The 57671-nt window shown below is 45.2% G+C and carries 49 protein-coding genes and 1 pseudogene (2 of these 50 only partly in view); 27 read left to right on the top strand and 23 right to left on the bottom strand.

Translation table 11 applies throughout. The features are described from left to right. The 4 genes from deoD to EJ063_RS05150 form a co-directional block, all read left to right on the top strand. Positions 1-459, top strand: partial view of a purine-nucleoside phosphorylase gene (deoD, locus tag EJ063_RS05165; protein ID WP_126572924.1) — the 3' portion only. 252 nt of this gene lie to the left of the window's left edge; the window shows 459 of its 711 coding nt (coding positions 253-711); its start codon lies beyond the left edge, outside the window; its stop codon occupies positions 457-459. Positions 460-521: 62 nt separating this feature from the next. Beyond that, the gene (locus EJ063_RS05160; protein WP_126572923.1) at positions 522-1991 is read left to right on the top strand and encodes an IS1 family transposase; all 1470 of its coding nucleotides are present in this window, start codon (positions 522-524) and stop codon (positions 1989-1991) included. Positions 1992-2118: 127 nt separating this feature from the next. Continuing rightward, on the top strand, positions 2119-3606 hold the full coding sequence (locus EJ063_RS05155; RefSeq protein WP_126572922.1) for a tetratricopeptide repeat protein: 1488 nt from the start codon (positions 2119-2121) through the stop codon (positions 3604-3606). Beyond that, entirely contained in the window at positions 3587-5167 is a 1581-nt protein-coding gene (locus tag EJ063_RS05150; protein ID WP_126572921.1) for a GGDEF domain-containing protein, read from the top strand. Before EJ063_RS05155 ends, EJ063_RS05150 begins: the two co-directional genes overlap by 20 nt. A 7-nt stretch (positions 5168-5174) precedes the next feature. Here EJ063_RS05150 and EJ063_RS05145 read toward each other — a convergent pair whose 3' ends face one another. Next, entirely contained in the window at positions 5175-6059 is an 885-nt protein-coding gene (locus EJ063_RS05145) for a DMT family transporter (protein ID WP_126572920.1), read from the bottom strand. 143 nt (positions 6060-6202) lie between these two features. On the opposite strand from EJ063_RS05145, the gene EJ063_RS05140 reads away from it, so the two are divergent. The 6 genes from EJ063_RS05140 (at position 6203) to EJ063_RS05115 (ending at position 12898) form a co-directional block, all read left to right on the top strand. Continuing rightward, a complete protein-coding gene (locus EJ063_RS05140) occupies positions 6203-6592 on the top strand; it encodes a DUF3302 domain-containing protein (RefSeq protein WP_126572919.1) in 390 nt (129 codons plus the stop codon). Continuing rightward, complete coding sequence (locus tag EJ063_RS05135) at positions 6592-7722, top strand: HlyD family secretion protein (RefSeq protein ID WP_126572918.1); 1131 nt, start codon at positions 6592-6594, stop codon at positions 7720-7722. Before EJ063_RS05140 ends, EJ063_RS05135 begins: the two co-directional genes overlap by 1 nt. A gap of 266 nt (positions 7723-7988) precedes the next feature. Further along, a complete protein-coding gene (locus EJ063_RS05130) occupies positions 7989-9674 on the top strand; it encodes a tetratricopeptide repeat-containing diguanylate cyclase (RefSeq protein ID WP_244225138.1) in 1686 nt (561 codons plus the stop codon). A 147-nt stretch (positions 9675-9821) separates the two neighbouring features. Next, the gene (locus EJ063_RS05125; RefSeq protein WP_126572916.1) at positions 9822-10370 is read left to right on the top strand and encodes an ECF-type riboflavin transporter substrate-binding protein; all 549 of its coding nucleotides are present in this window, start codon (positions 9822-9824) and stop codon (positions 10368-10370) included. A gap of 6 nt (positions 10371-10376) precedes the next feature. Beyond that, on the top strand, positions 10377-12062 hold the full coding sequence (locus EJ063_RS05120; RefSeq protein ID WP_126572915.1) for an ABC transporter ATP-binding protein: 1686 nt from the start codon (positions 10377-10379) through the stop codon (positions 12060-12062). Beyond that, positions 12059-12898 (top strand): energy-coupling factor transporter transmembrane component T family protein, encoded by an 840-nt coding sequence (locus tag EJ063_RS05115; RefSeq protein WP_126572914.1) that lies wholly within the window; start codon positions 12059-12061, stop codon positions 12896-12898. The genes EJ063_RS05120 and EJ063_RS05115 overlap by 4 nt, the downstream gene beginning before the upstream one ends. A 31-nt stretch (positions 12899-12929) precedes the next feature. On the opposite strand, the gene EJ063_RS05110 is transcribed toward EJ063_RS05115, so the two are convergent. Both EJ063_RS05110 and EJ063_RS05105 read right to left on the bottom strand, forming a co-directional pair. Further along, positions 12930-13277: a GlpM family protein gene (locus EJ063_RS05110; protein WP_126572913.1), complete on the bottom strand. Its 348-nt coding sequence runs from the start codon at positions 13275-13277 to the stop codon at positions 12930-12932. A gap of 3 nt (positions 13278-13280) precedes the next feature. Then, positions 13281-13637, bottom strand: coding sequence for an acyl-CoA synthetase (locus EJ063_RS05105; protein WP_126572912.1), 357 nt, complete (start codon positions 13635-13637; stop codon positions 13281-13283). Positions 13638-13838: 201 nt separating this feature from the next. Here EJ063_RS05105 and EJ063_RS05100 point away from each other — a divergent pair, with 201 nt between their 5' ends. Continuing rightward, a complete protein-coding gene (locus EJ063_RS05100) occupies positions 13839-14726 on the top strand; it encodes a DMT family transporter (RefSeq protein ID WP_126572911.1) in 888 nt (295 codons plus the stop codon). Here the strand turns inward: EJ063_RS05100 and EJ063_RS05095 are convergent. Then, positions 14723-15179, bottom strand: a pseudogene (locus EJ063_RS05095) (GNAT family N-acetyltransferase). The gene EJ063_RS05100 and the pseudogene EJ063_RS05095 sit on opposite strands and share 4 nt — an antisense overlap. Positions 15180-15354: 175 nt before the next feature. Here EJ063_RS05095 and EJ063_RS05090 point away from each other — a divergent pair. Both EJ063_RS05090 and EJ063_RS05085 read left to right on the top strand, forming a co-directional pair. Further along, on the top strand, positions 15355-15684 hold the full coding sequence (locus tag EJ063_RS05090) for a hypothetical protein (RefSeq protein ID WP_126572910.1): 330 nt from the start codon (positions 15355-15357) through the stop codon (positions 15682-15684). 63 nt (positions 15685-15747) lie between these two features. Next, positions 15748-16452, top strand: coding sequence for a DUF445 domain-containing protein (locus tag EJ063_RS05085; protein WP_126572909.1), 705 nt, complete (start codon positions 15748-15750; stop codon positions 16450-16452). 59 nt (positions 16453-16511) lie between these two features. Here EJ063_RS05085 and EJ063_RS05080 read toward each other — a convergent pair whose 3' ends face one another. The 6 genes from EJ063_RS05080 to EJ063_RS05055 form a co-directional block, all read right to left on the bottom strand. Next, on the bottom strand, positions 16512-16988 hold the full coding sequence (locus tag EJ063_RS05080) for an Lrp/AsnC family transcriptional regulator (protein ID WP_126572908.1): 477 nt from the start codon (positions 16986-16988) through the stop codon (positions 16512-16514). Between the two features lie 100 nt (positions 16989-17088). Beyond that, positions 17089-17325: a hypothetical protein gene (locus EJ063_RS05075; RefSeq protein ID WP_126572907.1), complete on the bottom strand. Its 237-nt coding sequence runs from the start codon at positions 17323-17325 to the stop codon at positions 17089-17091. Between the two features lie 204 nt (positions 17326-17529). After that, positions 17530-19017 carry a sodium/proline symporter PutP gene (putP, locus tag EJ063_RS05070; RefSeq protein WP_126572906.1) on the bottom strand — a complete coding sequence of 496 codons (1488 nt, stop codon included), beginning with the start codon at positions 19015-19017 and terminating at the stop codon, positions 17530-17532. A 69-nt stretch (positions 19018-19086) separates the two neighbouring features. After that, complete coding sequence (locus EJ063_RS05065; RefSeq protein WP_126572905.1) at positions 19087-19785, bottom strand: 1-pyrroline-5-carboxylate dehydrogenase; 699 nt, start codon at positions 19783-19785, stop codon at positions 19087-19089. 22 nt (positions 19786-19807) lie between these two features. Beyond that, entirely contained in the window at positions 19808-22927 is a 3120-nt protein-coding gene (putA, locus tag EJ063_RS05060) for a bifunctional proline dehydrogenase/L-glutamate gamma-semialdehyde dehydrogenase PutA (RefSeq protein WP_126572904.1), read from the bottom strand. Between the two features lie 187 nt (positions 22928-23114). After that, positions 23115-23930: an AraC family transcriptional regulator gene (locus EJ063_RS05055; RefSeq protein ID WP_126572903.1), complete on the bottom strand. Its 816-nt coding sequence runs from the start codon at positions 23928-23930 to the stop codon at positions 23115-23117. 491 nt (positions 23931-24421) lie between these two features. Between EJ063_RS05055 and EJ063_RS05050 the strand changes: the two genes are divergently transcribed. Both EJ063_RS05050 and EJ063_RS05045 read left to right on the top strand, forming a co-directional pair. Further along, a complete protein-coding gene (locus EJ063_RS05050; protein WP_126572902.1) occupies positions 24422-25519 on the top strand; it encodes a PEGA domain-containing protein in 1098 nt (365 codons plus the stop codon). A gap of 141 nt (positions 25520-25660) precedes the next feature. Then, positions 25661-27487, top strand: a complete 1827-nt coding sequence (locus EJ063_RS05045) for a formylglycine-generating enzyme family protein (protein WP_126572901.1) — start codon at positions 25661-25663, stop codon at positions 27485-27487. A gap of 60 nt (positions 27488-27547) precedes the next feature. On the opposite strand, the gene pdxH is transcribed toward EJ063_RS05045, so the two are convergent. Continuing rightward, on the bottom strand, positions 27548-28183 hold the full coding sequence (gene pdxH / locus EJ063_RS05040) for a pyridoxamine 5'-phosphate oxidase (protein ID WP_126572900.1): 636 nt from the start codon (positions 28181-28183) through the stop codon (positions 27548-27550). 215 nt (positions 28184-28398) lie between these two features. Between pdxH and EJ063_RS05035 the strand changes: the two genes are divergently transcribed. The 4 genes from EJ063_RS05035 to EJ063_RS05020 all read left to right on the top strand — a co-directional run bounded on the left by EJ063_RS05035 (position 28399) and on the right by EJ063_RS05020 (position 34582). Then, positions 28399-29790, top strand: coding sequence for an HlyD family type I secretion periplasmic adaptor subunit (locus EJ063_RS05035; RefSeq protein ID WP_126572899.1), 1392 nt, complete (start codon positions 28399-28401; stop codon positions 29788-29790). Positions 29791-29879: 89 nt separating this feature from the next. Beyond that, the gene (locus tag EJ063_RS05030) at positions 29880-30530 is read left to right on the top strand and encodes a transglutaminase-like cysteine peptidase (RefSeq protein WP_126573120.1); all 651 of its coding nucleotides are present in this window, start codon (positions 29880-29882) and stop codon (positions 30528-30530) included. 5 nt (positions 30531-30535) lie between these two features. Further along, a complete protein-coding gene (locus EJ063_RS05025; RefSeq protein WP_126572898.1) occupies positions 30536-32446 on the top strand; it encodes a bifunctional diguanylate cyclase/phosphodiesterase in 1911 nt (636 codons plus the stop codon). A gap of 18 nt (positions 32447-32464) precedes the next feature. Next, a complete protein-coding gene (locus EJ063_RS05020) occupies positions 32465-34582 on the top strand; it encodes a type I secretion system permease/ATPase (protein ID WP_126572897.1) in 2118 nt (705 codons plus the stop codon). Positions 34583-34693: 111 nt separating this feature from the next. Here the strand turns inward: EJ063_RS05020 and EJ063_RS05015 are convergent, their stop codons facing one another. Then, complete coding sequence (locus tag EJ063_RS05015) at positions 34694-37231, bottom strand: glycosyl hydrolase family 18 protein (RefSeq protein ID WP_126572896.1); 2538 nt, start codon at positions 37229-37231, stop codon at positions 34694-34696. 324 nt (positions 37232-37555) lie between these two features. Continuing rightward, positions 37556-38953, bottom strand: coding sequence for a tryptophanase (locus EJ063_RS05010; protein WP_126573119.1), 1398 nt, complete (start codon positions 38951-38953; stop codon positions 37556-37558). Between the two features lie 426 nt (positions 38954-39379). On the opposite strand from EJ063_RS05010, the gene EJ063_RS05005 reads away from it, so the two are divergent. Further along, complete coding sequence (locus EJ063_RS05005; RefSeq protein ID WP_126572895.1) at positions 39380-40027, top strand: DUF2057 family protein; 648 nt, start codon at positions 39380-39382, stop codon at positions 40025-40027. A 19-nt stretch (positions 40028-40046) separates the two neighbouring features. Here EJ063_RS05005 and EJ063_RS05000 read toward each other — a convergent pair whose 3' ends face one another. Then, positions 40047-41321, bottom strand: coding sequence for an HD-GYP domain-containing protein (locus EJ063_RS05000; protein ID WP_126572894.1), 1275 nt, complete (start codon positions 41319-41321; stop codon positions 40047-40049). A gap of 219 nt (positions 41322-41540) precedes the next feature. Here EJ063_RS05000 and EJ063_RS04995 point away from each other — a divergent pair, with 219 nt between their 5' ends. The 5 genes from EJ063_RS04995 (at position 41541) to sstT (ending at position 45095) form a co-directional block, all read left to right on the top strand. Then, positions 41541-42074 (top strand): GNAT family N-acetyltransferase, encoded by a 534-nt coding sequence (locus EJ063_RS04995; protein ID WP_126572893.1) that lies wholly within the window; start codon positions 41541-41543, stop codon positions 42072-42074. Between the two features lie 97 nt (positions 42075-42171). Continuing rightward, the gene (locus EJ063_RS04990; RefSeq protein WP_126572892.1) at positions 42172-42597 is read left to right on the top strand and encodes a hypothetical protein; all 426 of its coding nucleotides are present in this window, start codon (positions 42172-42174) and stop codon (positions 42595-42597) included. Further along, on the top strand, positions 42594-43184 hold the full coding sequence (locus tag EJ063_RS04985; RefSeq protein ID WP_126572891.1) for an SCO family protein: 591 nt from the start codon (positions 42594-42596) through the stop codon (positions 43182-43184). Before EJ063_RS04990 ends, EJ063_RS04985 begins: the two co-directional genes overlap by 4 nt. Positions 43185-43187: 3 nt before the next feature. Further along, positions 43188-43634, top strand: a complete 447-nt coding sequence (locus EJ063_RS04980; protein WP_126572890.1) for a copper chaperone PCu(A)C — start codon at positions 43188-43190, stop codon at positions 43632-43634. A 243-nt stretch (positions 43635-43877) separates the two neighbouring features. Next, entirely contained in the window at positions 43878-45095 is a 1218-nt protein-coding gene (sstT, locus tag EJ063_RS04975; protein WP_126572889.1) for a serine/threonine transporter SstT, read from the top strand. Between the two features lie 70 nt (positions 45096-45165). Here sstT and EJ063_RS04970 read toward each other — a convergent pair whose 3' ends face one another. Next, the gene (locus tag EJ063_RS04970; protein WP_126572888.1) at positions 45166-45741 is read right to left on the bottom strand and encodes an aldolase/citrate lyase/malate synthase family protein; all 576 of its coding nucleotides are present in this window, start codon (positions 45739-45741) and stop codon (positions 45166-45168) included. A gap of 175 nt (positions 45742-45916) precedes the next feature. Here EJ063_RS04970 and EJ063_RS04965 point away from each other — a divergent pair, with 175 nt between their 5' ends. Continuing rightward, positions 45917-47458 (top strand): DUF3612 domain-containing protein, encoded by a 1542-nt coding sequence (locus EJ063_RS04965; RefSeq protein WP_126572887.1) that lies wholly within the window; start codon positions 45917-45919, stop codon positions 47456-47458. 302 nt (positions 47459-47760) lie between these two features. Here EJ063_RS04965 and gntR read toward each other — a convergent pair whose 3' ends face one another. The 8 genes from gntR to EJ063_RS04925 form a co-directional block, all read right to left on the bottom strand. Further along, a complete protein-coding gene (gene gntR, locus EJ063_RS04960) occupies positions 47761-48762 on the bottom strand; it encodes a gluconate operon transcriptional repressor GntR (RefSeq protein ID WP_126572886.1) in 1002 nt (333 codons plus the stop codon). Positions 48763-48880: 118 nt separating this feature from the next. Further along, on the bottom strand, positions 48881-50374 hold the full coding sequence (gene gnd, locus EJ063_RS04955) for an NADP-dependent phosphogluconate dehydrogenase (protein ID WP_126572885.1): 1494 nt from the start codon (positions 50372-50374) through the stop codon (positions 48881-48883). Further along, positions 50374-50880: a gluconokinase gene (locus tag EJ063_RS04950; RefSeq protein ID WP_126572884.1), complete on the bottom strand. Its 507-nt coding sequence runs from the start codon at positions 50878-50880 to the stop codon at positions 50374-50376. The genes gnd and EJ063_RS04950 overlap by 1 nt, the downstream gene beginning before the upstream one ends. A gap of 86 nt (positions 50881-50966) precedes the next feature. Further along, positions 50967-52289 carry a TRAP transporter large permease gene (locus tag EJ063_RS04945; protein WP_126572883.1) on the bottom strand — a complete coding sequence of 441 codons (1323 nt, stop codon included), beginning with the start codon at positions 52287-52289 and terminating at the stop codon, positions 50967-50969. Further along, positions 52282-52839: a TRAP transporter small permease subunit gene (locus tag EJ063_RS04940; protein WP_126572882.1), complete on the bottom strand. Its 558-nt coding sequence runs from the start codon at positions 52837-52839 to the stop codon at positions 52282-52284. The genes EJ063_RS04945 and EJ063_RS04940 overlap by 8 nt, the downstream gene beginning before the upstream one ends. Positions 52840-52909: 70 nt before the next feature. Next, positions 52910-53926: a TRAP transporter substrate-binding protein gene (locus tag EJ063_RS04935; protein WP_126572881.1), complete on the bottom strand. Its 1017-nt coding sequence runs from the start codon at positions 53924-53926 to the stop codon at positions 52910-52912. Positions 53927-54173: 247 nt separating this feature from the next. After that, a complete protein-coding gene (locus EJ063_RS04930) occupies positions 54174-54608 on the bottom strand; it encodes an Mpo1 family 2-hydroxy fatty acid dioxygenase (protein WP_126572880.1) in 435 nt (144 codons plus the stop codon). An 86-nt stretch (positions 54609-54694) separates the two neighbouring features. Next, positions 54695-56056 (bottom strand): diguanylate cyclase, encoded by a 1362-nt coding sequence (locus tag EJ063_RS04925; protein WP_126572879.1) that lies wholly within the window; start codon positions 56054-56056, stop codon positions 54695-54697. 208 nt (positions 56057-56264) lie between these two features. On the opposite strand from EJ063_RS04925, the gene EJ063_RS04920 reads away from it, so the two are divergent. After that, a protein-coding gene (locus EJ063_RS04920; protein WP_126572878.1) for an EAL domain-containing protein crosses the window boundary here: on the top strand, positions 56265-57671 show its 5' portion. The gene runs 816 nt beyond the window's last position; only the first 1407 of its 2223 coding nucleotides appear in the window; it begins with the start codon at positions 56265-56267; its stop codon lies beyond the right edge, outside the window.

Here is a 57671-nt window from a genome sequence, read left to right as displayed (position 1 = left end):
AACGTGATTCGTGTAGGTAGCTGTGGTGCAGTACGTGACGACGTGAAACTAATGGACGTTGTTATCGGCATGGGTGCTTCTACTGACTCTAAAGTTAACCGCATCCGTTTCAACGATCACGACTTCGCAGCAATCGCTGACTTCGGTCTACTAGAAGAAGCGGTTAACCAAGCTCGTGCTCAAGAAGTACCAGTAAAAGTGGGTAACGTATTCTCTGCAGACTTGTTCTACACACCTGAAGCAGACATCTTCGAGAAGATGGAAAAACTAGGCATTCTAGGTGTAGATATGGAAGCAGCTGGCATCTACGGTGTTGCTGCGGATCTAGGTGCGAAAGCGCTAACAATCCTAACCGTCTCTGACCACATTATCCGTGGCGAGAAGCTAAGTTCAGAAGACCGCCAGAAGTCATTCAATGACATGATGAAAGTTGCGCTGGAAACAGCAATCAACATCTAATTCTATGCAATTCGCCACCAAGGCTTATTCTTGGTGGCCCGAATAATCCCGAGGGGGAGATAGTGACTACTGGCAAACTGCCACAGGAAGCAGACGGTTTACAGCTCAATTTTTGTAAAACATTGGCGTGTGACAACTTTGGATTGAGTGAGGCACATCGTTACGTTGTGCAGCATGCGAACCCAAAGCGACCTGCGATGGTATGTCGGGAGTGCGGTGCTTTCCCCCCCTTACTTAACAATCAAGAAGTTTTTAACGAGCTTCACCGATTAAGACATCTTCATAGTGATGGTCTTCCTGCTTGTCGCAATGACGAGTGCGAAAACTTCGGCCTTTCAGTCCATACTCACAAACACCTTTACCACGCTTTTGGCTACAGTGGCGATCGCCAGCGTTACCGTTGTAAATGCTGCCAGTCTACCTTTGTCGATAAATGGTCAGGTGCCAACAAAAAACTTCATTTTCAAGAAAACCTGCTTGGTTTGCTCTTTATGGGTTATTCCGTTCGTGAAATCTGCCGTAAATTAGAGATCAATCCAAAGACGTTTTACGATCATGTCGATCATATCGCAAGTCGCTGCCGCCGTAAGTTAGCGATGTTCGACGCTCGATGGGTCAACCATGCCGATCAGTATGAGCTCGCTTCCCATTACATCTCTTTGCAGCCAAAAAGCAATAATGGCGTGCTGTGGATTGCGACTGGTGAAGCACACAGCGGCTATATACTTTGTCAGCATGTCAATTACTCTTCACAAGAAGAACCAACGGGAGAAATCGATCATGACCCGTATAAGTACCCTGCACGTTTCGTTTCTAGAGAGCACTCTTCAGAAGCGAACATGCCTGCGCCCTCGCCTTCTCCTGTCTTAAGAGAACGTATTGATCAGCAATATCAAACCATTTTGGCGCGAGGCAATGTTGAAGACCCAATGGGCAACCTCACTGTTTTCAATTACCCGACCAAAGGGGCATTGATCCGTCCTCCTTACACGTCATACGCGCACTTTTTACACGTTTTGGATTTATGCCAAGCGGATAAGCACGTTTCGATTTATTTGCCTCAAGACCCTGTTCTTCGCTCTGCGGCATTAAGCATCTGTTTACCAAGGATTCAGCGTCAAAATATCGACCTCATGTATGTCGAAGAGGACAAGAACTGGCGCCCGACGGAATATATCCATAAAATTGACATCGTCCATATGGGCTGGTGGCGAGATCGATGGGCGATCACAGAAAGCGCTGGCGCATCCAAAGGGATCTGCTATCTAGCAGGGGAAGACAACGACCCGAAACGTTGGCTGCGTAAGGCTTCCATCCGTCACACTGAGTTTTATCAAAATCGTTTTCAGACCTTGTTTGAAAGCTTCATCAATGAACCTAGACGTAAGCTAAGACCAGGCGGTCTCTTGCCGATGCTGGATATCTTCCGCGCTTGGCATAATTTGTGCTACCAAGACAAAGACGGCAAGACGGCGGCGCAGGTGTTAGAGCTTACTCAATCACCTTTGACCTTGCGTGATCTGCTTTCATAACTATCAGTAATGTGACAAGAGCCGTTAAAAAGTTCGTGCCTCATTACTTTTTGTGGAGTTTAGTAACCATCTCTTAATATAATGCCATACTAGAAGATGAGTTCTTAAGCAGTAAAGGATTGATTCATTGGATAAAAGCCAGCGGCTCTTAGAAGTCGAGATTGAACAGCTCAAAGATAGGATAGAATCAGAACCTGATAAGGTTTGGGCGATCGCGGAACAGTGTGCATCTCGTTCTGCGCAAATTCTTTATCCTGAAGGCGAAATTCAATCGCTGATTATCATGTCTCGCTGTGCTTGGTGTTCGATGGAGTATCGTAAAGGGCTTAAATACATCAAAGAAGCACACAGTAAGCTCAATGCACTTGATACCGATGATCTCCTTCCTGAAATTCTCCATATCCATGCGCTTCAATATTGGGGCCAAGCCAAATACTATTCTGCTCAACAATTTTGGATTAATGCATTAGAACAGTCGGCACTCGTGGAAGAGGTCGAAATTCAGCTTGAAGCACTTATTGGCTTAGGCAACGTTTGGCGCATCACTCATGAATACCAACTCGCCCGTACGACACACGAACTTGCTGTAAAAGTCGCCAACAGTGCGCGTATCTCTTGGCTAGAAGGCAAAGCAAGAATCCTACTCGCGTGGGATCACTATTTACTCAATAATTACGTTGAAATGCTTTCTGTACTTGATGGCGCGCATGAAGCCTTAAAGCATCATGATGATAAAACGTGGCACGCTGAAGTTTGGGATTTTAGAGGGCTAGCGCTGCTTGGGTTAGAAAGAATTGAAGATGCCGAACAAGCAACCAAAAAGGCCCATGAGCTTGCCGTTAAACACGATCTCGTTTGGATGAAAACCCACTCTTTTATCAGTCGAGCCCGAGTAGAGCTGTTAAGAAAGAACCCCGAAGCCGCTGCAGAGCTTCTAGTTCAAGCCGAGCTTTCTGCAAACAAATTTGACAACGGCGAGCTGCTTTCACAAGTCTGTTTTCAACAATCTCGTGTGGCTGAAGAGTCAGGTAACTTCAAGTTAGCACTAGAGTCTTTCCAGAAATACCGCAAACATTCAACTGCCATGCTGCGCGAGCAAACTGCGCGTGTCAGTAATGACAAAGCCCGCGCCTCCAAACGTCAGCTTGAACAAAGAGCCCGAAAACTGATCAATCGCATACGTGGCCAGCATGAGTTTGACCCTGAGAAACAGATGTCTCAGATGGTATCAGAGACTTATTGGTGGGAGCAGCTCGTGCTATTTAAAACGGAGCTAAAACGTTCAAACCACTCCGTTATTATCATCCAACACTCCGATTCAGAATACCTTGAGGTCTGTGCAGAGCTAACACACTCGATCTGTAACAAGCAAGATATGCTATCAAGGATCAGTAGTGATCGACTTGGCTTGCTACTCGCTGATAAAGGCGAGGAAGCACTGAGCGTCTTTAAAGTGTTGGCTCAAATGATAGAGATTTACCCTTGGCACCGAAAAGGGCTTGAGAGCTCCCTGCCTAAAGTTATTTATCAAGACATTCTTTCATTCCCATTTACCCTAGACCAATTAGAAGAGAGTCAGCGACAGGAAGAGCAGCATGGAAACGTTACTGAATAAAATCTCTGACTCAGGGCTTGATCCCTCTTCTGTCACTGGTGAAGAAGCCCTGATTTTTTGGGATCATGTTCGTCAACATATCGCGACAACCTCACAAGAAAAAGCCCAGTGTTTGATCATCAGTTCAGAGTTTCGCTTTGAGTTAAAACAATACCAGATCAGCACTGATGACTTAAAAGAAGCACTGACCCTACTCTCTTTACCGGAAGACGCTGAACTTATTTTAGAAGTTCGTAACAGCCTTGCCGATAAGCTGATTGAGAATGGCGACTATCACGGCGCATTGAACCAATACATCAGTGCGTCAACCATCGCGGTTGATAGCGGCCATATTGATGATTATGTTATCGCTGTCCTCGGAATGGGGAACCTGTGTGACGCCTACGGGGATCACAACAGAGCTTTGCGCTACTATCAAAAAATCGACAGCATTGACCACGCGATTAGCAGTCGCTCTCTTCGTCTGCGCTACAAACTCTATATGCTGGCGTGTTTCATTGAGCTCAACCGCACAACGGCTGCAACCGATTTAATCAAAGAGTGTGAAGAGTTGAGTATTTTAGTCAGTGACAAGGTGCTGGCGGGTCAGATCCTTCTTTATCAATCAAAGCTTTACCGTCAAACGAAACATCTAGACTTAGCCATGCAGTGCCTCGGGAGAGTTCAGTACTCGGTCGGTAACAGCCACTCAGCATGGCTCTCGAACGCAATTCGTCTAGAACTTGCCGCCTGTCTAAGCGAACAAGGAAAAACCCACTTAGCCAATTGGGTGTTAGAGACCACATACTCTCGGATTAAACGTTACGCCTCTCCGATTCTTTCTCTTAAACTGGCTAACTCGCTCGCTTCGATTTGCGAACAAAAGGGGGATTACCAATCGGCGTTAAGTCATCAAAAACGCGCCTATCGAATCGAAAGTGATCTGATGAAGAAGGTGCCAATTGGTGAGCTTGGTGCAAGTCAGTTACGCCGATTGTCTCGTTTTGAACTGCAATTAAAACTGATCCTATCAGAGCAAGAAAACAAAGAGCTAAAAGAGACCACCGAGAGCCAAAAACACACGGTGGCGCAGCTGCAACAAGACGTATTCACCGATCCACTAACCAGTCTGCATAACCGCCGTTGGTTAGACGTTAAGCTGAAAGATCTTCTTCTGCACGATGTGCCATTTTCACTGATGGTTGTCGATATTGACCACTTTAAATCCATCAACGATGAGTTGAGTCATCTAGTCGGTGATAAAGCGATTGTGAATGTTTCTCATGAGCTCTCCTCGTATTTCAAATTTAGAGGGGCGTCTTGTGTGCGTTTTGGTGGAGAAGAGTTTCTTGTCATCTTAGAGCGCTCAACACTTGAGCAATCTGAAATGCACGCAGAAAACTACCGAGAACGAATCTTTAACTTCGGTTGGCAAGACATTCTCGGTGAGCGTGGACTTACCGTTAGCATTGGTATCACGCTTCATCGTGAGGGTGAAAATACCCAGCGTACCTTCTACCGCGCAGACAAAGCGTTATACCGAGCGAAAGCCAACGGCCGAAACCAAGTCTGCACCGAATAGGCTGTTATTACTTAATAAAGAAAAGCGATATACCGATCACCGCAGCCACAGTGCCAACCATTCCCCTTTTCGAGATAGGTTGGCCTTTTACCGCATAAATGATCAGCATGAAGATCGGGCTAGTCGCAATCAGACTTTGAGCAATCGCTGGATTGGCATACTTCAACGCAATTTGCTGCAGCCATAACGCTAAGAACGTGCCAACAAATATCGCAGCTAACAACCAAAAGAAGCCATGTCGGCCAAGCTCAAGCAAATTACGCTTGATTGAATGGTAGGGCTTACGTTCAAGCCAACCAATCATCAACATCACTACCGCCACTCCCATAGAGAGTCGTATTAGCGCGCCCAACAGCGGTGGTAAATCACCGGCGACCAAAGCATAGTGTGAAATCACCACCCCACTCGCTTGGCAAATACTCGCAACAAGCCCATACCCCACGCCTTTCCAATCTAGCTCAGAATCATCGGAGTGAAAGACCGTTGCTGACACCGCAACCGTAGTAATAATAACGCCAATCCAACTTTGTAAAGGAAGGATGCTACCTAACGCAACAATCGCCAATACACCCGACAAAGGCGGTGCCAATGATTCCAGAAGCAAGGTTTTATTCGGTCCAATACGGCGCAACGAAGCAAAATACGCACTATCGCCAATGGCAATCCCGATCACACCCGACAAAGCCAATATCGCAAAATGCTGCTGAGAAATGACAGGAATAGAATCTACAGAGAAGGGTATGACGAACATCATCAGTATAGATGCGACAACGCCTTTTACGATATTGAGCTGCAATGCACTGAACTGGTGGCTAAACTGACTGTAGATCCATGTAGCGACAGCCCAAACAACCGCTGCGCTTACCGCGGCAACTTCTCCCTGAAATGGCATTTTTTCTCCTTACTGCCTTGCGTTATTTTGCTACGCTTATAATTTGTGAATTTTGTCCTAATCGACTGATTTTATTCCTATACTTTACTCTGTTTTATAAGTAATCTGTCTCTATTCCATATTGTTATACAAGGACTGTAACTATGTTTTTGGACTACTTTGCACTTGGGCTACTCGTCTTTGTCGCACTGGTCATTTTTTACGGCATCATCGTTATTCATGACATCCCCTATGAAATTGCCAAAGAGCGTGAACACCCTCATCAAGACGCCATTCACTACGCCGGCTGGGTTAGCCTATTCACTCTGCACGCCATTTGGCCGTTTTTGTGGATCTGGGCAACATTGTGGCGCAAAGAGCGCGGCTGGGGTTTTCAAAAGCTTGAAGAAGAACAGCACGATATCCACCATAGAGTCGATGCATTGATTGATCAAGTTTCTCAGCTTCAACAAGAAGTCAGCGAACTGAAGCAGCAACAAGGTGGCTCTAAGCCTGTTCAGCCACGTTCAACAAGTCACGAGGAGGAGCAATAATGGATTTACTACTCATTCTGACTTATGCCGCGCTGTGTATCACTATTTTTAAAGTCTTCAATATTCCTCTGAATAAATGGACAGTACCTACAGCAGTCTTAGGCGGCGTGGTTCTCATTGGTACATTGATCTTACTGATGAACTATAACCACCCATTTACTCAAATCGGTAACCAAGTTTACTCAACGACACCGGTTGTTTCGGGCGTACGAGGCCGTGTGATAGATGTCCCTGTCACCGCTAACCAACCGCTAAAACAAGGTGATGTGCTCTTTACGATCGATCCGATTCCTTACGAAGCGGAAGTCGCGAAGAAAAAAGCGCAAATCAAGGAAGCTAGCCAAGGTGCATTGGGGCTTGAGTCTTCACTGCAAGAAGCAATGTCAGCGAAGAACAAGGCGATTGCAGAACGTGATAAGGCCCAACGTGAATTTGCCCGTTACCAACGTGGCTACGACAAAGGTGCATTTACAGAGCAACAATTAGATACACGTCGCCAAGCATACAAAGCAGCAGAGTCTGCGGTTAACGTTTCTTCAGCGAAAGTTGAACAAGCGGAACTTGCGTTAGACTCAGAAATCGGTGGCGAAAATACAACAGTAGCTCGCTTGTTAGCAGAGCTTCGCCAAGCCGAGTTCGACCTTGAGCAAACCGTTGTAAGAGCCCCTACTAATGGCTTTGCTACTCAATTGGCACTGCGCCCAGGAGTGATGGCCGTCCCATTACCGCTAGCGCCTGTGATGACTTTTGTTCACACCGAAGACGTCTTTTACACTGCGGCATTTAGACAAAACTCTCTCCAGCGTTTACAACCTGGTTATGAAGCCGAGTTTTTGTTTAGAGCGCTTCCAGGTAAGGTCTTCAAAGGTGAAGTGGTTGAAACGATTCCAGCCATCGGTGAGAGCCAATTCCAAGCTCGCGGTACGCTTTTAGGCACAGATGCGTTGCGAACCAGTGGTCGAGTATTCGTTAAACTGAAAATCAACGACGATCTTTCAGACTACCACCTACCTCTAGGTACTGCGGTTGAAGTGGCGGTTTACTCTGATAAGTTCACTCATGTTTCAATCATGCGCAAGGTATTGATCAGAATGAAGAGTTGGCAAAACTACCTCTACTTGGATCATTAATCACACTTAACGGTTAGGCAAAGGAGATCGAAAACCTTTGCCTAATCTCCTAATGAGATCTATTTCACACCTAGATACTTCACACTGCATAAATACTTCGCAACTTTGTGTAGAATCAGCGCCTTTTGCGACTTTAATGAATGAATAACAAGCTTTCCTGCCTAGTATTGATATGCTCAACGGTTTTCACTTCATATCTTTTCGCTCATACGACTCTGGAAAAAAGCAGAGATATATTGCGATCTGAACCCGCAACGGCCTTAAAAATGATTCGTTCAGTTCACTACTCTTCTTTGAGTACTGCTGAGCAGCTTGAATACACTCACTTATATGTCTCTAGTAACAATTTGCTGGGCAATTACGCTGACAGTAAAAAGTGGATTGAAACCTACCCCCTTCCAAAGATCAATGATGAAACCCTAATCGAATCACTTTTCGATTATTCGATTCGCGCAGCTTGGGCGTATGAAGCAACTCAAGATTACACACAAGCCATGCATTGGTACCGTACCGCAGAAAACTATGGCGTTTACCTCGGAGATAACGATAAGCGAGGTTACGTCTATTTACAGTACAGTGCGGTAAAGAGTTTACAAGGAAACCAATACGAAGCGCTCAAGCTTGCCAACGAAGCCTACTTTCTGCTCAGCGATAGTTTAGATGCTGAAATGGTGTCTGATTTATATAGCCAACTGGGTATTTTGTATTACCTCAATGGTGATTATAACAACGCGATCCAATTCCAAGAGAAAGTGCTCGCTCAGGCATTAAAAGATCAAAGTAGCCAAGAAATTGCTGTCGCCCACTACAATGTGGCCAATGCATACTTCAAATGGTCAAAGGTGGACTTTAGTCAGGATAAGATCCAAACAGCCAGTCAAAATTATCAACAAGGCCTAAAACTCGCGCAAAAGATTCAAGCGAAGTACCTTCAACGTAATAACCTACTCGGGCTCATTTCTCTTTACAGTTTCTCCGGTTCGTTAAGCGATGCATCGACTCGAGTTCAGGAGTTGTTGAGCCTAAATTTAGAGTATTCAGGCTACAGCGAACTCTCTTATCATTTAGTACTCGCAGATTACTACCAAGCCATCGGTGACACGCAACAACAAAGGCAACATCTACTTGGCGCTACCTTATACTACGCGGCTCCGAACAAATCATTTCCCGCGTACGCTCTCGACAAACAAAAGGACATCGCTGAGCTGTATGCTTCAATCGGTGAGTATGAGCTAGCATACGAGTGGCTCAACAAGTACTCTGAGCATGCGATCGGCAGATACAAATCTCAAACGCAGCAAAAGGTAAAAGATCTACAATCAGAGATTGAGAATCAACGCCTTGCCATAGAGAATCGAGACTTAACAGAGCAAGTCCAGATTCGCTTTTGGTTAATCGCTACTATCATTTTTGTATTATTGCTAAGCCTTGGACTTCTGTATCAACAACGAAAGAAAAAGCAGTTGTTTTACCAGTTATCAAACATTGATTTCCTGACTGGCCTTTCAAACCGACGCCACATTTTTGAGTGGGGTGAGAGTAAATTTACTCAACACAAATTATCCTCAATCATCTTCGATATTGATCACTTTAAAGTGTTAAACGATACACACGGACATGACTTGGGCGATGAAGTCCTCAAGCAAGTTTCAGATATCGTCAGTAATGCAACTCGCAAACAGGACGTCGTGGGTCGTATAGGAGGTGAAGAGTTTTTGATTTTGCTGCCTGAAGTAAACAAAGAACAACTAGCCAAGATTGCGGAAAATATTCGCTCAAAAATCGCGACGCACTCTTTTAAAACGAAAAACGAACGGACGCTGAAAGTGACCGCTAGTTTTGGCATCGCTGAACATCAATCAGGCGCGCTATCTGATCAAGTCAATTTGGCAGATACCGCTTTATACAGAGCAAAACGTTCAGGTAGAAATCGCTGTGTCTTCGCTACCTAACGCTGGTGTTTTAGCCGTCTAGATAGTTATCTTTCCAAATTCGATTGTAGCAGGTATAATCTGTCGCTCGTTGCCACTACTGCATAAAATTTAGTCAAAATAAGCATTTGGGGCTCATCTTAAAAAGATTTCGACAAAGGGTTATCTATGAATCTTTCGGCAAAAACCGTGGTTGTCATTGCGATTGGTGCTGCACTTTATGGTATTGGTGGTCTACCTATGTTTGGTATTCCTGTTTTCGCAAATACCACACTGAAACCAGCGATGGCTGTTCTTGCACTCTTCTCGGTTTTATTTGGTCCTCTTGTCGGATTCTTAGTCGGTTTCATCGGTCACTGGGTGACTGACCTATTTGCAGGTTGGGGCGTTTGGTTAACATGGGTATTGGGCTCTGGTATTGTTGGCCTAATTCTCGGATTTTTCCCTTCGATGACTCAGAACCGTTTGTCTAAGGGCATCTTTGACTTCAAAGACTTTTCTCTTTTCGTTGTGCTAGCCTTAGTTGGTAATGTGGTCGGTTATGGCTGCTCTGCTCTGCTTGACACCATTCTTTACGCAGAACCGTTTACCAAAGTATTCACTCAGCTTTCTATCATTGCTGCGGGTAACACTCTTCTTATCGCGGTTGTTGGTTACTTTATTCTTAAATCGGTTGCAAAACGCAATCAGCAAAGCCGTAACTTATCTGAGTCTTAATCATCAATGACAATTGAATTTTCTGACTTCTCTTTTAGATATGAGTCGCTTGATAAACCGACACTAAAACATATCAATCTAAGGATAGAGAAAGGAGAGAAAATCGTCATTATCGGTCCAAGTGGTAGCGGGAAGTCTACCCTTGGACAATGCCTAAATGGCCTAATCCCTCACGCAATCAAAGGCGAGACGTCTGGGCAGTTGATGCTTAACGGTCACGCCTCTGATTCACTCGATCTACACCAATACACCGAGAAAATCGGCACTGTGCTACAAGATACAGACAGCCAATTTGTCGGCTTAAGCGTTGGTGAAGACATCGCTTTTGCGCTCGAAAATCAGCTTACATCCAACATAGAGATGTATCCGATCGTACAATCGACGGCGAAGATGGTTGAGCTAAGCGATATGCTTGAACGCTCTCCTCATGATCTTTCTGGCGGACAAAAACAGCGCGTCTCGTTAGCAGGTATTCTCGTCGATGACGTTGATACATTACTGTTTGATGAGCCTTTAGCTGCGCTTGATCCAAAGACAGGCCGTAAGACAATCGAGATCATCGATCAGCTACATCAAGAGACAGGCAAAACCATCATTATCATCGAACACCGCTTGGAAGATGTACTCCATCGCCCGGTGGACCGCATTATTTTGATGGAAAAAGGTGAAATTGTTGCCGACATGACGCCGAACGACTTGTTAGCATCGCCTCTATTGGAACAGCACGGAATCCGTGAACCACTTTATTTATCGGCCCTGAAAGCAGCGGGTTGCTCATTAGAGAACACCGATAGGACCGCTCTAACAACGCTTCCATTAGAGCAATATCAGCCTTATTTCTCTGATTGGTCGGCAGAACAGCGCCTATCGAACAATAAGAACGAAGCGCTTCTGACTCTAAACCAGCTCACTTACTCTTACGATGGCGAAAAGAACGCACTAGAAGATGTTTCGTTTACCATTGATCAAGGTGAATTCGTTTCTATCTTAGGTAAAAACGGCTCCGGTAAATCGACCATCACCAAACTGATCATGGGCGTAATTGACCCTGACTGCGGTAACATCACCCTAGACGGCGATGACCTGTCTACGCTTTCGATCTTTGAGCGCAGCCAAAAGATTGGTGTGGTTATGCAGAACCCCAATCACATGATCTCTCACCATATGATTGTTGATGAGATTGCCTTCGGCCTTCGCAATAAAGGGTTAGATGAGTCTACTATTACCGCCAAGGTCAACGAAGTACTAGAGCTCTGTGGATTAAGCAAGTATCGCAACTGGCCGATTGAAGCATTGAGCTATGGTCAGAAAAAGCGCGTGACGATTGCGTCCATTCTCGCACTGGAACCGAAGCTGCTGATACTTGATGAGCCGACAGCCGGCCAAGATTACCGCAACTATACCTCAATGCTGAGTTTCATTAAAAAGCTCAACAAGGCGCTGGGTATTACGGTGATCATCATCTCTCATGATATGCATTTGGTTCTCGAGTACACCGACCGCTCCATCGTAATATCAGACAGTAAATTGATCGCAGATGCACCTATGACCGAAGTCTTTAGTCAGCCGAAACTACTAGAGCAAGCAAACCTGACAACCACCAGCTTGTTTGACCTAGCAGAACAACTCGGTAAGAGCGATATCAACGCCTTCATGCAATACTTCATTCAACTAGAGGGCCATGCTGCATGAACGCGTCTAAAATGAAGTTTGGTATCAGCTATGTGAACACTCGCTCTGCGTTGCATGACTTAAATGGCATCACTAAGTTTGCTCTGTTTATGGCGTGGGTGACGGTCGTATTAACAACCTTTGATTTACGTTTGATTGTTACACTGATCGTACTTGGTCTAACGTTGCTTAAAATGACGAAGGTACCACTCAAGGTCTACAAACCTCTTCTGATTGGTACAGGCAGTGTGTTGTTACTTAATGCACTGTTTATGTTCCTACTTGCTCCCCAGCAAGGAACGGTTTATTTGGGTACAACAACAACGCTACTGACGCTGCCGGGCAATTACTCTTTAACTCAAGAGACCCTCTTCTATCTGATTACGGTGACGCTAAAATACTTCAGTATGTTCCCGATCGCACTCGTGTTTGTGTTTACGACACACCCAACCGAGTTTGCGGCGAGCTTAAATAGAATTGGAGTACCGTACAAGATTGCCTATGCGGTGAGCCTGACATTGCGCTATTTGCCTGAAGTTAAGAACGACTTTGTCAACATAATGCACGCACAGCAAGCGCGTGGGTTAGATATATCTAAAAACACACCGCTATTCCAACGCTTACAAAATGTTGCGAAAATCTTAGGGCCATTGATTTTCTCCAGCTTAGACAGAGCCGATGAAATATCCAATGCGATGACACTACGTGGTTTCGGTCGTCATTCAAGCCGAACTTGGTACAGTGCGAAGGCTCTTAGTCCAAAAGATAAAGGGTTACTGGTATTGATTCTGCTGGTAGTCATACTGGCCATCGCCAAACGCTGGGTTGAGACAGACTTATTCTGGTACCCATTCTAATCATTAGCCCAAGCCATCCGCTTGGGCTTTTTTATGCCATTTGCATCTGTTTAGTCCAAACCAAAAGCAACAAACAGGCTGATGACACCCACACGGCTGTCGCAAGTGACAGTGTATTAATCAGCGTAAAACGAAAACTCAAATAATAGACAGCCAATAGGTAACACGCGTAAGGCAGTAGTGAATAAAGACCGAATAATGCCGTCGCCCTTAAGTCGTCCATACTTCGTTCTGAGCCAACAACATAATGAGCAATTAGAGCGAAAGTCGGGAATAACGGAACAAGCCCGGAAATATAGAAGTTCTTACTTTTAGAAAGAAGCGCAATCAGAAGTACCGCAGCGGCACCAATCAAACACTTGAGAAACAGCGCGAGCATAGACTAGGCCAAATTCAGGAAGAGTTCTTCATCTGTCATGTACTTATGCTTGCATGACAGATTTCGAAGATGCATAAACATAAAATCCGGAAAACCCGGCGCTAACAGATCATTGGGTTCCCACACGATTCCGCCAACGAACACATATCTCCCCTGCTTTTCTTCCGTATGCAGCGTGTTGTTAATTTCAGTTGAAAGCTCCGGGCGGACTCCCTCGATGACACATACAATCTGGCCTCGTGCAACACCGACAACGCGCTTGACCAGATTTGCTTTCATACCACATTTCCAAGCCTGGCGCGTGGCAAGCTCGAAACCATGTTTTCTAACACCTTTTTGGATATTAACGATTAAGTTCATACGGATTGGAACATTGTGAGTTATTTCTTTTAGATTAGTGCCGCTGAAATCCGTTGACGAGCCCGCGTATCAGGTGATTTCTCATTCAATGAAAATTCCTCATAAATGCAACACACTTCACTTTACCCCTGAAAGACTGATCTTCTATTGCACATTGCTTTAGTTTCATTCACATTACCGTTACAAACTTGAGGAAGCATTATGAGTACAGCCAGTTTTTTGCGATTGATTTGCCTGGCCGCTATTTGGGGCGGATCGTTTCTATTTATGAGGATCGCTGCAAATACGTTTGGACCGGCTTATCTGATCGAGTTTAGAGTGGGATTTGCAGCAGTCAGCCTGATGTTGGTCTCATTCGTCCTAAAAAAGCATTTAGCCTTTAGAGCAAACTTTCGACATTTCATGATTATCGGTCTGTTTAATACAGCAGTGCCGTTCTTACTTTTTGCCTACGCTGCTCAAACACTGAACGCTTCTACTTTATCAGTTTTAAACTCTACAGCAGCTATCTGGGGAGCCCTAATAGGACTGTTTTGGCATAATGCTAAGCTCACGAAAACAGCAAGTTTAGGAATGCTTATCGGCGTTTCAGGCGTTATCACCTTAGTTGGCGTTGATGCTATTCAAATTGGTATGAGTGCAGCACTACCAATCTTTGCGGGAATCATGGCAGCATGCAGCTATGGTATTGCTACCAACTACACGAAAACCGCGCCTAAAGTGGCCTCATTCGACAATGCGCACGGAAATATGTGGGCAGCTGTCATTATCATTCTCCCTCTACTGCCTTTTGTTCCAATGCGAGGCGAGCCAAGTCAGCACGAAATTGTTTCTGTTATTGCCCTTGGGGTCATCTGTACCGGTGCCGCTTACCTACTCTACTTCAAGTTGGTTGCAGACGAAGGCGCGGCATCCGCATTGTCTGTCACCTTCTTAATCCCCGTGTTTGGCATCTTATGGGGTTGGTTGATTCTCGATGAACCTATTGGCTGGAATACCATCATCGGCACTACTTTGGTGCTTGGTGGCACCATGATGGTGACAGGCTTCTCGCCTAAACAGTTATTGCTTCGTAAGGCGTTGGTTTAAGTCAGTTCCAGCGTCATAAAACAACTATTAGGGTCATCTTCATATTGGTCAAAAGGTTCACAGTAAGAAAAGCCGAATTTTTCGTACAAGGTTCTCGCGGGTAAGAAGTAGTCCATCGAGCCGGTTTCTAAGCTCACTCTGCTCAATCCCATCAGTTGCGCTTGATCCAATGCGTGAGCGAGCAATGCCGAAGCAACCCCGCTATTCCTCGATTCGTGAGTAGTTCTCATCGATTTCAATTCACCAATATCGGTACTCAAACACTTTAACGCCACACAGCCGAGCAGCTGTTTCATCCCAACCACTCCAGAAACGGATACTTTCATGCTCAAGAGAAGACACATCCAGAGCATGAACACTCTCTGGTGGTGATGTCGCATTCATATCGTCTAAATGCTCCTGTAGCAATGCCAGGACTTTTTGGTGGTTCAGTTGACCTAATTTTATCTTCATCTCGGTTCCTTACTCCCTGTAATATAAAAAGTTTAAGCAAGAGCAGTGCCGACACTAAATTGCCCTCGGTTCTTAAGACATACAGTCGTCCTCAGCGAATCTCTCATTAGGTCAACCAAACGAGTTTCTCTTACCTATACTTAGATTAAATTTAAAGGTGGACAAGGATTCCGCTATGAGTACTTTACTTCTCTACGCGCTGCTGCTGACAAACCCAAATCAGCCTTCTAACTCGATCCCATTAAAATGTACACTGTTACAAACCGCTGACACATTTTGGTTTTACAAAGAGCAATTGGTTTACGAAAGTGAACAGTTCATCATTCTACAAAACTTTAAAGGCCGAACCGTGACTCAAGTGGATGTCAAAACAACAGAGTTAATCCGCACCACCTATATTGGGGAACCTTACGATCCTAAATATCAAATACTGATGGGGAAATGTTTTGATGTGACTCATACGCTAGAAATGTGGAAACTCGCAGATGTTTCCTATGATGACTAAGGTTCCATTCTAGTTCTCTTGGGTTATACTTCCGCTTTCTTAAACCACTCCCTAGACTGATCCATGAACAAAAGCTTAATTACCAACGTAGTCGCGTTGGCCTTACTTGCTGGCGGCTATCAAGCTGACAACCAAATTGCCTTCTATGCTGGCCTATTCGCTTTCTCTGGCGCGATTACAAATTGGTTAGCCATCCACATGCTGTTTGAGAAAGTACCTGGGTTGTACGGCTCTGGAGTGATTCCAGCTCGTTTTGAAGAGTTTAAGGCTGCGATAAAGAACTTAATGATGGAGCAGTTCTTTACTCAAGAGAACATCGACAAATTCCTCAACAAAGAGATGAGCGGTGGTAAGTCACTTAACCTTGAACCTATCATTGAACGAATCGATTTCAACCCTACTTTCGACTCACTGGTGGAAGTCATCGCAAACTCTCAGTTTGGTGGCATGCTGGCAATGTTCGGGGGAACCGAAGCCCTTCAACCAATGAAGGAACCTTTTGTCGAGAAGATGCAAGGTGCAATCATTGAGATGAGCCAGAGTGACACCATTAAAAATGCGTTGAAAGAACAGCTAGAATCACCAGCGATGATCGATGAAATTAAAACGAATGTTGAAAACATTATCGACCAACGATTGAGTGAACTCACACCTCGACTCGTCAAAGAGATGGTTCAGAAAATGATCAAAGAACATTTAGGTTGGTTGGTCGTATGGGGCGGTGTTTTTGGTGGCCTTATCGGTGTCGTTTCTTCATTCGTAGCCTAACCCACAATACACAAAAAAAAGGGAAGCACTCTGCTTCCCTTTTCTCTATCTGTTGCCAATTATAGCTTTCCAATCAGGTCTGCGTTGACACCAAAGCTGGTCTTATGTTCTTCAATCACCACTTCACTGCGCGTTTGAATCACTCCAGGAAGCGTACCTAGCTTAGATGACATAAAACTTTGATACGCTTTCATGTCTTTCACTCTGACCTTGATCATGGTGTCGAAGTCGCCTGACAACGAATAGCACTCTTCGATCTCTGGCATATCTGAGACAGCCTCAGCAAACTTTTCGAAAATAGAGAAGCTGGTTTGGTCTAAGCGGATATGAATAAAAACTTGAACATCTAAGCCGAGTTTCTCAGGGTTCAGCTCGGCATGATATCCCTTGATATAACCCTCTTTTTCAAGGCGTTTAACACGGTCAGAACACGGAGAAGTGGTTAAGTTGACTTGTTTTGCCAACTCGACAATAGGAAGCCGACCTTTCAGGTTTAAGGCTCGGAGTATTTCGCGGTCGATTCGATCTAATTCCATTGACGACTCTTATCATTATGTAAGTAGGAAAACACTATAGTAGTGTAAAAGCACTTTTCTACTTACATTTGCGCCGAAAATTAGAGAGGTTTTGTGAAGGTTATGCGATTTTTACGCCACTAAACACACCTTGTTGTTGAGATTCAATCGCTGTCTGGCTATTGCATGCACGACAGAATGCTTGTTTTTCCATCTTCACATAATGAGCGCCTTTAAATACCGTTGCAAAAAAACAAGTCATAGACTTTAGTACTGACTCTTGTTGTTCATCACAACGCTTTAGTACTACTTTGTGATGAGTCGTTTTTTGGCAGCAATGGCAATGCATCTTTGGCATGGGTATTCTCTCCGTTGAATCAGTGTGCTACTGATAGTGGACACATTATGTCGGTGGGAGTTCCAAAGACTTATACTAAAGTTTATAAAGTGTGAGTTCTGTCCAAATAATAGTCTGGTGAACATCGACATATCGACTAGCTTCTGCGAGACAGTAAAAAGCCCCGAATAACGGGGCTTAATTCGAAATCTTGTTTAACGAGGATCAGTCCAGTTCAACAAGCTGTTTTTTGAAGGTCGCATGCTGTGACTTCACTTTCTCTTCAGGCTCACCGGTCATCAAGCTAATACCAACAATCGCAATCGTCGAGAAGATAATCCCAGGTACAATTTCGTACACGTCGAACCAACCACCAGACAGCTGCTTCCATACAACAATCGTGATACCACCAACAAGAATACCCGCTAGCGCACCATTACGGTTCATGCGCTCCCAGTAAAGGCTAAGCACCAATGCAGGACCAAATGCTGCACCAAAACCCGCCCATGCGTAAGAAACAAGACCAAGAACAGAGCTATCTGGAGTCATAGCAAGGACTAGAGCAACAACTGAAATACCAATAACGGCAACGCGGCCTACCATGACGATTTCCTCAGAGGTTGCGTCTTTCTTGAACACTTGCTTATAGAAATCTTCAGCCAGTGCTGATGAAGAAACAAGAAGCTGTGAATCCGCAGTACTCATAACGGCCGCTAGAATCGCAGCAAGCAAGATGCCCGCAATAACAGGGTGGAACATAGCATTCACAAGTAACATGAAGATTTTTTCACCATCATCAATGCTAACGCCTGAGTTATTCACATAAATAAGACCAACAAGTCCCACTAGCATCGCACCAATCATCGAGAGCGCCGTCCATATCACAGCAATACGACGAGCCGTTGTCAGGTCTTTATTCGAACGTGCTGCTTTAAAACGAGCCAAGATATGAGGCTGACCAAAGTAACCTAAGCCCCAGGCAACCAGTGAAATGATCGCAACTGCAGTCAACGGTTCACCTTTCGAGTCGTTCCAAAGAGTAAGAAGCTCTGGATTGATGTTCGCTAAATCACCACTTAGCTGGCCAAAACCGCCTTCCATCGCGGTAATAGGCACGATAAGTAGCGCTGCAGACATTAACAGTCCTTGTACTAGGTCAGTCCAAGAAACCGCTAGGAAACCACCAAATAGGGTGTAAGAAACCACACATACCGTACCGATAATAACGGCTGTTGTATAATCTAAGCCAAAGACCGTTTCAAACAATTTACCGCCCGCTACTAAGCCTGAGCTTGTGTAGAAAAGGAAGAATAAAAGGATGAAGAAAGCAGAAATTACCTGAATCATCTTTGAGTTGTCATTGAATCGGCGAGAAAGGAATTCTGGCAGAGTCAATGCGTCAGTAGTAATGCTGTAAGTACGCAGTCGTTTTGCTGTGATTAGCCAGTTCAACCAAGTACCTACTAATAGGCCACCCGCAAGCCAAAACGCTTCAATACCAGCTGCATATGCGTAACCCGGTAAGCCAAGCAATAGCCAACCACTCATGTCCGATGCACCAGCAGACAATGCCGCCGGCCAAGGGCCTAATGAACGACCGCCAAGAAAGTAGTCACTTGAGCTTTTCGTTCGTTGATATGCGATAACGCCAATTGCCAGCATCAGTATTAGATACGCAATAAACGTGGTTGTAATAGCAAAGCTATTTTCCATTTGATTTGTCCTCTTTTAAAAGATCGCCTTCCCTGAATGCCCCCGAAAACGAGGGCAAAACATTGAAGTTTAGTGAGCGTCGCTGCCAAGTTCTAACAAGGTCGCGTTACCACCCACTGCTGTTATATTTATAGTTCTTGTGCGTTCAGTGATAAACCTCAGCACTAAATGCGGATCATGCGCAACAGGAATACTGCTCAGATCCGTTTCAGACGTTAGACTCACAATCGCGCCCGTTCGTTTTGCCAATTGTCGGTTAATGGTTTTCTCGACTTCCCCGCTACCCACATAGCCGACACTGCGTACATCTGAATCAAGCAACTGATGATAAGCATCCAGCGCAGCAAACTGTACTAAATTGGTTGGCAATGAAGATTGGACATAAGCCGCCTCCAACTCTTGACTTAGCTTAGTGTCATCACTGCATAAGATGACACTATTCCCTGAAGCCAATACAGCGGTAAGTTGAGCGACTACCGCCAATTTCGCTTGCTCTTCTGTACTGTCCTGTACCACAAGAGCGACACCACGACCTGCGGTGTAAAGTTCGTTAGTTTCACCCGTTGGCCCAACCAATTGATGCGTCACTGCGAGTAATGCAGAAGCTTGTTCAATATGGTAAGAGACCACCGCGGCTAACTCAGGCTGTGCTGATTGCAGTGCCTGTTTAAAAGCGAGTAAACACTCACTTTTAGAATCAAAATCCGTTAAATTCCAATTTTCCCAAGCCGAAAAAGCATCAGAAAAGCGCGTTACTTGATGAACCATAATCTTTCTCCTTGCCTATCGATTAAGAAAACTGTGACTGAGTGAAACGGAACAAGTAATGAGGACCGCCCGCTTTTGGACCCGTGCCTGACAACCCTTGGCCACCAAACGGCTGTACGCCAACCACTGCACCTACTTGATCTCGGTTGATGTAGCAGTTACCCACGCGAGCGTGTTTTTCAATCCAACGGTACGTGGTTTCATTACGGCTGTGGATACCCATGGTTAAACCAAAACCGGTTTCATTGACTTGCTCAACCACTTTGGTTAGTTCGCTCGCTTTAAAGCGGACGATATGCAAAATCGGGCCAAACTGCTCTTCTTTGAGACAAGAGATATCACCAATTTCAAACGCCGTTGGTGGAACAAAGTCACCGTATTCTTGGTCTTCCTTCAGGGCAAGCTGCGCGACTTTCTTTTCCGTACTTGTCATCAACTCAATGTGTGCTAATAACTTCGCTTTCGCTCCAGCATCAATAACCGGGCCTACGTCTGTCGAATGAAGATAAGGTTTGCCAATGCTTAGTTCCTGCATCGCACCTTGAATCAGCGCTACAATACGGTCAGCAATGTCTTCTTGAACATAAAGAACACGCAATGCACTACAGCGTTGACCTGCCGAAGCAAATGCCGAGCGAATAACGTCACGGACAACTTGCTCTGGAAGCGCGGTGCTGTCGACAATCATCGCGTTTTGACCACCGGTCTCCGCAATGAATGGAACCGGTGAAGCATCGCGCTCAGCCAATGTCTGGTTGATACGCTGCGCTGTTGCGGTTGAGCCGGTAAACGCCACACCCGCAATTGCAGTATGAGAAGTCAGCGCTGACCCAATTTCCGCACCGCGGCCAGTGAGAAGTTGGACAGTACCCGCAGGGAAGCCTGCATCGATCATCAACTCTACCGCTCGTGCTGCGATCAAACTGGTTTGTTCAGCTGGCTTAGCAACAACGGTATTACCCGCAACAAGCGCCGCTGTTACTTGTCCTAGGAATATCGCCAGTGGGAAGTTCCAAGGGCTGATACACACGAACACACCACGGCCTTTGCGTGACGCAATTCGCTCTTGACCATCAAAGCCCGTGATTGAAAATTCACCGAGCCCATCGACTTGTTTTGCGTAGTAACGACAAAAATCGACCGCTTCACGCACTTCATCAATACTGTCGTGAATTGTTTTGCCTGCTTCTTGATGACATAGCGCAACTAACTCCGCCAAATGCTCTTCAAGAAGATCGGCTAAAGTATCCAGTTTTTCAGCACGCTGCTGAATAGGTAAGGCTTGCCAAGCAGGAAACGCTTGCTCTGCGCCTTCAATCGCTTTCGTCACTTGCTCTAGGCTTGCAAACGCGACCTGACCAACGTTAATACGGCGATCATAAGGTGCGGTAACCTGCTCAACATTGCCGTTTTCCTTGATCATGCTTTCGGCGAGTTGTTCACCGTTGATGATAGGACCAGCCGTCCATGTTTTGCTCAGGAAGCTTTCCACTTCATGTTCAAAAGGTTTGGCTTCACTTTCGATATCAACATTTATCCCAAGCGAGTTTTTACGTTCTGGGAAGACTGCCGGCGGCAGTGGAATCTGTGTGTTGTTGAGTGTGTCAAACGCTAGCAGCATATCTACTGGGTGTTGAGTCAGACTTTCTACTGGGCAACGAGCATCAACCAAACGGTGTACAAACGAACTGTTAGCACCATTTTCAAGTAGACGGCGCACAAGGTAAGGCAGCAGATCTTTATGGCTGCCTACTGGAGCATAAATTCGAACCGACTGCTGGTAAGCTTCCATTGCATGGTTGTAGAGCGAATCACCCATGCCATGGAGGCGTTGGAATTCAAAATCTTTGTGTTGAGCCATCACTGCAATAGAAGTGACGGTTTGCGCGTTGTGGCTGGCAAATTGAGGGAAGATATTGCCACGCACATTGTCACTTAATAGGAAGCGTGCACACGCTAAGTACGCAACATCAGTCGCTTCTTTGCGAGTGTAAACAGGATAGTTAGTGAAGCCTGCTTGCTGAGACCATTTGATCTCGCTGTCCCAATACGCCCCTTTTACTAAGCGAAGTGGGATAAGATCGCCCTGTTCTTTCGCCAGCGCGTTAAGCCACACTAAAACGGGTAATGCACGTTTTGAGTACGCTTGGATTACGAGGCCAAACTTGCCCCAACCTTGCACAAGCTCGCTGCGATACACTTTTTCAAACAGTTTTAGCGAAAGCTCTAGTCGATCCGCTTCCTCAGCATCGATCGTGATCGCCACGTCTAACTCAACGGCACGGCGAAGAAGCTGCTGCAAAGTATCATACAGCTCAGTCAGAACTCGCTCTTCATTCGCGACTTCATATCTAGGATGAAGGGCGGAAAGTTTTATAGATACGGAAGGCGCAGGGCTTTTAGCTTGAGCGTAGTCATCTCGCCCAACAGCTTCAATCGCCATTAAGTAATCTTTAAAGTACTTATTCGCGTCCGCGGTAGTTAATGCCGCTTCGCCCAGCATGTCATACGAGTAAGTAAAACCTTTGTCTCGCATTGGGCGACCATTCTTCTGCGCTTCCGCAATACTACGACCAAGTACAAACTGGTGCCCCATCACTTTCATCGCCTGGTGCATCGCTTTGCGAATCACTGGCTCAGACATCTTGTTCACTAAACGATTAACGGCACTGGTAGGGCTTTGAGATTCATTTTCAGAAAGACCAACCACTTTACCCGTAAGCATTAGGCCCCAAGTGGAGGCATTAACAAACACTGAATCTGAATTTTTAAGGTGCGATTTCCAATCAGCGACAGTCAGCTTGTCTCGGATAAGAGCATCTGCCGTTGCTGAGTCAGGAATACGCATCAACGCTTCCGCCAAGCACATCAAAAGAATGCCTTCTTGAGTATCAAGGCTATATTCCAACAGCAACGCATCAATCATTTGGATCGATTTTTTATCTGCACGGATTGATTCGATTAACTGGGTCGTTTTCGCCGCAGTCGCTGTTTTTTCTTCATCCGTCGGGGTTGCTAGTGGCAGAAGTTGCTCAAGCCATTGTGATTCGTCCACCATATAAAGTGGCGAGATCAACGACCACAGCTTGTTAAGCGGCTGCTCAACAAACTCTGTATTTAACACATCAGTCGCTGTAAACATGCGTTTTCCTCAGTCTCACACCCAAATTCAGTTTGGGTTTCCTACAATGGCTTGCAGTGTATTTTGAGCCCGAGAAGATTACTTGTCAAAAACTCCGAGTTTTTTGCTAAAAACCACGATTATTAACAAAATAAAAACAGTGTCACATCCAAATAAGCAAAATTATATATGGTAAAAATTATCTTATTTAACCAAATTGTTTCTTGTACTGAGAGGGAGAGATTCCCTGTAAACGTGAGAAGGTATGAGTGAAAGTACTTTGACCAGAGAAGCCGGTAAACTCAGCGACCTGACCAAGCGTTAAGTGGCCTTTCTCAATCAACTGCTTAGCCATATCAATCCGTTTACCGAGTACGTATTGATGAGGGGTAATACCCATCTGACCTTTAAACAGTGAATGGAACTGACTCTCACCGAGGAAAACGCTGCCAGCGAGTTGGGTTACCGATATCTTTTGGCTTAAGTGCTGCTCTATATAGCGGTCAATGACTTCAAGATCAAAGCGAGAGTCTTTACGAACCGTTTCAAATGCCATCATATGTCTCTGCATTAGGGCAACTACGGTATCACTGCACGCTCGGCTCAATAACATATCTTCTGGGTTCGACTGCATTTCAGCAACCAACATTTGAATCAGTTTTTGGATCTGTCCATCCAATTGAAAGTAGATCTCTTTTTGGTTCAAATCATTAAGACGCTGCAACATAAGAGGGTCATCTGCATTGGGCATCGGCATATTCAGGACGAGGATATCGGATTGCCCCACTACGCCACCAAAAGCATGGCCACTGCCTGATGTCACAACACAACCTTGTCCGGGGCCCACCAAATTGCCCAAGCCGCTCACTTCAAACTCAGCCTGCCCTTTTAGGCCGATCACCACTTGGGTGTAATTGTGGTCATGACATTCCATATATGAAGGCAAAGTGACGAGTTGTGCCGGGCGAGGTGACAATTCTTTGGCAGTGTCAGTCGCTAAATGGAGATCTAAAAAGAGGGACATAATCCACCACGATATCAGGTTGAGCTATGCGTTACATGGTATAACAAAAGTGATGTAACTCGAAATTTCTTACACCAGCACAAATATTCGAAAACAACCAAGCTAGACAGACATTCTATAAACAAAGGCCGGAGCGGTGAAAAAACAACCATCTCGTTCACCGGAAGAATGATCAAGTGCACATAAATTACGGCTGTAGTCACTTCTATGGGGGTTAGTTAATGATGTTCTCGATTCTTTACTTGCATATTTTGTCAATCTGCCCAAAATGATTATGGCTAAACATAAATTATCTTTAGATCAGATAATGTTAGCTATAGAAATCATTCTCAGGTTAAGTTGAGAAGCTGGAAAAAATAGACCATTAAGGCACTGAGGATAGGGAACGTCAAAAGTTTGTCTTTTGCTTTGCTTAGCGTGCAAATAGCAGAAAGATGCACAGAGTCCTATTTTTTACAGATAATTAAACGTTATATAGTTTGCAGGGAATTATGATCACACGTCGCATTCCAGCGCTTTTGCTTGCGCTAAGCCCGGTATGGGTTACTACTTCGATTCATGCTGAAGAATCTGTACAGGCTGACCCAGTATCTGAAATCGAAAATAAAATTGATACAAAAGAAACAGAAATCAATACGATGGCGGCAGAGTACAGCTCTGAATCAGAACGCCTACAACAACTGCAGAATGAAAACAGTAAACTTAAACGCAGCGAACAAGAGCTAAACGCTAAGCGCAATCGCACCAAGTCTGCACTCGACAAGCAGTACAGTCGACTACTGGACGATCCAGAGATTGACTTAATGTCTTTCCAGAAAGCCTACCAAGACGCTTGGTCAGAAGTAAAAGCGAACCAGTCAGAGTTGCTTGAAAGCCAACAGGCGATCACTGAAAGCAAAATGCGCCTTTCGCAAGTTAAGCAAAAGCAAGCGCGCTTAAACAGTGAATATTCATATTTGAAAGAGCAGAAAGTAGAAGCGCGTGTGAAACGCCTTGAAGCTGAACTTCGTGAAAGCGATGTGATTGAAACTAGCTACAAAACGACCTGTTCTGCGACCATGACACTGGGTGAATGTACTAGCCAAGGTCAGTACCTTACTAAACAGAAAGCCGTTAAAGCGTTCAAATCTAAGCTGATGGAAAACCTAACGGAATCGAACATTGCTAAGCAGAACGCAAAAGGTGTTCAGCTCAATGTTCATGTTCAAGAAAGCCAAGTGCTGCGTTCTGGGTTCGAAGGCAACAACAGCTACTTCACGCAAATGCAAGCACAGCTTCAGGCGCGACCAGAAGCATCAGCAGCGTGTAAACTGCTTAACGTGTCAACGCGATACTGTCTAAAAGGCAGCCAAGCAGAAGCGCCAAAGAAACAAGACAAAAACTGGGTGAACGTCACTGTTCGTTCAGACCAATATGAAGACAGTGTTGTGATCAACGGCATCAACTATGGCAGCACTCCGGTAGAAGTCGTTCTACCACGCGGTCAACACCAAGTAACGGTGTCAAAAGATGGCTACCAAACGTACAACCGAACTATTACGGTCAGTGCGAGTGACACCGTTTGGGTAAAACTTCGCCCTAATGGCTAAGTGCTAAAATCTCAACCGATTTCACAAAGATGATCTAAAAATGCCACTTTGTCTTACGTTAACCAACGATAACTTAAGACAAAGTGGCATTTTCGTTTAGAATATACCGATTAATCAGTAACAAGATGTAGAAGAAGTTCAATGCGCCCAGGTTTATCTGCCCTCTTAATAGCATTATCTCCGTGTCTATTTTTGCCTTCGGCAAATGCACAAGAGACATCAGACTCCGTCACACAAATTGACGATCAATTGTTCACGCAACATGATGAGCTCAATGGCCTAAAGCAAGCGCTACAAACCGAGCAAAGTCATGTAGCGGAGAAAAATGACCGCTTGGCGGTATTAGGCAAAGAGGCAGAAGCCCTCGACAAGGAATTTTCGAAAGCTAAGCAGCAGCTCGAAGAGACCTACCAAAAGCTTGAAAACGAACCTGGCATTGACCTTATTGAGGTTCAAAAACGTTATCAAGATGCTTGGTCTCACGTAAAACAGAATCAAAAATCTCGCCTGTCTACTGAACAAGAGCTCGTTGAAGCCCAAGCTAAGCTTGCCCAAGCAAATCGTAATGTTGAGGCAAAGATTGCGGTGATTACCGAGCTTGAAGGGAGTAAAGCGCGCGCACGTGTTGAGCAGTTGCGTCAAGAGCTGACTCAGCCCAACACTCTCTCGATCAGCTTCACTAACCGCTGCCAAGCTTCTTTGACCTTGGCACAGTGTGACAAGCAGACCCAAGCATTAGCACTACAAAAGTCCGTAAAACAGTTTAGAGCGCAAGTTATTGACCAAGTAACAGAGCAAGCTCTGGTTGAACGTAACCTCAGAGAATCTTCACTCAACATTCATATCGTCAGACATAAGACCACCAGCAGCGGCTTCTATGACGGTGAACGTTACCGTGCGCTGATGGATGTGACACTCGAAGCACGTCCATCTGCCAAAGTGGCCTGTCAATTGTTAGGCGTTGATAACCAATACTGCTTTGCTCCTGGAGAATTAGACATCGCACCTCAGTTCGAGCAAGAAATCGCTTGGGTAACGTTAGCGATTCGCTCGAACCTTTACGACGATAAGGTCACTATCGATGGTGTCAACTACGGCAGCACTCCGGTCGAAGTGATGCTACCAATCGGTATTCACAACGTTGTCGTTCAAAAAGAGGGCTACCACCCTTTCACCAAGCAAGTGTCGGTTAAATCTGATTCTTCGTTAAGAGCTCAACTAACTGAGAAGAGTAACCCTCTACGTTCAGGCGACAAATTTGCCGATGTAATGCAAGGTAAGCTTGGTAAAGCGCCTCAAATGGTTGCGATTCTTTCAGGCACTTACTACACCGGTGAAAACGCGTCGAATCAGGTTCACCTTGATCATGCTTTCGCGTTTGGTGCCACTCCGATTACCGTCAGTCAGTTTACGACCTTTGTCGAGCAAACAGGCTATCAGACCGATGCTGAGCTAAAGAATACGTGTACTGCCCTACTCCAAGGTGAGGTAACTCCAGTAGAAAACAGCAGCTGGAGAGATCCAGGCTTTAAGCAATACCCTAACTCTCCAGTGGTGTGTGTTAGCAAAAATGATGCGCAGTCCTACACGAATTGGTTACGCAAACAAACGGGCCTATCTTACCGACTCCCTACCGAAGATGAGTGGGAAATCGCATCACGAGCTGGCAGCCATGAAAAATATTGGTGGGGTAATGAGTTCCGCAGCGGCGAAGTGAATACGGGGTGGAGTGGCACTCCTTGGTCAAATATCAGTACATCTCCGGTAAGTGCATTCAAACCGAATAGCTTAGGTGTTTACGACACCGTGGGTAATGTTTGGCAATGGACGAGCAACCCACAAGGCATGGCAAAAGGGGGCGCGTGGAATTTCTCTCCTGAAATGGCGGCAGCAGATAAGCAGCTATATCTTTCAAGCTCTTCTGCAGCGAACTACTTAGGTTTCAGAGTCGTGCGCGACATCCGATAGTCTGAGTACGAATACCGACCAAAACAAAACGCCGCTGAACATCAGCGGCGTTTTTTATTTTTATGGCGCTAAACGGTCAATATGCCATTGTTCTTGCTCTCGGGAGAATAAGAATCGGTCATGTAAGCGATGCTCACCACCTTGCCAAAACTCAATGCTTTCAGGCCTGATACGGTAGCCACCCCAGAAACTCGGTACTGGAATCTCACCACTCTCAAACTTTTTCTTTAGCTCTAAAAATTTCCCTTCTAGCACGCCACGTGCAGAAATACGGCTACTCTGCTTACTCGCGATGGCAGCAAGCTGACTCGACTTTGGACGAGAAGAAAAATACTTCATGTTCTCTACAGCCGTGAGTTTTTCAGCCACACCCGTAATGTGTACCTGTCTCTCTAGCGGATGCCACGGAAAATGAAGACTGACTTTCGAATTGGCTTCAATCTGCTGAGCTTTACGGCTACCTAAGTTGGTATAGAAAATAAAGCCGTCACTGTTCACGTCTTTCAACAATACAATGCGTTGGAAAGGCTGGCCTGTTGCATCAACCGTTGCCACCGTCATGGCGGTGGGATCGGTTAAATTTGCATCTACCGCTTGTTTAAGCCAAAAGTTAAATTGGGCGATCGGGTCTGCCAGCAGATCTTTTCTTCGCAAACCACCTTTCGTATATTCGCGGCGAATATCTTCAAGCTCCATCTTTTTCTCCTCAGCGAAATTTTTGCAACGATTGTGCGCTCTTACCTTAAATAACTCAAGTTTTTACGCGTCAACATCGACTTTGGATTATCCATTAGGACAACGAAAATCACGGTGTATACTATTTAAGAAAACTATTCTTACACCAAAAACTTAACATTTGGTTAGATGAGTAATAAAATCAATAAAATAAAGAACATTTTCGAGGGACACCCATGAGCAAGAGCGGTTATGACAAGCTCACTCCGGACGAGTTAGAGTATGTCGATGACAAGACTGCTGCACTTCTATTGAACACACCAAATAGCGCCAGAGTGATGCTATGGGTCATGGTGTTGTTCTTCATTCTTGCGGGCGTATGGGCTTCGTGGGCAGAAATAGATAAGGTCACCGTTGGTCAAGGTAAGGTCGTCCCTTCCTCCCAAATTCAGGTAGTGCAAAACCTTGAAGGCGGTTTAGTCAAAGAAATTCTTGTTCGTGAAGGGCAAACGGTTGAAAAAGGTCAGCAGCTTCTGCTTATCGATGATACTCGCTTCCGTTCAGATTATCGTGAACGCGAACAACAAGTCGCAAACTTAACCGCCAGTGTATTGCAGCTTTCTGCTTCAATCACGAGTGTGGTGATCAACGAAGATTTTGATGAAACTAATTGGCAAACCAACGTTCAACTTAATTTCAATAAACTCGCTTTCCCGCCCGTTCTTAACGAGCACAAACCCGAGCTCGTCGCACGTCAACGCGCTGAATATCGTCAAGACTTAAACAAGCTACGTAACCAAATTTCGGTTATCGATCAGCAAGTGAAACAAAAGCAGCAAGACTTGGTCGAGATTCAAGCTCGTGTTCGTAACCTGCGTGATGGCTACCGTTTTGCGAATAAAGAACTTGAGATCACTCGCCCTCTCGCTGACGAAGGGGTTGTGCCTAAAATCGAACTACTCAAACTTCAACGCCAAGTGAACGATACCCGCCGTGAACTCACGTCAAGCGAACTGAAAGTGCCGGTCTTGAAATCGGCTATTCGTGAAGCCATGCTAAGCCGAATCGATACCGCGCAAAAGTTTCGTTCAGAGCAGCAAGAGAAGCTTAACCAAGCTCAAGATAAGCTTTCATCATTAACCGAATCTACGATTGGACTGGAAGATCGAGTCAATCGTACGATTGTCACTTCTCCGGTGACAGGTACCGTCAAAACACTGAATGTAAATACCGTAGGCGGCGTTATCCAGCCAGGCATGGACATTGTGGAGATCGTGCCTAGTGAAGACACTTTGCTAGTTGAAGCGAAGATCGCACCGCAAGACATTGCTTTCTTGCGCCCTGATCTTCAAACCATCGTAAAGTTCAGCGCCTATGACTTTACCAAATATGGCGGTTTAGAAGGCACGTTAGAACATATCAGTGCCGATACCACGACCGATGAAGAAGGGAACAGCTACTATTTAGTCAGAGTTCGTACCAAAGAGACCAGTTTAGGTACAGAGAACTCTCTACCTATTATCCCTGGTATGACAGCCTCTGTTGATATCATTACCGGCAAGCGCACCATATTGGAATATCTGTTAAAGCCTATCCTAAGCGCACAAACCAATGCCCTTAAAGAATAAACAGGAAAAGGAATGACACGTGAATAGCCGTCAAACATCTCAACCACTCGGCAGTGATAGTGAAAAGTCATAAACGGCTTACTACCGCAATTGCGCTTTGCGCACTGTTGCTAGCGTCAACAACATCGTTTGCTCTTAATACCCAAGAGCAACGTTGGGTGGACGCGGTTAAAAGAACTTACGGTGATAGAGCTGGAAAAAGGGTGGAGACTTGGCGTAAGGAAATGAGTCAATACAAAGGACTTTCCGAACGAGACAAGCTCACTAAAGTGAACAATTTCTTCAACCAACTTTATTTCGTTAATGACATCAACTTATGGGGCAAAAACGATTACTGGGCCACACCGCTCGAATTTTTAGGAAGTAATGCCGGTGACTGTGAAGACTTCACAATCGCTAAGTACTTCTCTCTTCTTGAATTAGGTGTCTCAGATCGGAAACTCCGTCTAGTGTATGTTAAAGCCATTGAATTAAATCAATTTCATATGGTATTGGCCTACTACTCTAAGCCCAGTGCAGAGCCAATACTGTTAGACAACATTAACCCACAAATCAAAAAAGCATCCGCTCGCCGAGATTTGCTACCGATATACAGTTTCAACGGTAAGAATTTGTGGTTAATGAAGTCAAAACAAGGACAACTGGCAGGGAAGTCTTCAAGATTAAGTCTATGGAATGACCTTCGTGCCCGCGAGAAATCGCTCAAGTTGAACAAACCTAAAATTAATTATGATGAGTAGGCAATATGACTCTATATAAACAACTTGTCGCGGGGATGATTGCGGTTATTTTGATGCTATTGATTTCGGTGTTTATCATTGAATTTAATACCACTCGAAACAACCTCATTCAGCAACAGCGCTCAGAAGTAAACAACACGATCAACACGGTCGGTTTGGCGCTTGCGCCTTATCTAGAAGACAAAGATCAGGTTGCCGTAGAATCCGTGATCAACGCTCTGTTCGATGGCAGTAGTTATTCCGTTGTTCGACTGATTTTCCTGGATACCGGAGATGAGATTCTTCGTTCATACCCAATAAAACCATCCAACGTGCCAAAATGGTTTACTCAGCTGAATCTGTTCGAAAAGATACATGATCGTCGAGTAGTCACCAGTGGCTGGATGCAACTTGCTGAAGTCGAAATCGTGAGCCACCCTGGGGATGCCTACACCCAGCTTTGGCTTGCTTTCGAGCGTCTTGTCATCGCATTCTGCATCATCATGTTAATCGGTTTATTCTCGATATCTTTCATCCTTCAGCGTGCTTTACGCCCACTTCAGCTCATCGTTGACAAGATGGAACAAGTGGCTCGTAATCAATTTGGTGACCCACTTCCAAGACCTGCAACACAAGATTTGATCTACGTGGTCGATGGCATCAACAGCATGTCGGCACAGTTAGAAAAATCATTCAAAGCCCAAGCAAAAGAAGCGCAGCAACTTCGCGAACGCGCTTACATAGACCCAGTGTCTCAATTGGGTAACCGCGCCTACTACATGAGCCAACTTAACTCTTGGATTGGCGAAGGTGGTTTTGGCGGCGTTGCGATTCTTGAAGCGAGCTTTATTCGCGAGCTGTATGACGATAAGGGTTACGAGGCAGGTGACGGCATGATCCGAGAGCTCGCCGATCACCTAAAAGTGTCGCTCACTGCACCAGATGTTACGTTAGCTCGTATTTCGACGGAAGAATTTGGCTTCATCCTGCCAAACATGGAAGAGTCAGAACTCAAGCTCATTTCGGAAAGCATTGTTACCTACGTTCAAGACATCAACGCGGATCCCACAGGCATGGCAAGCTCTAACCTTTCATTAGGTGTGGTATTCAATAAGACTGCCACAAGCTCTAGCGAATTGCTCACGATGCTAGATAACGCATTGGCAAACGCGAAGTCGAACCCTGAAATTACCTATGGTTACGTCACTGGTGAAAACAGCGACAACTTAATGGGCAAACAGCAGTGGAAGCTACTAGTAGATGAGGCGATCAGCAACGATTGGTTTAACTTCCGCTTCCAAGCTGCAAACAATAGCTGGGGTAAAACTTACCATCGTGAAGTCTTCTCTGCGATTGAAAAAGACGGCGAACGATTCAGTGCTAACCAGTACTTATTTGCATTGGAGCAGCTTAATTCTAGTCACCTCTTTGATGAATACGTCATTGAGTCAATCACAAAACGTCTTACAAGCGGTGAATTCAAAGAGCCTGTCGCAATTAACATTTCTCAAAGCAGTATCTCTCAGCCTAGCTTTATCCGTTGGGTGACTCAGCTGTTAAACAAACACAAGTCGGTAGCATCGTTACTGCACTTCGAAATCCCAGAGAACTGTTTTATCAACTCGCCACACCATACCGCTCTATTCTGTAATGCGGTTCGCAGCTCTGGTGCCGATTTCGGTGTCGACAACTACGGCCGAAACTTCCAATCTCTGGATTACATTAACGAGTTTAGACCGGCTTATGTGAAGTTAGACTATCTGTATACCCACCATTTAGATGATGAGAAGCAGAAATTCACCCTGACTTCGATTTCTCGTACGGCGCACAACTTAGGGATTAAGACCATTGCATCACGCGTAGAAACTCAGACACAGCTCGATTTCTTATCTGAGCACTTTATTGAGGTCTTCCAAGGCTTCATCGTAGATAAATAACAGAAACAAAGGTATAGCATGCAGGATCCGCTATTAAACTCACTTATCTACGTCAGTCGATATTATGGTTTAGCAAACTCTCCAGAGGCGTTAGTTAACGGTTTACCCCTTTCAGACGGTAAGCTCACGCCTTTTCTTGTTCCACGCGCCGCCGAGCGTGCAGGGTTGGTCGCTAAGGAAAACCGCTCTGATTTACTGGATATCTCACAGCTTGTTTTACCCGTCGTCCTTATCCTAAAAAGTGGTGATGCTTGTGTTCTCAACAGCCTAAGCGACGACAAAACGGAAGCCGAGATCGTCACTGGCGAATCTGGCCTCGTTCCTATCTCCATCTCTATTGAGGAGTTAAGCGAGCAATACATTGGCCGCTATTTCTTGGTAAAGAAGCAGTTTCGCTACGATGAACGCTCTCCAGAGGTATTAAAAACACGCGAAGGACATTGGTTTTGGGGAACCATTTGGAAGTCAAAACGCATCTATCGAGATGTGCTGATCGCGTCTATTTTGATCAACCTCTTTGCCATTGCTGCCCCAATGTTTACTCGCTTGGTGTACGATAAGGTTGTGCCCAACTTAGCGTTTGAAACACTGTGGGTGTTGGCTAGCGGTATTTTCGTTATCTTCTTGTTTGACCTAACACTCAAGTTAATGCGCAGCTACTTTATTGATGTGGCGGGCAAGAAATCCGATATCCTCATCTCTTCTAAGCTATTCAGCAAAGTTCTTGGCATCCGCATGGAAGCAAGACCGGCTTCCGTCGGCGCGTTTGCAAGACACCTGCAAGAATTTGAATCGATTCGAGAATTCTTTACCTCTGCAACCATAGGTTCACTCATCGATTTACCTTTTGCGATTTTGTTCCTTGTACTGATTTGGCTTATGGCGGGTAACTTAGTGATCGTACCGATCGTCGGTGTACTCATCTTGATTATCTACTCTCTATTGATCCAAGGGCCGCTGCGCCACACAATCGAAGAGGGGTCACGATTAGCATCGCAAAAGTATGCCAACCTGATTGAAAGTCTATCCGGGCTAGAAACCGTTAAGTTGTTTGGTGCACAAAGCCAATTCCAATTCCGTTGGGAAGAAGCGGTTGCTCACATGGCGAACTGGAACATTAAGAGCCGCCGAATCACCGATGGCATCCAAAACACTGCGGGCTTCGTTCAACAGGCCTCCAATGTCGGAATGATCATCTTAGGTGTCTATCTGATCTCAGAAGGCGAACTGACCATGGGTGGCCTTATCGCTGCAACCATGCTGAGTGGCCGAGCCATTGGTCCGATGGTTCAGCTGTCACTGCTTTCCACTCGCTACAACCAAGCCAAGTCTTCTATGACAATCATTGAACAAGTGATGTCGATGCCTGATGAGCAAGAAGAAGGGAAACGTTACATCCACCGCCCTATCATTCACGGCAAGATCGAGTTGGATAAAGTGACCTTCCATTACCCTGACTCCCCTATCGCTTCGATTCGTGATTTGAGCCTGACGATTAACCCTGGTGAAAAAGTCGCGATCATTGGTCGTATTGGTTCGGGTAAAACAACCCTAGAGCGTATGATCATGGGTCTGTACAAGCCAACAGAAGGCCATGTACGCATTGACGATACCGACATTGAGCAACTTCATCATATTGATATCCGCAGAAACATTGGTTGTGTCCCTCAAGATAGCCAACTCTTCTACGGAAGTATTCGTGACAACATCACATTAGGCCGACCTCTAGCCGATGACCGAGATGTGTTAGATGCCGCAAACCGCGCTGGTGTGACTGTCTTTACTCAACAAGATCCCGCTGGTTTAGAACGCCAAGTAGGTGAAGGTGGTATGTTGCTGTCTGGTGGTCAACGCCAAGCAGTGACGATTGCTCGCGCCCTATTAGGCCGTCCTCCGGTGCTTCTACTCGATGAACCAACCAGTGCGATGGATAACCGCTCAGAAATGCACATTAAGCAGCAGCTTGCTCAGTTAAAGCCAAGCGAAACCTTGATTCTGATTACTCACAAAACCTCGATGCTTGATGTCGTAGACCGCGTCATCGTCATGGAGAAAGGTTGCGTGATTGCAGATGGTCCAAAAGCAGAAGTACTCAATAGTTTGAAACAAGGTAAGGTCCGAGCGGTCAACCAATAATGACTACGATTATCGCGCTCTAGCCTGATTTTCACCGATAAAGAAAGCCATTCGATTCTACATCGAATGGCTTTTTGTTTTACTACTCGTAAATCGGTTTACTGTTAGTAATTAGTTAGTTGAACAGTTTGCTGGAGCAACTTCTTTCCATACGCCCCACTGACCAGACTTCGAAGGATCATCACCTTTCGTCCACCATTTCGCTTCCCAAACTTTACCAGCCCAAGAAACTTGATCGCCGCCAGTGTAAACCGTACCTGCTTGCCACAGATTGCTACACAGTTCGCCACCTGATGTGAACTTAGCAACTGCCACAACAGCGGAATCTGACGCACTCTCTTGACCATCGCTCACTGTCACAGTGAAAGTCAGTGATGTGTCTTGCGTGTACTCTGGAGCAACAAAACTGACTGTTGCGCCGCTAACTGTCGCCTCTAAACCAGCAGGTACATCCCATACAAACGTTAGAGTGTCATTGTCAGCATCACTTGAAGCCGAGGCATCAACGACGACAACATCACCTGCGTTCACGTTTTCTGGCGCACTGACTGACGCTACTGGTGCTTGGTTTAGCGGTGGTAAGTCTTTTGAGTTAACTGTAACAACAACCGTATCAGATGCAGATGCACCTTCGTTGTCCGTTACCGTCAGTTTAAAGCTCAAAGTTTCAGTCTGAGCCACTTCTGAAGCTGCAAAGCTCGCTGTTGCTGTGTTTGCACCCTCAAGAGTTACTGACGTTCCAGAAACTTGAGTCCATTGATAACTCGCAACTGTACCGTCAGAGTCGCTAGAAGCAGTGCCGTCTAAAGTTACTGTTGCAGGACCAACAACGGTCACATCCGCACCCGCATTCGCCACAGGATCACGATTCAACGGTGGACCACCCGCTAAGCCTTCGTGCATTGCATTTAGGATGTCACCGTTATCTGCATCAATTTCCCAAGAGAACAGACCCGCAAGCCCTAGGTCACGTACATACGTACCTTTGGCTTTCACTGAGCGGTCATCATCAAATGTGATTAACTGACCCGTTGTTGGGTTCCATACCCAAGGCGCTTCTGCTTGCGCGTCATAGCCATATTCGAAGCCATTGATACCTTGACTGTTATCACCAAGCATAAAGGATTTAATGCCTTTATAATCGATAACACCATCTTCCCAAACGCCTTGTGCGGTAGAGCCTTTCAGCTTGCCATTACCCACACCTGTCATTGGGTCGGTAGGATCAGAAAGCGTATCAGGCGTTACCCCTTCCCAACCACGACCGTACATTGCAGTACCAAGAACGAGCTTACTAGCAGGAACACCCTGAGCGAGCAGAAGTTGAATGCCGTTATCAGAGGTGTAAGCAGGGCCTTTGTATGGTTCGCCATTTTCATCTAGACCAGTACCGTCACATTGACCTGGACGCATGAAATTACCACAGTACAGTGCCGTTTGATGGCCAACAACGTTGTTCCAACCACCGTAGAAGTCATAAGTCATCGCGAAGATGTAATCCATGTACTGGATTGCTTCGCCATAGTTCACGTCTTCAATCTTGTCGTGACCGACACCAATTGCAGAAGTCAGTTCGTAAGTGCGGCCAGTTGACGCTTCAAGCTCATCAAGCATCACTCGTAGCTCTTGCATTAGCGCAATGTAAGCAGGACCATCATTTACCGGATCACCTCTGTCAGTTGCTGCACCGCCGCCACCAGGGAATTCCCAGTCAATATCCACACCATCATAGAATTTCCACGTGGTCAGGAAACGCTTCACAGAAGCAACGAATGTGTCTCGATTTGCTTTGGTGGTAAAGTCAAAAAACGGGTCAGAAAGGGTCCAACCACCAATCGATGGGATAATTTTAAGATCTGGGTTGCGCTGTTTTAGCGCCATCATCATGGCATAGTTACCCTTAATTGGTGAGCTGTATTCATGGCCAGCTTGAGGGAAACTTTTCTGGAAAGCAGCCCAAGGGTCATGGATAACAACTTCATAATCAGGCACACCCTGACACGCAGTCATGAGGGCATTGAAACTGTTACCACCTACCGATTTGACAGATTCGTTCGGACCACAAATAGGGATAAATCCATACAAAATATGCGTTAAGTTGTCTGCAGGTAGGTTATCGACCGTATAGTCACGACCATAGATACCCCATTCAACAAAGTAAGTACCAACAACAGTGTTAGGGTCTGTATTGTAAGATTTATTGTTTGGGTCGATGTTCATCGTCAGTGGTTTCAAGTGTGAACCATCTGTATCAGCAACAACGATTTCCGCTGGTGCACTGGTACTACAACCCGAAGTGCCACAGGCCTCGATAGTCATTTGATACAGACCACCTTGACCATACTTAAAGTTCGCGCTTGTTTGACTGCCCGTGATTGGGCCTGTCGCTACTTCTACGCCATCAAAGTAGATTTTATATGTGTCACCTGTTTCGCCACTCCACTGATTAAACTTAACGGTGATATCTGCTTCTTCGTGATACTTCACCATTTGGTTGTAACCAGAGGTTGTTTCCATCGCTAATTCAATCTTAGAAAACTGAAGATTGTTTGAGCCATAGACATCAACACTCGGTGCTGAAGGGGCCGCCATCGCTGCGCTTGATACCGCTAAAGCAACACCTGCAGCGCATAAAGTTATACGATTCATACCTATTTCTCTCATTCCTTGAATATTTGCCCCAAGATCGGGCCAAATCTGTTTCCGCAATTCGGAAACATCAACATCAGTATTGAAGAGACTTTTTTTTAGATAGAAAAAATAAAAACTAAATTCGAGGCAAGGTCAAAAATCATCTTAACGTTAACAAGTTGTTACATTGCAAATTGAACCTTGAGTCAGAAATTTATAAATTCTAGCTGCTGCAGAATAATTACATACATATCAATAATTAGCAGAATGTAGAACTAACATCACAGACATATAAAGAATAGAGCACTGCCACCAATGGCATTGGTAACAGTGCGATAAAGATTAAAGTGATTTAAAACGTGCCGTGAAATGGCGCAGAACCGGTGGCTCGTAGTCAAAAGTTAACCCTTTGAGCTCATGAGCTCGCTCTTTCAGCGCTATGATCGCGTCGGCAATGTAGTCCATGTGGTCATTGGTGTACACGCGGCGTGGAATGGTCAAACGCATCAGTTCTAACTCCGACGCTTTCTGTTCACCCGTTTCAGGATCACGACCAAGCAATAGCGAGCCGATTTCTACAGCGCGAATCCCAGCTTCAAGATAAAGCGCGTTACACAGTACCTGTGCTGGGAACTGCTCAGCCGGAATATGCGGTAAGATTTTCGCAGCATCGACAAACACCGCATGGCCACCTGTTGGGTACTGAATCGGGATCCCTCCTTCACGCAATCTCTCACCCAGGTACTCTACCTGACTGATTCGATAGTGAAGGTAGTCCTCATCTGCCCCTTCATAAAGACCACGGGCTAACGCTTCCATATCTCGACCAGCCATACCGCCATAAGTGACAAAGCCTTCCATTGGTACACAGCGAGTCTGCACCGCTTGGAACAGCTCTTCATGATCACGAATACAACAAAGGCCGCCAATATTAACCATCGGATCTTTCTTAGCAGACATAGTGAGCATATCGCCATACTGATACATCTCACGAATGATCTCTAAAATCGACTTGTCTTGGTATCCCTCTTCTCTTTGTTTAATAAAGTAAGCGTTTTCACAGTAGCGAGCCGAGTCAATCACAACAGGAATGTCGTTCTTGGTTGCGATTTCATAGACCGCTCTCATATTAGCCATCGACACAGGCTGACCACCCGAGCTATTACAAGTTACGGTCGTAATGATCGCACAAATGTTTTCTGAGCCATGTTTTTCGATAGTCGCTTCTAGCTGTTCTAGGTCGAAGTTACCTTTCCAGTCATAGGGGGTTGTTGTATCGAAGGCGTGTTTATCCACCACATTAATCGCTTTGCCACCATTAAGCTCGATATGGCCAGCCGTTGTGTCAAAGTGATAATTCGAGATAAACACCGGCTCAGTACCTCCGCGCACTGACTTCATTCGTTCAATTAAGGCTGGGAAAAGGATCTGCTCTGCGCCTCGACCTTGGTGTGCTGGAACAGTCAGTTTATAACCAAAGAAATGCTCAACCGCCGCACAAAGATTGTAATAGTTTCGGCTACCCGCATAGGACTCATCGCCCATCATGATACCTGCCCACTGATTGTCACTCATGGCACCAGTGCCAGAATCTGTTAGAAGGTCAATATAGACATCGTCACTGCGTAAGAGAAAGGGGTTCAATCCCGCCGCATTCAAAGCTTCGACTCGGTCATCCCACGTCGTCATTTTGATAGGTTCAACCATTTTGATGCGGAAAGGTTCAGGGATACGTTTCATCATTAATTTCCTTTAGATAAATCAGTGCTCACCGCGTTCGAAGTGTCGAGCGGTGGGTAAATAAAATAAGACTAATTAACGCCAGAGGCGTCTAAGGGGAATTAACGAAGCAGAGATTCTTTACTTAGAAGAGAAAGGGTGTAGTCCAAGTTGTACCATGGCGACAACACTAGTCTGCTGTCTAACATAGTTTGGTATGCCATAGCGCTATCCTCCTGATGAATTGAACATGCTTACAATATAGTAGATAGGCTGCCCCTATTTCCGTGAAACGTAGCTCAATTTTATAAACTAACAAAATGAAACGGGCCAAATCAATAATGAAACTTTCGTGAAATTTTCTAACTTCTTACATTTGTCGATTGCAAACATTGCTCAAGCTAGGCACTCTCTTTGGGTTAAGTGCCTGTTTATTAGGAAACTCAAATGAAAATTAAAACAACACTACTTGCTTCAGTTGCGCTAGGTCTCAGCGCGTTTGCTAATGCCGATGTAACGATCACTATCCCTGATACTGTGGATGTATTAGTCGTCAACGACGCGAAACCAGAATTGTCTGGTAGCTTTTTTTCAGCAGCGAAAACACTGACCCTGCCAGATGGTGAGAATCAAATCTTATTCACCTACAACCCTTACTTTGATCAAGGTAAAGATCGCATCATCTTAGAAAGTGACCCTATTATTGGTACTTTTACGTCTGAAAACACCAACCTTGAAATTGACCTCCCAACCTATCGAAACGAACATGACGCTAAAAAGCAGATTCGCAACGTCACTTGGGATCTTAAGACAACTGATGGCGATACGATCGCGGTGAAGAAAGACAAATTGGTAAAAGACGGAATGCAAATCGGTCGAAATCACCAGTTAGAACTGGCTGAATACAACCGTAAAGGTGGTATCGCTGCACTATCAACGGCAGTGGTTGCCCCTGTGACTCTTCCGGCTAAACTGCCTGAAGGAGACAGCAAAGCCGCTGCAACAACGGCCGAAGAAATGCTTCATTTCTGGTATGCCAAAGCAGACGCTGAAACTCAGCAACGCTTTAAAGCTTACATTAACGGTAAGTCATGAAAACCGAGCCAGCGTACCCTTACGCTGGCTCTAATTGTTCTTCGCACCCAGTAGAAATTCGATAACACTGGTCACGATAAGTATCCACACAATTAAATATCGTCCGATCGAGCTTTTCTTCATCAACTAATGATTTCAAAATGCTCATGCTCTCTTCGAGAGAAAGTCCCGCACGATAAGGTCTCGATTGAGTGAGAGCTTGGAATACATCCGTCACCGCGACCAAACGACTAGGGCCATCAAGCTGTTCTTTTGTCAGCCCTAGTGGGTAACCCGACCCATCAAGTCGCTCATGGTGATTCGCCGCCCAATCAATGATGCTTGATTGATGGAACATATTTTCCAATGCATGCCGAGAATCTGTAGCATGTCGCTTGATACAGCGATACTCATCTTCCGTCAGTGCATCTGCCTTATGCAGAATCTTGCTTGGTGTCTTTAGCTTGCCGATATCGTGAATCAAACCTGCGAGATACAACATTCGGCAAGATCTAGAGTCGTATCCCAGCTTCTGCGCTAAAAATTCAGCCAGTCTGGCTACATGGTAAGAGTGCTGGTAAGTAAATGAGCTTTTCGCATCCACTATCTGAGCAAACAGTTCAGCGACTGAGATTGAGTCCTCGAGACCTGTACTCGCCATTTTGCTGCCTGTCTCAACAAACTTATCTGACAAACTCTCTATATGGCGAGATTCCATCGAAAACCAAAAATCATCACACTGTAAAAGTTCACCCATTGCTTGAACTTGCTGAGGCTCAAACATAGCACCCGCATTGTCCACAAGCTCTGAAGCAATCTGCCGTTTGGTCTGTGAAGTGACGTTACCATAACCATCAACGGGTTGAGAGCGATGTAAATAATCCACTCGGTCAGCAAGAAATACCAAGGAAGCAAGTGACTTATCACTTGGGCTAATATAGGGAATTGAGGCGAGCTGCTCCCACGGCGTATGGTGATAGAGAACGGGAACGGCAAATTTCTTAAGCGGGCCACATTTCAACAGCAGCTCATAGCCTTTCATACAATGGCGCTCGGTATTCTTTGGCACAAAAGCACTCAACAAAATGTTAAGCTCTTTGCTTTCAGAAACACCACAGTCATGAATTAGGCCTAGTGAAAACGCCATGCGCGACTTTTCTTCATCCCAACCAAGTTTTACCGCACATTGATAAGCAATATAAGCGACACGATGACCATGATAGGTTTCATCGTGGCCCACTGCGTCTAGAGCATAAGCGATTTCAAACAGCACGCGGTGCATGTCGACACTGACATCATCCTTATGAAAGTTCATAATTATTATAATTTATAGAAATGATTTTTGACGCAACAAGGATATCGATGAGAAACAACATAAACCACAAGTAACTTATGGTTATTTACAAATTTGTGACTTAAGGAGTGTACTGCCATTTTTTCGTGCTAGAAATAAAATAGTTATACAACAATATGTTATAGCCATCACTTTTGTGTTTTGATAGGTTAGACGTTTGAAACTGCATGAGGTAACACCATGTTCACAAATCGAATTGATGACGAGCTCTCTATCGCTCTGGTCCAAGAATCTTTCGCGGCTGATTATGCGGATATCGTCTATGACCAGATAAATTACCTTTCTCAGTGGTTAGCCTGGCCAAAAATATGCAATCGTGAACAAGACTTCCGTCTGTTTCTCCAACGAGTTCTGCATGAATACGCTGAGGGAAAATCGATGACCTGTGCCATTGTTTATAAAGGAAATATTGTTGGAAACTGCAGTTTCAACACAATTAACCACGACACAAAATGCGCCGAAGTAGGCTATTGGCTTTCTCAAGACCATCAAGGCAAAGGCATCATTACCCGCGTGGTTCAACACCTGATTAATATCGCGTTTAATGACTTTGACATGAAGAAAGTACAGCTGTCTGCAGCGGTCGACAATCTGCCAAGCCGCCGTGTCGCTGAACGCGTTGGGATGACATTAGAGGGTATTCTCACTCACCAAGAAAAGATCGAAGACCGTATCTTGGATCATGCAATATACGGTATAAAACGAGCGCAATAAGTCGTGTTGATACGCCGCACAGTTTTGCTCGCAATCTCATAGTTTTAGATACCCTTTATGCTAGGATTGCGACGATAAAACACATGGAACACCTACGATGCCTTCTATCGCGAAATTACTGCTTATTGTCTTAACCGTAGCCGTGGGCTTTTTTGCTGGCGACCTACTGAAGCTGCTTCAAGGTCAAACACCTGTCTCTCTAGATGATTATTGTTTGGTCTCAACCGAACCTTGTACCCAACAATCCGTCACAGTAAAAGCCAATAAATCCACCAGCCAACCCCTCGTTCCAACGCTTGTCCAAGTTGACTGGCCTGATGCTCGTAGCGACAAGCTTGTCGTTTCGATGCAAGGTTACGAGATGGATATGGGTAATGTCCTGTTTACACTTGAGCGAACTGCAACTGGCCAATTTTCAGGACAAATCATCCTACCGGTTTGTACCACAGACGCCATGACTTGGTACGGTACAATCAGTGATGGCGACACCTCTATTAACACATCAATTAGGATGGAACGATGAGCAAGAATTGGGTTTTGATTTTACTTTCGGCTTTTGCGCTCGGGTTGGGTGTAAAAAGTTATCTCGATCTCCAGCCTTCTAGCACGACAGCGAGTAACAATGAATCTGTCACTCTGTTTGGTAAAGACAACCAACCGGTGTCAATTTTTGATGCCAATGATCAACGTACTCGCGTAGTCTATTTTGGTTTCACACGTTGCCCAGACGTATGCCCAACATCACTCGCAATGCTGGCTGGCGCGCTCAATCAAGTTGATGAACAAACAAAGCAGCACTTTCGCCCAATATTCGTTTCCCTCGATCCAGAACGTGATGCTGCAGCCGACTCTTTCCAATACGCTCAATACTTTCACCCAATGATTGAAGGGCTTTCTGCACCGCTTGACGTCACAACCCCGCTAGCACACAAATACGGCGTGATTTTCCGTAAGACCGAATTAGAAAACTCAGAGTTGAAATACACGCTTGATCACAGCTCGTATTTCTACTTCTTAAAACCAGATGGCACATTGATTACGAAAGTGCCACATACTTTAACACCAGCACCGCTGGTTGAAGCCTTTAAAACCATTACTTCCAAAGAGTAGATTATGAAAATAAAAGCCCTCCTTTTAGCCGCGTTAACACTCAGCCCACTTGCTCATGCAAAAATGGATATCATGGCTCACCATGCTTACGCTCGTGCAACGCCACCAAATGCGGCTACCAGTGCGGTATTTACCGAACTAATGAATCGCAGTGAACAACCTCGTTATATCGTCTCTGCTTCGACGGATGCGGCAGGAAAAGTTGAGTTACACGACGTACTAAAAGAAGGCGATGTGATGAAGATGCGCCAAATCGACCGCATTGAGATTCCAGCTAAAGGAAGCGTTGAGCTCAAGCCAGGTAGCCTTCACATCATGCTGTTTGATCTGAAAAAGCCATTGGTTGAAGGTGAAGAAATTGACGTTCAAGTGACGTTTGCCAACGGACAAAAGCAGACGTTCACTGCACCTATCAAAAAAGTCATGAGTGGTATGAAACACCACCACTAAGATCAATCCGTTAAATCATTACTTAAGGAGCCTATATGGCTCCTTTTTTACACCCCTTCCAAAAGAACCAAAAACAAACACCTCAGCAACATAAAATCAACAACAAGCGCTATTTGGCAATCTTTAATGCTAATTTTCAAAAAATTCTAGACAGATAGTTTCAAGCCGATAGTATTACCCGGCTCAGTGATCAATAACTGAAATGACTACAAATCTATAAAATTATTCATTGTAGGGATAACTATGCAACACAACTCACTCATCTCACGCTTTGCTCGTGGTAATCTGGTTTTACAAATCCTTGCCGGTATCCTTTTGGGTGTTGGTTTGGCGATTGTTTCTCCAAAACACGCTCAAGATGTGGGTTTACTCGGAAGCCTATTTGTTGGCGCGCTTAAAGCTGTCGCTCCTATTCTTGTTTTTATCTTGGTTGCTGCTTCTATCGCAAACCAAAAGAAAAACCAACACACTTACATGCGTCCTATTGTCGTTCTTTACCTTTTCGGCACTCTAGCAGCTGCGTTAACTGCTGTTGCGCTAAGCTTCATGTTCCCGACGACATTGACTCTTGTTTCTGGTGCAGAAGGTGCAACGCCACCTCAAGGTATCGGTGAAGTTCTTAACACACTGCTGTTCAAACTTGTTGATAACCCAGTCAACGCACTGATGAGTGCCAACTACATCGGTATTCTTGCGTGGGCGATTGGTTTAGGCCTAGCTCTGCACCATGCATCAGACACGACGAAAGCGGTATTTGAAGATCTTAGCCACGGCGTATCTCAAATCGTACGCTTCATCATCCGTTTAGCGCCATTCGGTATCTTTGGTTTGGTATCGGCAACGCTTGCAACAACAGGCTTTGAAGCACTAGCAAGTTATGCTCAACTTCTTATGGTCCTACTCGGTTCGATGGCAATCATCGCGCTTGTTGTAAACCCAATTATTGTATTGGTCAAAACGGGTCAGAATCCATACCCACTTGTTTTCCAATGTCTACGCGAAAGTGGCGTGACGGCATTCTTCACCCGTTCAAGTGCGGCAAACATTCCTGTGAACATGGCGCTGTGTGAAAAGCTGAAGCTCGATGAAGATACCTATTCAGTTTCTATCCCACTGGGTGCGACTATCAACATGGCAGGTGCAGCAATCACCATCACAACGCTAACTCTAGCGGCTGTTCACACAATGGGCATTGAAGTAGATCTGCTAACAGCGGTACTGCTAAGTGTTGTTGCTGCGGTATCAGCGTGTGGTGCATCTGGCGTTGCTGGCGGTTCATTGCTACTTATTCCACTCGCGTGTGGTCTGTTTGGTATTCCAAACGAAATTGCTATGCAGGTTGTTGCGGTTGGTTTCATTATCGGTGTGGTACAAGACTCTGCAGAAACAGCACTAAACAGCTCTACAGACGTGGTATTTACTGCTGCGGTATGTAAAGCGAAGCAAAAAGAGCAGGCGTAATCTCGTCTACTCTGTTTCAAATCAAAAGGGTCTAGTGTTTTACTAGACCCTTTTTGTTTTCAGTGACTCTCTATTTGTTCATCGTGTAGCAGCACTCAAGATCGTAATCTTCACCACCTTTGCCGGTGTACGCCTTAGCTTCTGTACACGCTTTTGGCTTCCCCTTCTCGTCACCTCTTACCAAGCTAATCCAGTGGCGCATCGCTGAAATTTCAGAGCTTTCTGATGGGAACATCGTGCACGTTTCTAGCTGAATATCATCAATCTCAATCAGCTCCACACACCCCGTCCCTTTTTGACCACCGAATGTCAGCTCTACATGGCTGCCCGTGCCATCACGGAACAAGATTGACGTTGGTGTCTCTTTTTCACCGCTGTATGCGACAAAGTGTTTGTTACTCTTTAAACCGCTGTGACTGCCATCTTTAAAGTAAGCAACAAGGTGGCGGTAATCAACCATATACGCGGTTACTTCTTGGTGAGAGCCATTCTCTAATGGGAACATACGGTCCAGAAGTTGTTTCGCTTTGGTTTGTTTTTCTGAAGATTGCTTCGAGTTCGTTTTCTCTACCGCGAAGACTGCTTCAGCGATAAATGGTTGTTCTTGTTTTTGGATGTCTGTTTTATCGATAGTAAGCATATTCATAGTAATTCCCTCGCGGACGGTTATTTCAAATTAATGGCACAGCTTTATGTCCTAGAGCAAAGATTTCAAACTTGCGTTTAATTGTTTTAAGTTTTGTGACCTTGCTTACTTTCTATACTAGTGAATTTTTGACTACAATTTCACAACAAAAATTTTACAATGTGAATTTTACAAAATGCCAGTGTCAAAAAGCTTGATTAGACAGTCCCATTTTTTGGGCACAAAGATAAGAAACTTGCGTAAACGCAACCACTTAACAATGGAAGATCTCTCTGCGCGCTGCATTCGAGTCAACCCAGAGTATGCACCTTCTGTCTCTTACCTTTCGATGATCGAACGGGGAAAACGAGTTCCGAGCATCGATATGCTGGAAGTGATCGCCGAAGTCTTTCAAAAAGACCCCGCTTGGTTTCTTGATGATGAACCCGAGCAAGCTGACATCACTCCTGATAAAGGCAATCGCGGTGGCATCAGTGGTATGGCGTTAGAGCCAAGCTTTCTTTTCTCTAACGACATTCTGCAAATTGCCATTCCCGAAATGCTTTCTCAAACCGGTATCACGGGTCGTCAATTTGCCCATTTATTGATTCGAGCACACCAGGAAAGCAATCAAAACCACTTTCCAGACTTAGAGAGAGCCGCCGAAGAAGTTGGCCTTAAACGACTCAACCTTTCTGCCGAAGATTTGATGGACATTGCCCGAAGCTTGGGCCTTACTATTCGCTGGATTTCAAGACCACCGAAAGATGTTGTCGATGAGCTTGGTGTTAGCGCGAAGCAGGTCGTCACTTCTTTCTTCGAACCGCCAGGCAGTATCTATCTCAATGAGATTTTGAAACAATACCCTACACGACTGAAATACGATTTGGCGGTGTATATCGGCCACTGCGTATTGCATAGCAAAGAAGGGCTGAAAAGTGTTCTATCGGTTGGTCATGCCAACAGCTGGGAGGAACATAACCAAGCATCTCCCACTTCTGAGCTTAACTCTCAAGATATTCTTCAAGCATGGCGCGACTTTGAGTCAAGCTTCTTCGCCGGTGCTCTGCTTTGTCCTAAAGTGCCTTTCCGTCAGCTTCTTGACCGAAATGGCTACGAAATTGATGTTCACCAAAAAGCAGGCGTCTCACCTTCCGTAGCAATGCGTCGAATGACGGTGGTATCACCTTACCCTCATTGGCACTATTTCGATGCTTACGGCCAAAACAAACTCAAAGCCGTATATCGTGGCAATGGGATCCCGCTGCCTTGGGGAAATATGCGAAAGGTCAACGATCCTTGTCAGCATTGGGCGGTTTTCCGCAGGCTATCAGAACCTCAGCAAGGAAGCTCTGCTCAGATCTCGATATTGAACGTAGGTGATGAGCCTCGAATTTATTGCTGTGAGTCCGTCAACATGACAGATCCTGCTGGCAATAATCGCGTGCTATGTGCGGGTATTGACCTCAACCCTGCGATTGATGCACAAGGGGGAAATTCACGTGATATTGCAGAAGAACTCAAATCTTTGTGTGTAGGAAGTGGTGGTAGTGCAGCCATACCTCGTCATATCCAAAAAGAGTTCACTACTATCGCAAAAATACTCAATATAAATTGGATTGAACGCGGTATTCAGACTGATGCTAGGGTTATTTGTTCGAGAGGTGCGGTATGCCCAAGGAAACCAAGTTGCTATAACGGCTGTGAAGAAGAGCCAAGCCCGATTGTTCTTAGCTAGCGAGATTCATAGAGCCAAAAAGAAAAAAAGCCAATCACAATGATCGTGATTGGCTATATATAAGTGTGAACAAGTAAGGTTCACTAACAACGTCAGTTGGCTAGGTGACCCTCGGCTTAATAAGGGTCAATTTACATAAAGCAGATTGCGTGCCAACTTTGAATTACTTGGAAAAATAGCAAAACATCGCCTTTTTTAGCCTATTTGTACGTCATTTTATAAAAACGAGATGCATAATTTATTTTCATTTTGCAAACTAAATCAGAATGCGAATTTCATGTTTTGCAAATTGCAAATACCATTTAGATACTCTCACCTAAATCAACCCGATAGCCGAGGTCAATGGTCGGCTGCCAGTCTGAACTTCCCTTCAACCGTTCGATGAGTTGTGTGGCTGCTACATGGCCGATCTCTTCACGCGGAGTCACTACGGTCGCCAACCTTGGGATCATCGTTTGACTGATGTCATGACCGTGAAACCCTGCTATTGCCATCTCTTCGGGTACTTTAATTCCTCGCCTTTGGCACTCATACACCGCACCAATCGCTAGATCATCGTTGGTACACACGATCCCGTCCACTTGTGGGTACGTTTCCACTAGCTGAGCCAATAGCTTGGCTCCGAGTGTAAATGACGATGCTTCTTCCGTTTGTAACGTCACGACTTCGTTACCCGCTTCTGACATAGCCTGCTGGTAGCCTTCCATCTTAAGGCGTGTACGCTCATCCATCCGTGCTGCAAAATAGGCAATGTTATTGCGCCCTTTGGCAATGATCGCTTCGGTCATTGCTTTGGACGCTTTTGCATTATCAAAGCCAACCGCTTGCTCTATTTTGCCTGAGAAAGTATCCATGATTTCGATAACAGGGATGGAAGCGGTCTGCAGCATTTTACGCGCTTTTTCGGTGTGAACATTCTCCGACAAAATAATCGCATCGACATTATACGAGAGCAGTGATGCGATGCTTTTTTCTTCCAGCTCAACACTATAACCATAGTGGGCAATCATGGTTTGATAGCCAGCCGGCGTTGTCACCGACTCTATCCCACGAATTACCTCAGCAAAAACTTGGTTGGTTAGCGAGGGAACCAAAACGCCAATGGCATTAGACTTGGCATTTGAGAGTATGTCTGGCGCTCTATTCGGAATGTAACCAAGTTCTTCGACGGCTTGGTTAATTTTGTCTTTCAGTGATTCAGAGACTTGAGAAGGGTCACGTAAGCATCGGCTTACGGTCATTTTCGTTACACCAACTCGGTCTGCGATGTCTTGTAATGTGGGTCTTTTTTTCTTATTGGCCATGACTGAGTCTATCAATTTAATACTGTGATGTTACTGGTAACATCATACCTAGGATTGAATTATTTTTTATTGTTATAGATAACAAAAAAGCGCTCACATCACTGTGAACGCTCTTTTTCTATACGCTGAGTTGAGTTCTTTGCTCAGCACTCCACGTTAAGTGGTATTTGTTCGCTTCATCGTCATCAATACGAGCGTAACTGTGAGCTCCAAAATAGTCTCGTTGGGCTTGGAGTAAATTAGCAGGCAAGACGTCACAGCGCAGAGAATCAAAATAGCTCAATGCAGAGCTGATCGCTGGCATAGGCACTCCTGTTAGCGCTGAATTGGCTACCGCAGCACGCCAACCGAATGAACGGCTATGAACCTCATCGACAAAGTGGGGCGCAAACAGCAAGTTATCAAGCTCAGGAGCCGACCGATAAGCCCCGCTGATGTCTTGCAGGAAAATCGCGCGAATAATACAACCGGCACGCCAGATCTTAGCAATATGAGCAAAGTCCAGATCCCACTCTTCTTTCGCCGACATGGTTTTCATCAAGTCAAAACCTTGCGCATAGACAGACAGCTTTGAGCAATACAAGGCTTCGTGTAACTCAGCGATAGTTTCTTCTTTGTTCAGGCCACTGCTTGGCTTCACATGAGTTTTAAGTAGCGAAGCACCCATCATTCGAGTTTGCTTCTGACTACTCTGCGCTCGTGCAAAGACCGCCTGAGCGATCGTTGGCGCTGGCGCACCTTCTTGTAAACTGTTCACTGCAGTCCAAAGCCCTGTGCCTTTTTGACCAGCTTTATCTAAGACGATTTCAACAAATGGCTTGGAGGTAATCGGATCTGGCGTTTGCAAAATCTCAGCACTGATCTCCATCAAGTAGCTATTTAACACCCCTTGATTCCACTCTGCAAACACCCGCCCTATCTCTTGCGCCGGCATCTCCAGCACTTCAGACATAAAGTGGTAGACCTCGCAAATAAGCTGCATGTCTGCATACTCAATACCATTATGTACCATTTTGACGTAATGACCCGCACCCGCAGGGCCTAGATAAGCGGCGCAAGGTTCACCTTGGTCAAATTGACCAACCGGTAAGCCTTTGTCGTCTACCTTCGCGGCGATCGCTTCCCACATAGGTTGCACGTAGTTCCAGGCTTCTCTGTCGCCACTGGCCATTAAGGCCGGGCCTGTGCGAGCGCCCACTTCACCACCAGAAACGGCCGTTGAAAAAAAGCGCAGTTTACCTTGGTATTTTTGCTCGCGAGCTTCGGTATCGGTCCACAAGCTGTTTCCGGTATCAATCACAATGTCATTTTGCTCAAGGCCAGCTTCAAGCAAATCATCAATCACAGATTCAACAATTGATCCGGCAGGAACAGAAAGCGCAATGACACGCGGTTTGACCAATGACGCTAACAAATGGCTTAAGTCACTCGCATTAAGAAAACTGCCTTTGCCAGATTGCTTAGCAAGTTCTTCAGCCTCTGTCTGTGTTCGCTCACGATGATCGTGACTAATGTCAAACCCAGTAACGTTGAAGCCTTGGTCAAGCAAGTTTAGAGCAAGGCTTTTACCCATCACTCCTAGGCCGATCATCGCAATATTAGACGTGCTCATTATGCTTTACCCTCTATGTGCTTAATCGCGCTTAACGCATCGTTAATCACCGTTTGGACATCTTGTGAAATATCAATGTGTAGCGCTTCTGTTTGGGTCGGCTCCACTAAGGTGTCAAATTGACTTTGCAGCATGGCTTCACCGTTGAAGTAGTGATTTTCACGCGCTTTATGACGATTCCAAATGGTGTCGAAATCCCCTTTCAGATAAACAATCACAAGCTCTTCGTTGTTACGGCGCAGAATATCTCGGTACGCTGGCTTCAATGCCGAGCAAGCGATCACCGCGTTTTCATTCTCGGTGTAGACTGTGTTTAATGTCTCTAACCAGCCGATACGATCGTCATCCGTTAGCGGAATACCTTTCGCCATTTTCTCTACATTAGACTGAGGGTGGTAATCATCGCCATCGTGGAATGGAAGATTTAGAGCGTTCGCTATCTCACTACCAATCAGGCTTTTTCCGCAACCTGATACGCCCATTACTAAGATTTTTTTCGCTTTCATTGGACAATACTATCCTTAGCCTCCAACTCTCACTGGAGGCTGTCACTATAATTCTTTTGGTATTTGGTGTTATTTGCTGTGGTGGACTATTTCCACCACATCGCTAGCTCAGGGAAAGCAATCACAAGACCAAGCACCAGAACTTGCAGTCCGATAAATGGCAGCAGTGAAGTAAAGATTTCACCTAGCGTAATGTCTTTTGGTGCCACCGACTTTAAGTAGAAAGCCGCAGGACCGAATGGTGGTGATAGGAACGACACCTGCATGTTGAGACAGAACACAACACCAAACCAAACTGGGTCATAACCAAGGCTAATAATGATCGGTACGAAGATTGGCATCGTAAGCAGTGCGACACCAACCCAGTCTAGGAACATACCCAATACCAGCAGAATCGCCATCATGATGAGCAGCGTTGCTAATGGGCTACCGCCACTGAGACCAAGAATCACTTCTTCTACAAAGTCGATACCGCCCATCAGGTTGTAGATTCCCACCAATGCGCTTGCACCAATACCAATCCACATGATCATGCCACAGGTACGCATGGTCGCGATGGCACTCTCTTTCAGCATGTTGAAGTTAAGTTCGCCACGAATCGCCGCAGAGATCATGATGCCGACAACACCCAGTGCCGACGCTTCTGTTACTGAAGCCACACCTGTGTAGATACTGCCCAGAACCGTTGCTACAGACAGCAGTGGGAAAAATAGCGCTTTGAAGTAGCTTGGTTGATTAGCCATATCTTCCGCCATCTCTTCATCACTTGGCAGTGGCGCTAAAGATGGGTTCAACTTACAACGAATCAGAACGTAACCGATGTAACAACCCGCAAGAATGAACGCTGGCAGGAATGACGCTTTAAACAAATCGCCGATTGAAACGCTTGCCGTCATGCCATAGATGATAAGTACAATTGACGGAGGCAGCATGGTACCAAGCGCACCACCTGCACACGTTGTACCGATAGCAAGCTTACGGTCATAACCAAGGCGAAGCATTTGCGGCAGAGCCAGAATACCCAGAAGAACGGTTTCGCCGCCAATCACACCAGACATAGATGCCAACAGTACCGCAACAAGTAGAGTTTGAACCGCTACACCGCCTCGGACTCTTCGGCCAACCGACTTCATGGCGTCAAACAGATCTCTCGCAATGCCTGAACGGTCAAGTAACGCAGCCATCAACACAAACATTGGGACGGCTAGGAACACGTAACCAGATGCAAAGCTGTAGGTACGGCTCGCAATCAAAGGAAGTGCGTCTGGGCCAAACCAAAACAGCGTGAAGAAGATAGCGACAAAGCCTGTTACAAACGCCAGCTGCATACCCGTAAGTAGCAGGCCGATCATCATAACTAGCATGAGGATACTGCCCCATGCGATACCAATAGAAGATAAATCAAACATCGTCTTTCTTCCCTAAACCTGCAATCTCTTGGATGAGGTGCAATACAAACTGAACAACAAGAACACAAAGACAAACAAAGATGATGCCTTTCAGCAGAGCTGGGTATGGTGCATTCAGCACGGAACCCGATGTTTCAAGGCGCAGTTCGCCCCACGGAGTAAACCAAGACTCTTGAACCATTGAATAAGAGGCATAAGCCAGCATTCCTGAAAATGCGAGACCCACAATATGGTGGACAAGGTTGAGATACTTTCGAGCTTGAGAAGAAACTGAATCGTAGATAAGAACAACTCGAACGTGCTTATTCGCTGCAAACGCGTAAATACCACCAACGATAAACAGTGACCCACCTAAGAATGAGGCGGTTTCATGTACCCAAGTCGTTGGCGCATCAAACACATAGCGCATAACAACTTCGTAGAAAGAAATAAGGACTGTAAAGATGAACAACCCGCTCAATAGATTACTGATTTTAATAATTGCTCTATCAAGGATGTTTCTAGGTTGCTCTTCCTGCTCAGGAGGAGTATGTGGAGTTTGGTCAGTCATAGTTGGGCAATCCTGAAAAAAACAGGAGGGCAATTGCCCTCCACAGAGAAGCTAAACAAGCGCGAGTAGCTTAAAGAAGACCATTGGTCTCAAGGAATGTTGTTACAGAGTCATATACTTTCTGAGCGTTAGGAGAACGCTCTGCAAACACCTTCCACTGACCTTTTGCGATTTCACGGAACTTCTTACGTTCTTCTTGAGACCAGTCATGAATCGTGATTTCTGGGTTTGCTTGCGCTTCTTTCACTGCCGCTTGATCAGCCATTTTTAGCTGAGTCGTCATGTCGTAAGAGAAGTCACGAACTGACGTTTGTAGAATGGTTTGGAGATCCGCTGGCATTTTGTCCCACTTCTTCTGTGAGATAGAAATATCGATCAGAGGTAGAGAGTGGAAACCCGGCTGAACTGGGTGTGTTGCGATATCATTCATGCCTGCTTTTTGGTTAGTTGAGAATACAGTGTAGTCTGCTGCATCGATAACACCTTTGCTTAGGCCGGTAAAGACTTCTGAACCTGGCAGGTTAACGGGCGTAGCACCTGCTGCTGCAAATACTTGCTGAACCAGACCTTCCGGCGCGCGCAGTTTAAGACCTTTTAGATCATCCACACCATCAATTGGCTTTTTAGAAATGAATGACTCAACACCGGTCGTTGATGCGCCAACAAACTTCACACCGTATGGCGCGTAAAGCTCTGTCATTAGCTCGTTACCACCGCCGTAGTTCATGTACTGCAGCAGTTGAGTCGTGTCTGACCAAGCACCAACCATGTTACCGATAAGACCAAACGCAGGATCTTTACCTGAGAAGTAACCTGTTGCAGTCACTTGGCCATCAAGGATTCCCATTTTGATCGCACCCAGAGTTTCAGTGTGTTTAACCACCGCGCCTACTGGTAGAAGATCGATATCAATACGACCGTTGGACATTGTCTCTACACGCTCAGCCCAGTTTTGCTGAACCTTAAAGTTAAGATCACCTGATGGATCAGATGACTGAATTTTAAGTGTGAAGTCAGCAGCCATTGCCGACATCGAGAATAGGCCAGTCATTGAGGCAGCAAGTAGAGTTTTTGTCAGTGCTTTCATAGTAGGGAGTTCCTTTATTCGTTTCAGTTGTCCAATCTAGCCGGAATGACTTGTTGGTTACCTACCGGCTGTAGTTTTTATGTTACCGGTAACGTTGATACAAATGTTACCGGTAACAAGACATCATTTACCATGACAACTGTCACATTTGTCAGTTACTACTACTAAGGAATTAACAAACTTGTAAAGAAGTGTGATTTAGAGCACGGGATTTTGCGCAAACGTTAAAGTCTGTACATAAGTCGTTTCATCGCTGACGGAAAACCCAAATAGGCCCAATCAACAAAAATTGCAGATCTTCGAAGAAAGAAGGTTTCTTGCCCTCTATTTTATGGCCAATAAACTGAATCAGCCAAAGAGCAGCGAAGAGAACCAGTGATACTAATAGTACCGACGCCCCCATCAATTCAATCGACCAAATTAATGAGATACACGCCAGAGTAAACCCCAGCATCATCAAAAAAACGCTCAGTGATAAACGAAAATAGAAAATCAGAATAGGAACAGCTGCAACCCATACCCAATTCAATACCAAGCCATAGAGCTCGAGTGCGGGTATCGACCAGATCAGTCCCACCACCGAGAGAAATATACCCGGAACCGCGACCTTGTGGATCTTCTGATTAATGGGATTTTGGTGACTTTCACCATATTCAGACAACCACTGGCTCAACTCTTTCATACGACTCACCTTGATGATATACCTACTCTTTCTATAGCACCTGATATCACTGTCTGCCGTTTTTCAGCCTAAAAGTTGATGATAGCCTAACTATTTTGACGGCGTTTTTCTTGATACATCCTTACGTCAGCAAGCTTTAGCATATCGTCCACATCTAGCAAATCTTCTTTATACAGTGCATAACCAACACTGACATGGATATTGATCAAATGCTGCTCGTAGATTATCGGTGTATGACAAATCGCTTTTTGAAGTTCAATATTGATAATGTCAATGTCCTCCACTCGCTCCACCCGTGGAAGTAAAACAAGGAATTCATCTCCACCAGTGCGTGCAATCACATCCGATGCGCGCAAAACACTCTTAAGTCGCTCTGCGGTCGCAATCAACACTTTGTCACCAGCAGCATGACCATAGGTATCATTGATTCGCTTAAACTTATCAAGATCAATATTGAGGATCGCGAACTTATGCTTATTAAGGTTTCGCGCTGCTGTATCGAAGTGCTCGTTGAGCGTATACATAAAGTAACGGCGGTTTGGTAACCGAGTGAGTTCATCATGCAACGCTCGTCGATTGGCGTTTTTATACAATCGATAAGTAATGAAGAAAGCGATGATCAACAGCGTCAACATCGGGTAGCCCAATAGCCGGACCGCATGTACTCGATACCACTCACTGTCTGCGAGAAGATCACTTCTTGTGGAGGCGGCAATCACCCAACTGCCATGTGGAAAGTGGACCGACTCAACCGCAAAGGCATTGTCGAACGTACTTTGAATACCATAAAATACTTCGCCATCCGCCCCTGAGCTGTCTGTTCCTCGGAGTGCAACATTGTATTTGTGTTCAAACGATGCGATGCCAACATCTAAAAACAAAGAATCAAGAGAGATGACGACGCTGCATCCCCCCCAATATTGGTCGTTGTAGGGAGGATCAGAAAAGATGGGAATACGTGCAACCAGCCCTCTGCCACCTTGCACTAAGTTCACTGGCCCGGCGATAAAGATATCTTGAATTTCTTGTGCCTTTTTCACCGTGCGCCACTGACTTGGGACAGTACGATAATCCAGTCCTAACGCTTTTTCATTGCCTTCTTCTGGGTAGATATAACGGATGACGTCATCCGGGGCTAATCCAAGCACTTGAATATGACGACTCTTACGCATAATACTCGATGCGATCAAAGACCAACCTGAGAACTCATACTCAGGGTTGGCTGCAATCAGAGCAGAGAGGCCGTTGGCTACATAAATATCGGATACAACCGCAGCTTCAATCTCAGAGCGAACGATCGAGAGCTCTTCCTTAGCACGAGCAAGTAAGCTGTCACGAAGAAACGACTTCTGGCTTTTATCAAGAGACTCAACGAGCCCGACTGAAAAAACAATCGTGATCAAAAATAGCGCATTAATGTATAAATGTTTGCCCTTGTGATAGGCCATCCATCCCCCAAAAAAAGCAATGCAATTAAATTAAACTGAAGTATCGTTGGATCATCACATTTAAGTGATATTTTTAATAATTATTATCTTCTCTATAAAACGTACATTAAATTGCACTAGTTTTCATCGCAAACAGATAAAATTGTTGATAAGGCACAGCAATATTGCTACCTTTATTTATGGTACACCATACAAGTATATTGCGAGCATGCCTTTAATCTCATTCACATTCCCAGCCTTATCGAGAACGTTTTTGACGTCTCTATTGCTCCAAGTGGGAATTGTTCTCTCTCTCCTTTTCAGCTTTCAGATTTCAGATATTTTTGAGCTGCATTCAGAGCGTGTTCATATCTTGTCCTTCACCGCTAGCCTCATTGCCGCGCTAACCTTGGTTCTAAGAGCACGAGCCTTACCTGCGATTATTCTTTCTTTACTTGTCCATTATCTGTTTGTTTCACAACGTGAACTTTCGGTCGCGATTGCATTTTCTCTCGTTCTGCCTTGCATCATCTATCTGTTTACCTCACTTTTTTTAAAACTGAGCGCATCGATTACCGACAATAACTACGCCATGAAAGCGATTACCTATATCAGCGTAATGATCGTGGTGTACCCTATTGTTATGACGGTAGCAATCGTTGTCGTCTCCCAAGCGTTCAACTACCCATTTATGGATGACCTCCACTACTACGGCTATGCCATTCTCAGTAGCGCACTGACGCAAATATTATTAACACCGACCTTCCTATCGTTGTTTGCCTTATGTAAGCAAGAACACCGAACACGGCTCCTTAACCTCAACGCAGAGATGCGTCAAAAAGGTGAGCATCATTACTTTTACAAACCTTGGGTGATCATTAGCTCAATCATTCTTCTTTCTGCTTTTGTGGCTGACGATCTACTCACGTTAAATGCTTTGTGCATCATATTAGTTCCGGTGATCGGCTTAGGGTTAGGCAATTTTGGATTTATCCAACCAAGCTTACTGACCTTATGCTTAAGCTTAATCAGCACTTATAGCTCAGTGAATGCTTTTGATGAAGGGCAGATCTCAATCGAAACATTCTATAGTTTGATCGCCATCTTATTTACCATCAATTGTGTCATCTTCTTAATGATCGCACAGGCATTGAGAAACCACGTCACACTTCAAAAAGCGATCCTGAGTGAACGTAGAGACCCGTACACCCAGCTCTCTTCTTTAGCTCAACTACACGATGACGTGATACAAAATTCGCAACCGACATTGATCCTAATCGATCTTTCAGAGATTACGCGCCGCCTGAAAACATTAGGGCTGGCCGGTAAGGGTGAGCTCGTCGCTCAGCTCTCTCAGCATTTAAAGCAACACAGTCCATTGTGTCAAAATGCTTATATCGCCCCGTTTACAACCAGCTTGATCTACCTCGTTGATAACAACACACTCAATACCAAACAGTTACACGAAATACATCACTTAGCTGAAGCGTTTTCTTTTAATTGGCAAGAGCGCTCAATTAAGATCCTCAACCCAAAAATTGTGTATGGCCTCATGCCCAATGACATAGAGGTTGGAAAAGCAGTATCAGAGTTGTGTTCACAGGGGCATAAGATTCATGCTTTCATGGCGGTGACA

The sequence above is a fragment of the Vibrio aquaticus genome (assembly GCF_003970385.1).
GTDB classification, from domain to species: domain Bacteria; phylum Pseudomonadota; class Gammaproteobacteria; order Enterobacterales; family Vibrionaceae; genus Vibrio; species Vibrio aquaticus.
This window is presented reverse-complemented; position numbering and strand designations above follow the sequence as displayed.

Coding starts and splice junctions, on each gene's coding strand:
- EJ063_RS05150 (WP_126572921.1), top strand. CDS start 3,587: ATGGAAACGTTACTGAATAAAATCTCTGACTCAGGGCTTGATCCCTCT.
- EJ063_RS05145 (WP_126572920.1), bottom strand. CDS start 6,059: ATGCCATTTCAGGGAGAAGTTGCCGCGGTAAGCGCAGCGGTTGTTTGG.
- EJ063_RS05140 (WP_126572919.1), top strand. CDS start 6,203: ATGTTTTTGGACTACTTTGCACTTGGGCTACTCGTCTTTGTCGCACTG.
- EJ063_RS05135 (WP_126572918.1), top strand. CDS start 6,592: ATGGATTTACTACTCATTCTGACTTATGCCGCGCTGTGTATCACTATT.
- EJ063_RS05130 (WP_244225138.1), top strand. CDS start 7,989: ATGATTCGTTCAGTTCACTACTCTTCTTTGAGTACTGCTGAGCAGCTT.
- EJ063_RS05125 (WP_126572916.1), top strand. CDS start 9,822: ATGAATCTTTCGGCAAAAACCGTGGTTGTCATTGCGATTGGTGCTGCA.
- EJ063_RS05120 (WP_126572915.1), top strand. CDS start 10,377: ATGACAATTGAATTTTCTGACTTCTCTTTTAGATATGAGTCGCTTGAT.
- EJ063_RS05115 (WP_126572914.1), top strand. CDS start 12,059: ATGAACGCGTCTAAAATGAAGTTTGGTATCAGCTATGTGAACACTCGC.
- EJ063_RS05110 (WP_126572913.1), bottom strand. CDS start 13,277: ATGCTCGCGCTGTTTCTCAAGTGTTTGATTGGTGCCGCTGCGGTACTT.
- EJ063_RS05105 (WP_126572912.1), bottom strand. CDS start 13,637: ATGAACTTAATCGTTAATATCCAAAAAGGTGTTAGAAAACATGGTTTC.
- EJ063_RS05100 (WP_126572911.1), top strand. CDS start 13,839: ATGAGTACAGCCAGTTTTTTGCGATTGATTTGCCTGGCCGCTATTTGG.
- EJ063_RS05090 (WP_126572910.1), top strand. CDS start 15,355: ATGAGTACTTTACTTCTCTACGCGCTGCTGCTGACAAACCCAAATCAG.
- EJ063_RS05085 (WP_126572909.1), top strand. CDS start 15,748: ATGAACAAAAGCTTAATTACCAACGTAGTCGCGTTGGCCTTACTTGCT.
- EJ063_RS05080 (WP_126572908.1), bottom strand. CDS start 16,988: ATGGAATTAGATCGAATCGACCGCGAAATACTCCGAGCCTTAAACCTG.
- EJ063_RS05075 (WP_126572907.1), bottom strand. CDS start 17,325: ATGCCAAAGATGCATTGCCATTGCTGCCAAAAAACGACTCATCACAAA.
- putP (WP_126572906.1), bottom strand. CDS start 19,017: ATGGAAAATAGCTTTGCTATTACAACCACGTTTATTGCGTATCTAATA.
- EJ063_RS05065 (WP_126572905.1), bottom strand. CDS start 19,785: ATGGTTCATCAAGTAACGCGCTTTTCTGATGCTTTTTCGGCTTGGGAA.
- putA (WP_126572904.1), bottom strand. CDS start 22,927: ATGTTTACAGCGACTGATGTGTTAAATACAGAGTTTGTTGAGCAGCCG.
- EJ063_RS05055 (WP_126572903.1), bottom strand. CDS start 23,930: ATGTCCCTCTTTTTAGATCTCCATTTAGCGACTGACACTGCCAAAGAA.
- EJ063_RS05050 (WP_126572902.1), top strand. CDS start 24,422: ATGATCACACGTCGCATTCCAGCGCTTTTGCTTGCGCTAAGCCCGGTA.
- EJ063_RS05045 (WP_126572901.1), top strand. CDS start 25,661: ATGCGCCCAGGTTTATCTGCCCTCTTAATAGCATTATCTCCGTGTCTA.
- pdxH (WP_126572900.1), bottom strand. CDS start 28,183: ATGGAGCTTGAAGATATTCGCCGCGAATATACGAAAGGTGGTTTGCGA.
- EJ063_RS05035 (WP_126572899.1), top strand. CDS start 28,399: ATGAGCAAGAGCGGTTATGACAAGCTCACTCCGGACGAGTTAGAGTAT.
- EJ063_RS05025 (WP_126572898.1), top strand. CDS start 30,536: ATGACTCTATATAAACAACTTGTCGCGGGGATGATTGCGGTTATTTTG.
- EJ063_RS05020 (WP_126572897.1), top strand. CDS start 32,465: ATGCAGGATCCGCTATTAAACTCACTTATCTACGTCAGTCGATATTAT.
- EJ063_RS05015 (WP_126572896.1), bottom strand. CDS start 37,231: ATGAATCGTATAACTTTATGCGCTGCAGGTGTTGCTTTAGCGGTATCA.
- EJ063_RS05010 (WP_126573119.1), bottom strand. CDS start 38,953: ATGAAACGTATCCCTGAACCTTTCCGCATCAAAATGGTTGAACCTATC.
- EJ063_RS05005 (WP_126572895.1), top strand. CDS start 39,380: ATGAAAATTAAAACAACACTACTTGCTTCAGTTGCGCTAGGTCTCAGC.
- EJ063_RS05000 (WP_126572894.1), bottom strand. CDS start 41,321: ATGAACTTTCATAAGGATGATGTCAGTGTCGACATGCACCGCGTGCTG.
- EJ063_RS04995 (WP_126572893.1), top strand. CDS start 41,541: ATGTTCACAAATCGAATTGATGACGAGCTCTCTATCGCTCTGGTCCAA.
- EJ063_RS04990 (WP_126572892.1), top strand. CDS start 42,172: ATGCCTTCTATCGCGAAATTACTGCTTATTGTCTTAACCGTAGCCGTG.
- EJ063_RS04985 (WP_126572891.1), top strand. CDS start 42,594: ATGAGCAAGAATTGGGTTTTGATTTTACTTTCGGCTTTTGCGCTCGGG.
- EJ063_RS04980 (WP_126572890.1), top strand. CDS start 43,188: ATGAAAATAAAAGCCCTCCTTTTAGCCGCGTTAACACTCAGCCCACTT.
- sstT (WP_126572889.1), top strand. CDS start 43,878: ATGCAACACAACTCACTCATCTCACGCTTTGCTCGTGGTAATCTGGTT.
- EJ063_RS04970 (WP_126572888.1), bottom strand. CDS start 45,741: ATGAATATGCTTACTATCGATAAAACAGACATCCAAAAACAAGAACAA.
- EJ063_RS04965 (WP_126572887.1), top strand. CDS start 45,917: ATGCCAGTGTCAAAAAGCTTGATTAGACAGTCCCATTTTTTGGGCACA.
- gntR (WP_126572886.1), bottom strand. CDS start 48,762: ATGGCCAATAAGAAAAAAAGACCCACATTACAAGACATCGCAGACCGA.
- gnd (WP_126572885.1), bottom strand. CDS start 50,374: ATGAGCACGTCTAATATTGCGATGATCGGCCTAGGAGTGATGGGTAAA.
- EJ063_RS04950 (WP_126572884.1), bottom strand. CDS start 50,880: ATGAAAGCGAAAAAAATCTTAGTAATGGGCGTATCAGGTTGCGGAAAA.
- EJ063_RS04945 (WP_126572883.1), bottom strand. CDS start 52,289: ATGTTTGATTTATCTTCTATTGGTATCGCATGGGGCAGTATCCTCATG.
- EJ063_RS04940 (WP_126572882.1), bottom strand. CDS start 52,839: ATGACTGACCAAACTCCACATACTCCTCCTGAGCAGGAAGAGCAACCT.
- EJ063_RS04935 (WP_126572881.1), bottom strand. CDS start 53,926: ATGAAAGCACTGACAAAAACTCTACTTGCTGCCTCAATGACTGGCCTA.
- EJ063_RS04930 (WP_126572880.1), bottom strand. CDS start 54,608: ATGAAAGAGTTGAGCCAGTGGTTGTCTGAATATGGTGAAAGTCACCAA.
- EJ063_RS04925 (WP_126572879.1), bottom strand. CDS start 56,056: ATGGCCTATCACAAGGGCAAACATTTATACATTAATGCGCTATTTTTG.